The organism is Streptomyces altiplanensis, from assembly GCF_053591575.1.
On sequence record NZ_JBSFUB010000055.1, the window covers coordinates 1 to 46,089 of the forward strand.

The 46,089-nt window shown below is 68.3% G+C and carries 46 protein-coding genes and 6 pseudogenes; 31 read left to right on the plus strand and 21 right to left on the minus strand.

The window, feature by feature from the left end; genetic code table 11:
- Window positions 1-47 precede the first annotated feature (47 nt).
- Window positions 48-1,085 (minus strand): recombinase family protein, encoded by a 1,038-nt coding sequence (locus ACWD0Y_RS22655; RefSeq protein WP_450262130.1) that lies wholly within the window; start codon window positions 1,083-1,085, stop codon window positions 48-50.
- Between the two features lie 765 nt (window positions 1,086-1,850).
- Here ACWD0Y_RS22655 and bdeA point away from each other — a divergent pair.
- Window positions 1,851-2,714, plus strand: coding sequence for a bis(hydroxyethyl) terephthalate hydrolase (gene bdeA, locus ACWD0Y_RS22660; RefSeq protein WP_450262172.1), 864 nt, complete (start codon window positions 1,851-1,853; stop codon window positions 2,712-2,714).
- 770 nt (window positions 2,715-3,484) lie between these two features.
- On the opposite strand, the gene ACWD0Y_RS22665 is transcribed toward bdeA, so the two are convergent.
- The gene (locus ACWD0Y_RS22665; RefSeq protein ID WP_450262131.1) at window positions 3,485-3,739 is read right to left on the minus strand and encodes a hypothetical protein; all 255 of its coding nucleotides are present in this window, start codon (window positions 3,737-3,739) and stop codon (window positions 3,485-3,487) included.
- A 14-nt stretch (window positions 3,740-3,753) separates the two neighbouring features.
- Window positions 3,754-4,346: pseudogene (locus ACWD0Y_RS22670) on the minus strand (reverse transcriptase N-terminal domain-containing protein); the annotation flags it as partial.
- 164 nt (window positions 4,347-4,510) lie between these two features.
- Here ACWD0Y_RS22670 and ACWD0Y_RS22675 point away from each other — a divergent pair.
- Window positions 4,511-5,257, plus strand: a complete 747-nt coding sequence (locus tag ACWD0Y_RS22675; RefSeq protein ID WP_450262132.1) for a phosphotransferase family protein — start codon at window positions 4,511-4,513, stop codon at window positions 5,255-5,257.
- Between the two features lie 129 nt (window positions 5,258-5,386).
- Here ACWD0Y_RS22675 and ACWD0Y_RS22680 read toward each other — a convergent pair.
- Window positions 5,387-5,856: pseudogene (locus tag ACWD0Y_RS22680) on the minus strand (transposase); the annotation flags it as partial.
- Here ACWD0Y_RS22680 and ACWD0Y_RS22685 point away from each other — a divergent pair.
- The 4 genes and pseudogenes from ACWD0Y_RS22685 (at window position 5,801) to ACWD0Y_RS22700 (ending at window position 8,843) form a co-directional block, all read left to right on the plus strand.
- Window positions 5,801-6,400, plus strand: coding sequence for a transposase (locus ACWD0Y_RS22685; RefSeq protein WP_450262173.1), 600 nt, complete (start codon window positions 5,801-5,803; stop codon window positions 6,398-6,400). The pseudogene ACWD0Y_RS22680 and the gene ACWD0Y_RS22685 overlap by 56 nt on opposite strands.
- A gap of 246 nt (window positions 6,401-6,646) precedes the next feature.
- Window positions 6,647-7,144: pseudogene (locus tag ACWD0Y_RS22690) on the plus strand (sensor histidine kinase); the annotation flags it as partial.
- A complete protein-coding gene (locus ACWD0Y_RS22695) occupies window positions 7,141-7,830 on the plus strand; it encodes a response regulator transcription factor (protein ID WP_450262133.1) in 690 nt (229 codons plus the stop codon). The pseudogene ACWD0Y_RS22690 and the gene ACWD0Y_RS22695, both read left to right, overlap by 4 nt.
- 362 nt (window positions 7,831-8,192) lie before the next feature.
- The gene (locus tag ACWD0Y_RS22700; RefSeq protein ID WP_450262134.1) at window positions 8,193-8,843 is read left to right on the plus strand and encodes a hypothetical protein; all 651 of its coding nucleotides are present in this window, start codon (window positions 8,193-8,195) and stop codon (window positions 8,841-8,843) included.
- Between the two features lie 504 nt (window positions 8,844-9,347).
- Here the strand turns inward: ACWD0Y_RS22700 and ACWD0Y_RS22705 are convergent.
- Window positions 9,348-9,506 carry a hypothetical protein gene (locus tag ACWD0Y_RS22705; RefSeq protein WP_450262135.1) on the minus strand — a complete coding sequence of 53 codons (159 nt, stop codon included), beginning with the start codon at window positions 9,504-9,506 and terminating at the stop codon, window positions 9,348-9,350.
- 98 nt (window positions 9,507-9,604) lie between these two features.
- Entirely contained in the window at window positions 9,605-10,273 is a 669-nt protein-coding gene (locus tag ACWD0Y_RS22710; protein ID WP_450262136.1) for a hypothetical protein, read from the minus strand.
- A gap of 384 nt (window positions 10,274-10,657) precedes the next feature.
- On the opposite strand from ACWD0Y_RS22710, the gene ACWD0Y_RS22715 reads away from it, so the two are divergent.
- Together ACWD0Y_RS22715 and ACWD0Y_RS22720 are read left to right on the plus strand one after the other, a co-directional pair.
- Window positions 10,658-10,951, plus strand: coding sequence for a hypothetical protein (locus ACWD0Y_RS22715; RefSeq protein ID WP_450262137.1), 294 nt, complete (start codon window positions 10,658-10,660; stop codon window positions 10,949-10,951).
- 12 nt (window positions 10,952-10,963) lie between these two features.
- Window positions 10,964-11,612, plus strand: a pseudogene (locus ACWD0Y_RS22720) (nucleotidyl transferase AbiEii/AbiGii toxin family protein).
- An 849-nt stretch (window positions 11,613-12,461) separates the two neighbouring features.
- On the opposite strand, the gene ACWD0Y_RS22725 reads toward ACWD0Y_RS22720, so the two are convergent.
- Window positions 12,462-13,349 (minus strand): hypothetical protein, encoded by an 888-nt coding sequence (locus ACWD0Y_RS22725; protein ID WP_450262138.1) that lies wholly within the window; start codon window positions 13,347-13,349, stop codon window positions 12,462-12,464.
- A gap of 97 nt (window positions 13,350-13,446) precedes the next feature.
- On the opposite strand from ACWD0Y_RS22725, the gene ACWD0Y_RS22730 reads away from it, so the two are divergent.
- The 4 genes from ACWD0Y_RS22730 (at window position 13,447) to ACWD0Y_RS22745 (ending at window position 16,228) form a co-directional block, all read left to right on the plus strand.
- Complete coding sequence (locus ACWD0Y_RS22730) at window positions 13,447-13,743, plus strand: hypothetical protein (RefSeq protein ID WP_450262139.1); 297 nt, start codon at window positions 13,447-13,449, stop codon at window positions 13,741-13,743.
- 1,203 nt (window positions 13,744-14,946) lie between these two features.
- The gene (locus tag ACWD0Y_RS22735; RefSeq protein WP_450262140.1) at window positions 14,947-15,390 is read left to right on the plus strand and encodes a hypothetical protein; all 444 of its coding nucleotides are present in this window, start codon (window positions 14,947-14,949) and stop codon (window positions 15,388-15,390) included.
- A complete protein-coding gene (locus ACWD0Y_RS22740) occupies window positions 15,387-15,758 on the plus strand; it encodes a nucleotidyltransferase domain-containing protein (protein WP_450262141.1) in 372 nt (123 codons plus the stop codon). The genes ACWD0Y_RS22735 and ACWD0Y_RS22740 overlap by 4 nt, the downstream gene beginning before the upstream one ends.
- 38 nt (window positions 15,759-15,796) lie before the next feature.
- On the plus strand, window positions 15,797-16,228 hold the full coding sequence (locus ACWD0Y_RS22745; protein WP_450262142.1) for a hypothetical protein: 432 nt from the start codon (window positions 15,797-15,799) through the stop codon (window positions 16,226-16,228).
- Window positions 16,229-16,763: 535 nt separating this feature from the next.
- Here the strand turns inward: ACWD0Y_RS22745 and ACWD0Y_RS22750 are convergent.
- The 6 genes and pseudogenes from ACWD0Y_RS22750 to ACWD0Y_RS22775 all read right to left on the minus strand — a co-directional run bounded on the left by ACWD0Y_RS22750 (window position 16,764) and on the right by ACWD0Y_RS22775 (window position 20,351).
- A complete protein-coding gene (locus ACWD0Y_RS22750; protein ID WP_450262143.1) occupies window positions 16,764-17,237 on the minus strand; it encodes a hypothetical protein in 474 nt (157 codons plus the stop codon).
- A gap of 1 nt (window position 17,238) precedes the next feature.
- Window positions 17,239-17,550, minus strand: coding sequence for a TetR-like C-terminal domain-containing protein (locus ACWD0Y_RS22755; protein WP_450262174.1), 312 nt, complete (start codon window positions 17,548-17,550; stop codon window positions 17,239-17,241).
- A gap of 107 nt (window positions 17,551-17,657) precedes the next feature.
- A complete protein-coding gene (locus ACWD0Y_RS22760) occupies window positions 17,658-18,467 on the minus strand; it encodes a dioxygenase family protein (protein ID WP_450262144.1) in 810 nt (269 codons plus the stop codon).
- Window positions 18,468-18,508: 41 nt separating this feature from the next.
- The gene (locus ACWD0Y_RS22765; RefSeq protein WP_450262145.1) at window positions 18,509-19,477 is read right to left on the minus strand and encodes an AraC family transcriptional regulator; all 969 of its coding nucleotides are present in this window, start codon (window positions 19,475-19,477) and stop codon (window positions 18,509-18,511) included.
- 109 nt (window positions 19,478-19,586) lie between these two features.
- Window positions 19,587-19,793 (minus strand): annotated as a pseudogene (locus tag ACWD0Y_RS22770) (proton-conducting transporter transmembrane domain-containing protein); the annotation flags it as partial.
- 57 nt (window positions 19,794-19,850) lie between these two features.
- The gene (locus ACWD0Y_RS22775) at window positions 19,851-20,351 is read right to left on the minus strand and encodes a cupin domain-containing protein (RefSeq protein WP_450262146.1); all 501 of its coding nucleotides are present in this window, start codon (window positions 20,349-20,351) and stop codon (window positions 19,851-19,853) included.
- A gap of 96 nt (window positions 20,352-20,447) precedes the next feature.
- Between ACWD0Y_RS22775 and ACWD0Y_RS22780 the strand changes: the two genes are divergently transcribed.
- On the plus strand, window positions 20,448-20,660 hold the full coding sequence (locus tag ACWD0Y_RS22780) for a hypothetical protein (protein WP_450262147.1): 213 nt from the start codon (window positions 20,448-20,450) through the stop codon (window positions 20,658-20,660).
- 141 nt (window positions 20,661-20,801) lie between these two features.
- Window positions 20,802-21,467 (plus strand): hypothetical protein, encoded by a 666-nt coding sequence (locus ACWD0Y_RS22785; protein WP_450262148.1) that lies wholly within the window; start codon window positions 20,802-20,804, stop codon window positions 21,465-21,467.
- Between the two features lie 175 nt (window positions 21,468-21,642).
- Here ACWD0Y_RS22785 and ACWD0Y_RS22790 read toward each other — a convergent pair whose 3' ends face one another.
- Window positions 21,643-22,653 carry a HEAT repeat domain-containing protein gene (locus ACWD0Y_RS22790; RefSeq protein ID WP_450262149.1) on the minus strand — a complete coding sequence of 337 codons (1,011 nt, stop codon included), beginning with the start codon at window positions 22,651-22,653 and terminating at the stop codon, window positions 21,643-21,645.
- Window positions 22,654-22,775: 122 nt separating this feature from the next.
- On the opposite strand from ACWD0Y_RS22790, the gene ACWD0Y_RS22795 reads away from it, so the two are divergent.
- On the plus strand, window positions 22,776-23,387 hold the full coding sequence (locus ACWD0Y_RS22795) for a hypothetical protein (RefSeq protein WP_450262150.1): 612 nt from the start codon (window positions 22,776-22,778) through the stop codon (window positions 23,385-23,387).
- On the opposite strand, the gene ACWD0Y_RS22800 is transcribed toward ACWD0Y_RS22795, so the two are convergent.
- Both ACWD0Y_RS22800 and ACWD0Y_RS22805 read right to left on the minus strand, forming a co-directional pair.
- Window positions 23,371-24,033: a response regulator gene (locus ACWD0Y_RS22800; protein WP_450262151.1), complete on the minus strand. Its 663-nt coding sequence runs from the start codon at window positions 24,031-24,033 to the stop codon at window positions 23,371-23,373. The genes ACWD0Y_RS22795 and ACWD0Y_RS22800 overlap by 17 nt on opposite strands.
- On the minus strand, window positions 24,030-25,319 hold the full coding sequence (locus ACWD0Y_RS22805) for a sensor histidine kinase (protein ID WP_450262152.1): 1,290 nt from the start codon (window positions 25,317-25,319) through the stop codon (window positions 24,030-24,032). The genes ACWD0Y_RS22800 and ACWD0Y_RS22805 overlap by 4 nt, the downstream gene beginning before the upstream one ends.
- A 291-nt stretch (window positions 25,320-25,610) precedes the next feature.
- Here ACWD0Y_RS22805 and ACWD0Y_RS22810 point away from each other — a divergent pair, with 291 nt between their 5' ends.
- The 6 genes from ACWD0Y_RS22810 (at window position 25,611) to ACWD0Y_RS22835 (ending at window position 30,588) form a co-directional block, all read left to right on the plus strand.
- Window positions 25,611-27,101, plus strand: a complete 1,491-nt coding sequence (locus tag ACWD0Y_RS22810) for an alpha/beta hydrolase family protein (protein ID WP_450262153.1) — start codon at window positions 25,611-25,613, stop codon at window positions 27,099-27,101.
- Window positions 27,102-27,204: 103 nt separating this feature from the next.
- Window positions 27,205-27,552: a hypothetical protein gene (locus tag ACWD0Y_RS22815; RefSeq protein ID WP_450262154.1), complete on the plus strand. Its 348-nt coding sequence runs from the start codon at window positions 27,205-27,207 to the stop codon at window positions 27,550-27,552.
- A gap of 311 nt (window positions 27,553-27,863) precedes the next feature.
- Entirely contained in the window at window positions 27,864-28,601 is a 738-nt protein-coding gene (locus tag ACWD0Y_RS22820; RefSeq protein WP_450262155.1) for a phosphotransferase, read from the plus strand.
- A gap of 75 nt (window positions 28,602-28,676) precedes the next feature.
- On the plus strand, window positions 28,677-29,132 hold the full coding sequence (locus ACWD0Y_RS22825) for a hypothetical protein (RefSeq protein ID WP_450262156.1): 456 nt from the start codon (window positions 28,677-28,679) through the stop codon (window positions 29,130-29,132).
- A gap of 62 nt (window positions 29,133-29,194) precedes the next feature.
- Window positions 29,195-30,232, plus strand: a complete 1,038-nt coding sequence (locus tag ACWD0Y_RS22830) for a hypothetical protein (protein WP_450262157.1) — start codon at window positions 29,195-29,197, stop codon at window positions 30,230-30,232.
- A gap of 134 nt (window positions 30,233-30,366) precedes the next feature.
- A complete protein-coding gene (locus ACWD0Y_RS22835) occupies window positions 30,367-30,588 on the plus strand; it encodes a hypothetical protein (RefSeq protein WP_450262158.1) in 222 nt (73 codons plus the stop codon).
- Window positions 30,589-30,680: 92 nt separating this feature from the next.
- Here ACWD0Y_RS22835 and ACWD0Y_RS22840 read toward each other — a convergent pair whose 3' ends face one another.
- Complete coding sequence (locus tag ACWD0Y_RS22840) at window positions 30,681-33,377, minus strand: LuxR C-terminal-related transcriptional regulator (protein ID WP_450262159.1); 2,697 nt, start codon at window positions 33,375-33,377, stop codon at window positions 30,681-30,683.
- A 249-nt stretch (window positions 33,378-33,626) separates the two neighbouring features.
- Here ACWD0Y_RS22840 and ACWD0Y_RS22845 point away from each other — a divergent pair, with 249 nt between their 5' ends.
- Both ACWD0Y_RS22845 and ACWD0Y_RS22850 read left to right on the plus strand, forming a co-directional pair.
- Window positions 33,627-34,043, plus strand: coding sequence for an ATP-binding protein (locus ACWD0Y_RS22845; RefSeq protein ID WP_450262175.1), 417 nt, complete (start codon window positions 33,627-33,629; stop codon window positions 34,041-34,043).
- A 312-nt stretch (window positions 34,044-34,355) separates the two neighbouring features.
- Window positions 34,356-36,263 (plus strand): S8 family serine peptidase, encoded by a 1,908-nt coding sequence (locus ACWD0Y_RS22850; RefSeq protein ID WP_450262160.1) that lies wholly within the window; start codon window positions 34,356-34,358, stop codon window positions 36,261-36,263.
- A gap of 636 nt (window positions 36,264-36,899) precedes the next feature.
- Here the strand turns inward: ACWD0Y_RS22850 and ACWD0Y_RS22855 are convergent.
- Window positions 36,900-37,154, minus strand: coding sequence for a hypothetical protein (locus ACWD0Y_RS22855; RefSeq protein WP_450262161.1), 255 nt, complete (start codon window positions 37,152-37,154; stop codon window positions 36,900-36,902).
- 89 nt (window positions 37,155-37,243) lie between these two features.
- On the opposite strand from ACWD0Y_RS22855, the gene ACWD0Y_RS22860 reads away from it, so the two are divergent.
- Window positions 37,244-37,567, plus strand: a complete 324-nt coding sequence (locus tag ACWD0Y_RS22860) for a hypothetical protein (protein ID WP_450262162.1) — start codon at window positions 37,244-37,246, stop codon at window positions 37,565-37,567.
- A gap of 112 nt (window positions 37,568-37,679) precedes the next feature.
- Window positions 37,680-38,155: pseudogene (locus tag ACWD0Y_RS22865) on the plus strand (transposase); the annotation flags it as partial.
- A gap of 72 nt (window positions 38,156-38,227) precedes the next feature.
- Here the strand turns inward: ACWD0Y_RS22865 and ACWD0Y_RS22870 are convergent.
- Window positions 38,228-39,583, minus strand: a complete 1,356-nt coding sequence (locus tag ACWD0Y_RS22870; RefSeq protein ID WP_450262163.1) for an FG-GAP and VCBS repeat-containing protein — start codon at window positions 39,581-39,583, stop codon at window positions 38,228-38,230.
- 254 nt (window positions 39,584-39,837) lie between these two features.
- On the minus strand, window positions 39,838-40,269 hold the full coding sequence (locus ACWD0Y_RS22875; protein ID WP_450262164.1) for a hypothetical protein: 432 nt from the start codon (window positions 40,267-40,269) through the stop codon (window positions 39,838-39,840).
- A gap of 154 nt (window positions 40,270-40,423) precedes the next feature.
- Here ACWD0Y_RS22875 and ACWD0Y_RS22880 point away from each other — a divergent pair, with 154 nt between their 5' ends.
- From ACWD0Y_RS22880 to istB, 5 genes are all read left to right on the plus strand, one after another.
- Window positions 40,424-40,978, plus strand: a complete 555-nt coding sequence (locus tag ACWD0Y_RS22880) for a hypothetical protein (protein ID WP_450262165.1) — start codon at window positions 40,424-40,426, stop codon at window positions 40,976-40,978.
- Window positions 40,979-41,254: 276 nt separating this feature from the next.
- Window positions 41,255-41,680, plus strand: a complete 426-nt coding sequence (locus tag ACWD0Y_RS22885; RefSeq protein WP_450262166.1) for a hypothetical protein — start codon at window positions 41,255-41,257, stop codon at window positions 41,678-41,680.
- A gap of 620 nt (window positions 41,681-42,300) precedes the next feature.
- Window positions 42,301-43,119 (plus strand): alpha/beta fold hydrolase, encoded by an 819-nt coding sequence (locus tag ACWD0Y_RS22890; RefSeq protein ID WP_450262167.1) that lies wholly within the window; start codon window positions 42,301-42,303, stop codon window positions 43,117-43,119.
- 628 nt (window positions 43,120-43,747) lie between these two features.
- Window positions 43,748-44,107 (plus strand): hypothetical protein, encoded by a 360-nt coding sequence (locus ACWD0Y_RS22895; protein ID WP_450262168.1) that lies wholly within the window; start codon window positions 43,748-43,750, stop codon window positions 44,105-44,107.
- Entirely contained in the window at window positions 44,104-44,901 is a 798-nt protein-coding gene (gene istB, locus ACWD0Y_RS22900; RefSeq protein ID WP_450262169.1) for an IS21-like element helper ATPase IstB, read from the plus strand. Before ACWD0Y_RS22895 ends, istB begins: the two co-directional genes overlap by 4 nt.
- Before the next feature lie 83 nt (window positions 44,902-44,984).
- Here the strand turns inward: istB and ACWD0Y_RS22905 are convergent, their stop codons facing one another.
- Window positions 44,985-45,629, minus strand: coding sequence for a dihydrofolate reductase family protein (locus ACWD0Y_RS22905; RefSeq protein WP_450262170.1), 645 nt, complete (start codon window positions 45,627-45,629; stop codon window positions 44,985-44,987).
- A 152-nt stretch (window positions 45,630-45,781) separates the two neighbouring features.
- Here ACWD0Y_RS22905 and ACWD0Y_RS22910 point away from each other — a divergent pair.
- A partial coding sequence (locus ACWD0Y_RS22910) for a helix-turn-helix domain-containing protein (protein ID WP_450262171.1) occupies window positions 45,782-46,089 on the plus strand: 308 nt, incomplete at its 3' end.

Sequence of the window (46,089 nt, forward strand, 5' to 3'; positions counted from 1 at the left end):
CGTCCCTGTTCAGCGAGGCGTCGTCCACCCTTGCTGGTGCCGACACATCAACTGTCGCCAGTTCGCATCCGATGCAATTGGCGGCGCTTGGAACATCGGTACAGTGGTTGGCGCTGAGAACGATCATGGTCCGATTGGCGCGAGCGTGCTGACGCGGTTCTCGTACTCGCGACGGGCCTTGCGCTGGGCCGGAACAGCCGGGACGCCCTGGCTGCCGTCGAGCGGCTGGCAGCGGGCGAGGAGCTGACGGTGCACGGCGGGACAGCGGTCACGCGCAGGGTGTAGCCCTGGCCGCGCCCAACGGTTGCTTCCTGGTCGAGCGCGGCCCGCTCGGCGGGCTCCAGGTCGGCCGAGCGGAGGAAGTCGGCGACTTTGCCCGGCATGTCGAGGGTGACCGGCAGTTCCGGGGCAGGGGTGTCTTCCTCGGTGGCGGTGTGGTCGGGCAGGAGGTCGGCGACAGCCGTGCGGATCGCGCTGCGGCTGACGCCGTGGTCGCGGGCGAGGGCGGCGATGGAGTGGCCTTCCAGGTACGCGGTGCGGACGGCGTCGGTCTTGTCAGCCGCCACGGCGAGGCGGCGTCCGCCCTTGTTGCCCTTGGCCTCGGCGGCGCGCAGTCCGTCGTAGATCAGTTCGCGCTGGAGGTCGCGCTGGAGTTCGCCGGCGGCTGCGAGGGCCAGCACCATGAACTTCACGGTGGACGGCAGTTCGCTGGTGCGCGGGTGGCGGGCGATGAGGTCCCTCGCGGAGAGCGCGCCGTCGTGGATGCGCAGTGCCACCTGCTCGCGGTGCAGGACGTCGAGGATGTGTCCGGTGCCGCGGAGGAGGCGGAACATCTCGGAGCTGTGGACGGTGTCGCCCGGCCGCGCGTACGTGAGCAGTTCGTGGAACTCGGGGCGCTGGAGGGGGTGGAGGCGGCTTGAGGTGCCCGGGGCCTCCTCGAAGACGACCGGGTCTCGATGCCGGCCTCGTCCAGGACGAGGTTCTGCCGTGCGGTCGACTGCTGGTCGGTCGAGACCCGCTTGTAGACCAGATTCGCCACCAAGGGGCCCCTTCCGTACGGAGGATCGGGCCCTATCTGTCGTCAAGCCCTGTCAGCAATCACCATCGGATCCGATTGGATTCGGGCCGCCGCGGATCCCCGGACTGCACGGGTTCATTGGACGCGTCGGTTGCCTGTCGGTAAATGATGGCAGGTCCAGGCCGCCACGGCATCGAGGACCGGACGGAGGTCGGGGAACTGGTCCTGTCGGGACAGAGACTGACGACCGATCAGCACCAGGGCCGTTGGGCTTGGACGCTTGCCGGAGCGCGGTGGAGCCAACACGCCACAGCCATCCAGGATGGTGACGCACTGATCCCGCACGAGGTGCCCGCCACCCCACTTGCACCTGCCGAGACCGGTGGGCGTAACGCCGACCGCTGGTGTCCAAAATATGAGACGCCGCATGTGAAATGAAACACGCAGAATCCAACAAATTTCTTCATAAGCGAAGGGTGGTTTCGGGGGTGAACCGGGCCAACCCAACGTGCATTCGACCTGTTGGTCTACGTTCGGTAACCGTACGGTCGCTTGTCTGAGCACCTATCCGTATCAGACGGTGAGCGGGACTCCGCAGGCGCGCGTCCTGGCTTTCCTCTTCCGCCTATATTCCAGACCCGGTGAACGACGGCCTGGTGACACGCGTCAGGGCCTGTGGCATGGAGCCGTCCCTCACGCCCTGTCACTACGTCTGCTGTTGCCGTCCACCACGATGAAAGGAACACTCGTGCAGCTCTTCGCCCGCAGATCCGTGGCTCCGACGATCACGGACACCCCCCAGCGCCATCGGCACCGCCGACGTCGGTTCGGCATGCTGACGGCCGGTCTGGCCGGCATGGCGGCCATTGCCGGGCTCGCCACCTTGCTGTCACCGGACGCCAGTGCCGCGGGGAACCCCTACGAGCGCGGCCCCGTTCCCACCCAGGCGAGCATCGAGGCGGCAAGAGGCCCATACGCCGTCTCGCGCGCCTCGGTCTCCTCGTTCTCCGTCACCGGCTTCGGCGGCGGCACCATTTACTACCCGACCACTACCGACGAGGGCACCTTCGGGGCGGTGGCCATCTCCCCCGGCTACACCGCACGGCAATCCTCGATCGCCTGGCTCGGCCCGCGCCTGGCCTCTCAAGGCTTGGTCGTCTTCACCATCGACACCACCAGCACCTACGACCAGCCGGCCAGCCGCGGACGCCAGTTGCTGGCGGCGCTGGACTACCTGACGCAGCGTAGTAGCGTCCGCGACCGGGTTGACGCCACCCGGCTCGGCGTGATGGGTCACTCGATGGGCGGCGGTGGAACGCTGGAGGCTGCCAAGAGCCGGCCGTCCTTGAAGGCCGCGATCCCGCTGACCGGATGGAACCTCGACAAGACCTGGCCCGAGCTGCGGACTCCGACGCTGGTCATCGGAGCGGACGGCGACACCGTAGCCCCGGTGTCCTCGCACTCGGAGCCGTTTTACCAGAGCATGCCGTCCTCGCTGGACCGGGCCTACCTGGAGCTGAACGGCGCCACGCACTTCACGCCGAATCTCTCCGACACCACCATCGCCAGGTACAGCATCGCCTGGCTCAAGCGGTTCATCGACGACGACACCCGCTACGAGCAGTTCCTGTGCCCACTGCCGCGCCCGAGCCTGACCATCCGGGAGTACCGCGGCAACTGCCCGCACACTTCCTGAAGCCCTGAAGTCACTGCTCGCCCGGCCCCGTTCCGGCTGCGGGGCGGCGCCGCCTTGCCGCCGGGCAGTCGCGCCGGCCCCGCTCCTGGCAGAACCGGATCGGCAACGCCGCCGCGCGCCGCGACGCGCGTGCCCTGTCTAGAGGGCGGCACTGTGACCGCCTGGCTGTGGTGACGATGCCGGACATCGTCCACCGAATGGCCTCCACTCCGGTGCGCACCGCGATGTCCGCCACCGCGCAGGATGCGCACCACCCGACGATGCCCGGCACTCTCGCACGCACTCGGTGCACCGCACCCGATGTTCCGCACCGGTGCACGCATCGTCGACTGCCCCTTGACCAGGTTCGGCCTGGCGCGCGTCGGCCCGCTTGACCAGGTGTGCCGCCCGGCACGTTTCTCCTTGCCGCAGCACGTTCGGGCCGCCGGTCAGGCCGTGGTCAAGGGGGTGTGTGATAGGGGGTCCGCCCGCCGCTGGGGCACATCTGGTGCGGTGCGGTGGATCTGTCGGGCGGTGGTGCGCACCGTGCGCGCCACCGCTCTCCCGGGTGCGTGCTACGCGGTGGTCGGGCGCACCGAGTGCGCACCGGCCGGTGCGGGGTGCGCATCGAGGGCCTGGCCCACGCCGACGGCCTCCAGCTGTCGCAGGACACCGGCGGCGGTTTCACCGCACTCTTCCTCGGTGAGGACCTGCCTGACGAAGCGATGACCGTGTGGGCGGTTCCCTCCGCCGCATTCGACCCGCCTGCGACGCTCAGCCGCCCAGGGTGGTCACGAGGACCTGCCCGACGGTCTCCAGGGCGAAGGAGTCTCGCACGGGTCCGGGTCGATGCCGCACAGGGCGGTGACGGGGACGGTGATCCGCTTGGCGACGTCCACGAGCTGCCGATGCATTCGCGGATCGGCGCTGGCGAACCCGGCGGCTGTTTCGGTGTCGCCGGCCTCCATGGTCCGGAGGTAGCTGAAGGCGCTGAGCACCGCGTCCGGCGTCATCGGGGCGAGCGGCACGGTGGGGTTCTGGAACATGGACGGCTCCTCGCGCGGATCAGGTCCCTGGCGGGGAACTGTCCGAGCATGGTCATGAGGTGGTCATGGTCGATGCGGTCGAATGCCGCCGACAGGTCCACGTCCAGGACCCATAGACGCTTCGGGTTCTTGCCCTTCACCGTCCAGAAGATCGCTGCGATCGCGTCCTGGCAGCTGCGGCCGGGCCGGAAGCCATACGACCTCGGCTCGAAGCGTGCTTCCCACTCAGGTTCCAGGGCGTTCTTCACGCGGGCCTGGAGAGCCCGGTCACGGATGACCGGGATGCCGAGCGGCCGTTGCTTCCCGTTGCTCTTCGGGATGAACACTCGCTTGACCGGCCTGGCCTTGCAGGGCTTCGACGACCGATGGATCTCGGCCGCCAGGGCCCTCGCGCCTTCGGCGTGAGGGCCCGTTCCCCGTCGATGCCAGAGGTCTTGCGACCACTGCTCTGCTGCGTCCCCCGCTTCACGCTGACCAGCGTGTTACTGCGGCTTCGCAGCATGAGCTTCTGCAAGTTGCGGACCCTCTTGAGGTCCCCTTCCTGCGTCGCCTTGAAGATCCTCTGCCTCAGCCGCCGTACGCTCTCCTCGCAGGTGGCCCAGTCGATGCCGTGCCAGTCGAGTAAGGACTCCTAACAAAAGTGGTGGGCTTGGCCTGGTCAGGGGTCGGTGTCGTGCAGGAGGCCGTCGGGTAGCGGGACACGGCCGGCTGTGTAATCGCATGCGATAAATCTGGCGACGTGGGCGATCATCCCCGGGATACTGGTCGCCCATGGATGAGGTGAAAGTCGTCGTCGCCCATTCCGAGCGCGCGACTCTGCGCGTCGGTGACGTGTTCTTGAAGGTGGACGCCGATCAGGCGCGTATCGATGTCGAGGTCGAGGCGATGTCCCTCGCGCCGGTCCCGACCCCGGAGGTCCTGTGGCACAAGCCGCCCGTGCTCGCGATCGCCGCGCTCCCGGGGACGACGCTTGGGCGCCTCGGCGGGTCGTCGGCCGGGTCGTCGGCGGCGTGGGCCGCGGCGGGCGCCGCCATCCGGAAGCTGCACGAAGCGCCCCTGCCGCCCCGGCCGGGCCGGGCCGGCCGGAGCATCGTCGCGCTGGCGGCGGAACTCGACGACGAGTGCGAGTTGCTCGTGACGAACGGCCTCCTGCCCGCTGACCTGGTCACCCGCAACCGCCGGGTCGCCGAGGCCGCGCTCCGGCCGTGGACTCCGGCGTTCACGCACGGTGACCTGCAGATCGCGCACGTCTTCGTCGACGGCGACGAGGTGACGGGCATCATCGACTGGTCCGAGGCGGGCCAGGGGGATGCTCTGTACGACCTCGCCACCTTCACCCTCGGACACCAGGAGCACCTCGACGACGTCCTCGCCGGCTACGGCGCCGACGTCGACCTTGACGTGATTCACGCGTGGTGGTCGTTGCGAAGCCTGCTGGCAGTTCGCTGGCTGATCGAGCACGGCTTCGACCCCTTCGCTCCGGGCTGTGAGGTCGACGTGCTGAGATCCCGGATGTGAGGCTGCGCGGGTACGGCTGCTACGTATGCGTTCTGACGCATCGAGCAGGCCATCCCCTGGGGCGATCGTCCGCCCTGACTCTCCACCAAGTGTGGTGCGCAGTCGTCGCCAGCAGATGACGGCGCAGCCGAGGGTGACGAACGCGTGGTGGATGTCGTCGCGGATCTCCCAGCGGATCCGCAGGCGGCGGAACCAGTGCAACAGCGCGATCGCTCCTTCCACGACCCAGCGGTACACGCCCAGGCCGGAGCCGTGCCCGGTGCCGCGCCGAGTAAGGTGCGGGGTGATCTGGAACCGGCGGGCCTTGTTCCGGTAGACCTCGCGGTCATAGCCGCGGTCGGCGTACAGATGCTTGGGGCGGCGCAGTGGCTGGCCGCGCTTGCCGCGGATCGGCGGGACGGCCTGGATCAGCGGGATCAGCGGGATCAGTTGGCGGATCCCGGTGTACAGCACGAACAGGAACCCGCACAGCACCCTGCGACTGTCCAGACGCTTACGCCCTGACGCCGCGGATTGCGCGGGACGACCGGCAGCAACGGCTCGATGCGCGCCCACAACTCGTCGTCGATCTCCCACGGCCTGGCAGCGGTCTTCCTCATCTCGACTGCCTCGCCCCCTCGGCCAGTATCAACGAGGACTGACACACCATCATTCCTGGAGGTTCAGAAGCCTCCTTTTGTTAGGAGCCATTACCTCGCCTGCGTGATCGACATCCGCTCGCGCCGGATGCTCGGTTACTCGATGGCCCCACACATGCAGGCTGGGCCCGTCATCGACGCGCTCCAGGGCGCGGTCGCGGCCCGCGGCGGTGACGTCACCGGGGTGATCTTCCACGCGGACCACGGATCGCCATACACGTCGGCCGCGTTCGCGCAGGTCTGTGACCGGTACGGCGTCCGCAGGAGCATGGGAAGGGCCGGCTCGAGCCATGACAACGCCCTGGCCGAGCGTTCCTGGCAGGGCCTGAAGCGAGAGACGATGCACGGGAAGCTGTTCTCGACGGTCCGCCAGGCGAGGCTGGAGATCTTCGGATGGCTCACCTGCTGCAACGCCCGCCGACGCCACAGCGCGCTGGGCTGCCTCTCCCCGATCGAGTTCGAACAGCAGCACCACAGGACAGCTAAACCCTCACTCGCGGCATGAACCCCTGTATCCACACTCCGGAGGCACCTCGCACCCACTGCCGACCCACACCCGTCGATCACGTCCTGCACTGGTCACCTTGGCGCCGAGGCAGTGCGTAGAAGCTCTATGCGGGCACATATGTGGTGCGGCGCGAGGGTGAGTGACGCGGCGGCACGGCATCCCTGACCGTGCCACCGCACGGCCTTCCAGCCCTCGAGCCTGAACCGCGCCAAGTTGCGCCTGACTGTTGCACAATGTGCTGCGACAACCGCCAAGTCCCTCGACGACATCGCCGAGACCTGCCGCACCGCCCGCGGTGAACTGCGCACCACCTTGGAGGTGCTGCGCGCGCACGACGCCCACGACGTCCGTGACCCGCTGCCAGACCTGCAGGGACTGGAAAGCCTCGCGGAGGCCGCCCGGATCTCCGGGGCCGAGGTGGATCTGACGGTCACCACCGACGCCGTACCGCCCGCCGTCGGTGCGGCCGCCTACCGGATCGTGCAAGAGGCCCTCACCAACGCCGTACGGCACGGCGGCAGGCGGAACCTCGACATCCGGATCGGGGTGCGTGCCGCGGAGGGCGCCCTGCGGGTCACCGTCACGGACGACGGAATCGGTACAGGCGGCGGCTCGCCCGGATTCGGGCTCGTCGGCATGCGCGAGCGAGCGCGCAGTGTGGGCGGAACGCTGGACGCAGGGACGCTTCCCAGTAAGGGTTTCGAAGTCAGTGCCGTACTGCCGCTGAGAGGGAACCCGTGACCATCCGCGTACTGCTCGCCGACGACCAGACGCTCGTTCGGGCCGCGTTCGCGATGCTCGTCGAGTCCGCCCAGGACATGGCGGTCGTCGGCCAGGCCGCCACCGGCCGGGAGGCTGTCGAACTGACCCGCAGGGAACGCGCCGACCTGGTGGTGATGGATATCCGCATGCCCGACCTCGACGGCATCGAGGCCACCCGGCTGATCGCTGCGGACGAGGATCTGGCCGGAGTGAAAGTCCTCGTGCTCACCACCTACGACACGGACGAGAACCTCGTCGAGGCCTTGCGCGCCGGGGCCTCCGGCTTCCTGGTCAAGGACACGCGCCCTGCCGAACTCCTCGAGGCGATCCGCACGGTGACCGACGGGGACGCCCTCCTCTCGCCCGGACCGACCTCCCGGCTCATCGCCCGCTTCCTGCGCAGCCCCACGGCAACGCCGCCCGAGACCGGCCCCGATTGCCTCACCGACCGCGAGCGCGAGGTCCTCGTCGCGCGCGGCCTCAACAACACGGAGATCGGCGACGCCCTCGACCTCAGCCCACTGACCGCCAAGACCCACGTCAGCCGCATCATGGGCAAGCTCGGGGCACGTGACCGGCCGCAACTGGTCATCGTGGCGTACGAGTCGGGGTTGGTAACTCCGGGGACGGTGCATAAGTCTTCGGGTGGTACTGGTGTCGCCTGATGGTGTGGGTGGGGGGAAAATGGCTGGCCCGCGGCCGGTGGTCTGCTGGGGTGGCGGAGTGAACGCAGGCCGTACCCAGCGACTTATCGGATGGGCGGTAATCGTTGATCGAACCGGTAGCGGTCGGGTCGTCGCGGGGCTCCGGGCGGCCAAGCCTTTCCAGCCATCGGACGGCTATCGCATGACAGCCATACCCAAAGCCCCTGGGCCCCGCCGATCTTACGAATGACCAGTTCGAACCCACGACAAGAAAGTAGGGCACCCGCTGGGGCGGCAGCCCCCGGGCACTGCCAGCCGGATGGCAGCCAAGGGCTACGGCTCGCAGGCCGACAGTACGGTGCGGGAGATCGATAATGAATTCCGTGACCCTTACCACAGTCGAGATCGGACACGTCACCATGGCCAATGATCTTGAGCTCGCCGCAGCCGCCCTGCCCGATCCCACCCGTCCGGACGCGGGTCTCGTCCTCATCTCCGAATGGCACACCCAAGGCTGTGAGGAGCAGGAAAGAGTCATGAGCGGTGTCATGGACGCCTGGGAGAACACCCGACTTCCCGCCGCCTATCTCTCGCGCTATTGCCTCGAAGGAACCGACGGCCGAACGATTCTCAACTATGCCCAGTGGGCCAACAGCGACGCCCACCGGGCGTTCGCTGCCAATCCCCACAGCCAGCAGACCCTCGGCAACGCGATCCAGGGACTGTTCACAGCCGGCCCACCCGGCCGCTATGCGCTCTATCGCTCCATCGCCCTGCGTGAGGCTGCCGTTCGATACTTCACCGCGGCGTCCTACGACACCGAAGATTCCGCAACCGCCCGTGAACTCGCCGACGAATTGGCCGCTCGGAGCGCCGCCGCCACACCATGCAAGGTGATCGCTGAGCACTTCCACATCAGCGAGGACGGGCAGCGTCTCTACGTCCTAAGCGCACACGAGGCCGAACCGGCCGAAACCACTCCGAGCTTCCGCCCTTACCGCGGCCTGGCCCGGCGGTGGCCCGTCGCCCTCTGAAAGGCGGTTCTGCTGGTCAACCTGCTCACCACACACGCAAGCGATCACGAAGCTCGTCGGCTCGCTGCACGGCATGGCCTACCTCGTCGTCATCGCGGCCACTTCGATGGCCCCGTCTTCCGCCTTGACGGGCGCCCGATGGCGCGCCGCCATCCCGGGAGTCTGCGGACTGCTTGCCCTACGGCAAACCCACATTCGGATCCATGACACTTGTAGAGGCGCTGCCCTGCGCGACGTTCAAAGCCACGGCCATGCCCAGCGCTTCCGTTCGCTCCAGCACCGTGCGCGACGCAGCGGATCCGAGCCCTTGGCCCTGATCTTGCGGAGCAAGGTAGAAGTGCTCCAGCCACTGCCTTCCTTCAGCAAGTCGGACCGTGCCCCTGGCGACCTGTGGACCGTCGGTGGCCCCGTACAAAGGCAGCGGGCCCGCCGCTCGCAGGTCGGCGTCGAGCGGTGAGGACGTCCCACAGCTCCTGGGCGGCGCGTTCGTGGTGGGGGCGGGAATCACCTCGTACAGGTTTGGAGCGCGGCGGCGGACCGGCCGGTGCGGTGGCCGGCCGGCAGCACCGTCAGGGCGGCGATCGTGCGGCGACAGGCTTGTTCGCTGTCGCCGTCGTGGTGGGCGCAGGCGGCGCCGTCGATGTTGAGCAGGGTGCCGGTCATGGCGCTGGTCGGCGCCGCAGACAGCTCCAGCGCGCACTGGCTCTCGGACCGGCTCGACTGACCCGCCCCTGAGCGGAGCGGACTGTCAGACGGCAGGCTCAGGGTCTGGCGTACCAGCCGTTCTCGCCGCTGCCTTCGGACGGGTCGTACGACTGGTGCAGTCCGAGTAGCGCGGCCACCAGCCGGGGATCCCAGTCCCCGTTGAGGACCCGGTACTCGTCTGCGACCCCTCGGAAGACGAGGTGCGCCCGGCGCGAGCTGTCGCGCCAGATCACCCTGCGCGGCTTGCCGAAGGCGTCGTCGCCCTCGCCGAGCAGGGACAGGATCAGCCACACCAGGCTCACGGGCAGGCCGACGGGCCACCACAACGCCCACCAGAACAGGCGCCCACGGTAGCCGCGCACGCAGTGTCTGGTCACCGACTCGACGGTCCAGCGCGCGCGGGCGCCGCGCAGGGCGCGTCCGCGCCGGTAGGTGATCCGGCCCAGCCGAGCGCCGTACGGGTCATCGACCCGGTACACGGCAGGGCGTCCGCTCACGCGCGAACCTGTCTCCTCCGTCGACACCCGGGCGATCACGCTCTGGCTCTCACCGATGACGTCGAAGGTTCGGGCGCAGGGGTGCGCGGCGCCTGCCTGGCCGTCGGGCACGCGGCAGAGCAGCCCGATGGCACTGTGCCCTTCGTGTCCCTCGCTGTCGCCGTGGCGGACGACGACCGGAAAGGGCGTCCCGTACCGCACGTTGAACGTCATCCGCCCCTGGCCCACGCTCTGTCCTTCCCCCGCCTCGCCGCGCGGCGACGCTTCCGGCCCTCATGATCTCACTCGCCGTCCAGAGACATCCGGAGGGGAAGCCCGGGGCCACAAAGAGCCACTTCACGCGACCCGGCGGGCACTTCCCAGGGCCTGCGCCGGTTCTGTGTCCCCAAAGGGGGCCGTCACATCGGGAGGGGACACACCAGCAGACGATGTGGGGCGCTTGATGTCGGTCCCGCCCGGGGCGGACCGCGGACCGCGCACCGGGTCGGCTGCGCTCCTGTGTGATTCCGGAGACGGGCGGGACGGGGGACAATCGGGTCCATGGCCATGCTCTCCTCCACAGGTGCGGCGTCCCCGGCCGCCGAGGTGCTGCACGCCCGGTAGGCGGCCCGGTTGCCCGCCTCGCTGGACCAGCTCGCCGGCCCGAAAAACGCTGTGGTCGAGCTGCCGCTGCACGTCGCCTGGTCCGGACTGCGCGCCTACGACCTGGAGCGCCCACGCCTTCGCATGAGCCTGTACCGCACTGTCCTGGCCGAGGGGCAGCACGAGGACATCGTGACCCTGCTGAACCGCGACCTCCTCCTGGCCCAGTGGCCTGGCCTGCGTAGCTTGGTCAGCAGGCACCTGCGGGAGGTCTGGGAGGAAGCCTTCCCCGAGCTGCCGACCGCGGGATCAGCCGCCGTGTGAAACTAAAGCGGCCTGCGCCGGCGGCTCCTGGCCGCCGTCATCGACATCGGCTCCCTTTCCCTCTCGTCCTTACCGGCGGGTACGCCGTCCAGGCGCACGGTTTCGTCGAGCGCCTGAACCAGGATCTCGACGTCGCCACCGAAAACCCGGCTCCGATGGCGCAGGTCATCGTCAGCCTGGAGCAGGGCCTGGTCTCGCGGGGCTGGCAAGTGCGCGTGATCGATGTGGACGCACTGTCGGCCCGCCTGATCGCCGAGGACCCGGACACCGACGAGGAGTGCGAGGCCGATGTCCTCAAAGAACACTTTTGGACACCCTGGCCCAGACCGAGTACGGGCCGGCCCTCGCCTTCGACTCCGTCATCGGCACCAAGGTCCGCGCCCCCGCCGACCGCGGCGCCGTCCGCGACCTGATCGACGTACACGCAGCCTCCCGCCCCCGCATCAGCAATGAGCTGGAACGGCTCGGCAGGCGGCACGACCGCGACGAGTTTCGCCTGCACGACCTCCGCGACCGACTGATCGGCGCGGAGTGGGCCGACAACGACGAGTTCACGGCGTACGGCCTCACCGCAGAAGAGACGGCCGAGCTGCGCGCGTGGGCCCAGCATTGGGCGAGCGACTTGGAGCAGCGCCTGTACAACCACGACAACGAGGTATGACGGCCGGTTCCCCGCAGAACTGGCGCTCAGCACCCCAGTGTGGCCACAACGCCCAGGTGCTCAGCAGATGCAGGCGCATGTGGACCTGCAGGTTGCTGACTCTCACTTCGTTGCCCGAGCGCCTTTTCGTTCTGGCGTCCATGGAAACGGGTCCTGAGCGCTAGCTCCTCGGCACGTGCCGAGACGGCCATGGACGCCTCGTGAGAATGCCCAGCACAACGAGGCGAGAGTCACCAGACAGCACAGCACAGCACAGCACAGCACAGCACTGGACCCTGGACCTCAAGAGGCCCGGGGCCCGGTCGCGGCGCTGGAAGCGGTCAGAGGCTGTCCGGGGCGGCCTAGGGGGCCGCCACCGGCCTCGCCCAGTCCACGCCGAGCTTCGCTTCGCGAGGGCGGCGAGTTGGCCGGCGTCCAGCTGGCCCCTCCTCGATTTCGTGTTCGATACCCATACGCCCAGCTTCACGGTCACGGGTGCGATGTGTCGGCCTCATGTCGGTGAGCTGGTGGCAGTGACGGTTGATCAGGGAGGGCGTTTCCTTGCAGGTCTCTGGTGCAGGGCAATGGCTGGCTGCTGACACGAGGTGGTGCTTTGTGTCTCGGTGGCTGACGTGAAGCGGTGTATCCACAGGTGGCTCACTGTCATGAAGGCGGTACATCGCACTTTTGCATTGACGTACCGGGGTCGTGCTGATGGTCTACGAGGAGTTTCAGTGGAGGTTCGGCAGCTGGTTGTCAGCGGTGTAGCCCCAACGACCTGGTAGTTCACATTGATAGGCAGTGACGAGCTGGTGCTGACACGAGCGACAAACAGTCATGTCATTCGCACGCCGACCGTCATTACGAGCTCTAAAGACCCCGGTGCCGTTCTTCTCTATTGAGCAGCCTAGGTGTCTTGACCCAGTTCCGCAGGCACCTTGGAGGTTTCCAGTGTGTGCGAGAGCTTGTGATGCGCTTTGCCCAGCGCGAGTGATCCTGCTCAATGGCGCGGGCCCGCCTAAAGCTCTTTTCAATCACCGTGTAGTGTTCTGGTGCAAGCCGCTCAAACGTTTCCAGCACCCTCTCGTCGTCTGCGGTGTTCGACCAGTCTTGAGCAACGGCGTCCCACAGTGCTGCGGACATCAGAATGCGTGCGGCAAGCGTCGAATGTACGGCACCTTTGGGCATGGAGATCCATTCCAAAACCGCCGCCATGCGCTGGCTGCAATAGAGCTGCCAGTTCCAAGCCTCATTCCTCACCATCACTTCGGACCTAGAGACGGATAGTGCTTCTAGCTCACCAAGGAGAGTGAGAGCCTGCGCTGCCCGGCTCCTGTATTGGGGATGGCGATGATATAATTCTTCGTAAAGTCGGGCCGCCGATTCCTTTTCGCCGACTATTTCGAGCTTCGTGGCGACGGCGTATTCCCAGCCTCCCAGAGCATTGAAGTCGGGTGGATCGGCAGTCACTTCGAGGAATTTGACTTCTTCTAGAATCCCATTCAGTGCAACAATGACAGTGTCGCGATATCTTCTCCCATAAGGGATGAGCTCTTCTGCGGCTTTGTAACGCTCTTGGAAGGGTTCTGCCCTGTCCAGGGCGACCAATCGCATGCGCTCTGCATAAGAGTCGTCACCAAGGTGCACAGAGCCAATGATCCCACCGGGTGCGACCACCCCTCTTACCTCGCCAAATATGTGCGTTTCGTACGTGCGCCCCTCTTCGTTGGGGTCGCCATAGGGGCGGTCGCCGGTCACGCTATTGGCCAGATCCGAAGTGGAGGTCGCCGAAACTGCCGCCGGGTGCAACTACCCCGCGGACGTCACCAGTCGTAGTGTTGTAGACAGTGCTTCCGTGCCGCTCCGGAATCGATTCCCGCAGCAGGCGGCGAAGTTCAGGGTCTTCGGTCATTGCTCCTTCCAGAAAAGAGGCAAGATCGCCGATGGTCGCCTGAACAGCCGGATCGTCGGTCGCCCCTCCGGCATCTTCAACGTCACGCCCCGTGCGACTTCGAATGATCATTCGAACTCTTCTCGCTCCTTCGAGCGCTGCGGCAGTGACTGGTCCTGCTGCTCCACCGATTGCGGCTACAGCGGCTGCATAGGCAAGCGGATCCACGAAATCCCCCTTGAGGCGCACATAATCGCATGATGGATTTGTCAAGTGTCCTGCCTGTGAAGGCAATCGTCCAGACCGCCGACGACGTCAGTGGTGCGATGCGGATGGGGCCGTGGACGTCCAACCGTCTACGGCTATTGCTGATCTGCACGCCCTATGAGCTCGTAACACGATCACGAGTGAGCCTTCTCGAGGCGTCGGTAGCAGATGAGGCTGCAGACGAGGGAGACGAAGGCGTCGTGGGGTTCGGTGCGTCGTTCCCATCGGACGGTGAGGCGTTTGAAGGGGTGGAGCAGGGCGAAGGCCGGTGCCGCGCCCGTCGCAGATCAAGTGGTGCTTGCTGCCGGTCTTGCGCCGGTCGACCGGCGACGGACCGGTGTCGGCACCCCCTTTTTTTGCCCGGATGTGGGAGCCGCCCACGCATGCCCGGGACCAGTCGAGTTCGCCGGCCGCGTTCAGCTCTGCGAGCAGGACCTGGTGCAGCCGGTCGAAGATCCCTGCCTTCTGCCACCGGTCCAGATGTCGCCAGCACGTCTGACCCGAGCCGAATCCCAGCTCCAGCGGCAGGCGTTATCACGCTATGTCGTTGTAGAGGACGAACAGGACGCCCTGGAGACAGAGCCGGTCCGACACCTGCTTCGGCCCCGGAGACCGCTCCGGTCAAGGCGGCAGGAGTGGCTCGAGCAGGCCGGGACGCAGAAGGTTCCGGAGTCAGACGAGGTCCGCCGCCACACCGAGTTCCAGCGCGGCAGCGAACCCGAGACGATCTGTCTCACACGCGGCCAACCAGTCCCGGTCCCGGGCCAGCCGTTCCAGTTTTCTGGAACGGTTGGCCCGTCAGCGGGCACCCACTACCGCCCAGTCGGCTCCGAGACCGGCCAACTGTTCGCGCTGCTCCTGGAGCAGGCCGGCCCGCCGTGTGCGGCCGGGTCAGTTCCGGTTGATGATCTGCACACAGGCGGTGCGGCTGGAGCCCTGGTAGCGGGCACACAGCTTGCCGTTGTCCATGAGCCGCCCGTCACGGCGGCGGGCGGAGAGCGTGATGGGCGTCGTGTGATGTGCCTTGGGTGTGCGTCATAGTTTTCACTGGCGCCGACCTGGGCTGTGCTCGATATCTGAGTGTCGGTTTGCTGGTGAAGGGTGGTGTCGTTTGGTGGGTGGGAGGCTTGTCGCTCCTGTGGGTGGGTGTGGCGAAACACCGGGTGGGGCCGTGTCGTGTCTGGCTACGCTCGGTGGATGCCGTCGTTTGCGGGTGATCCGCGTCATGAGCGTCTTGTTGCCGTCCTGGTGCCGTTGTTGCTTCGGTCGTGTCCGCCGGGCGGTGGGGGGTTCGGAGGGTCGTACGAGCTCCGGCTCGGTGTTGATGAGGCGGAAGGGCTGGGCGGGGTCGCTCTGATTCGCTCGGCGATGCGTAAGGCCGGCCGGTCCCTGGGATGGACCAAGCTGCAGACGTTTGGTGGTTCCTTCCCGCAGGTTGCTGTGGCGGGTGTAGTGGACCGGCGGGAGATTCCTGCAGAGTTCGCCGCCGCCGTTGAGGAGTACGAGCTGCAGCGGGGGAGGGCCGCGGCGGAGGTGATTGGGCGGACGTGGCAGGACGGGAAGCCGCGTGCGGTGCCGGGTTCTGTTTTCGTGGTGGCGCAGGAATTCCGTGCCGCGTATGCCGAGGGCGTGGCCGGGTGAAGCGCGAGCGGGCGACGCGACTGCTGGCGGACATGATCACACGGCTCGAGGACGGCGCCTGGCCGCTGGGCCTGGTTGAAGAGGTGTATGTCTTCGGCTCGTACGCGCGCGGGGCGCTGGAGCCGAACGATGTCGACGTCGTCATCGAGCACGGCACGGACAAGCGTTGGCTGGGCGAGTTGCTGGATGCGTCGATCAACGGGCGTGACGCGTACGTGGGAATGAGGCAGGCATTGCGGGGCCGGACCCGGGGGATCTCCTTCCAGTTCCGTGGCGTAGCAGACTGCTGGACGAGGGCTTCGAGCTGCTCTTGCTCTGGCGGAAAGGCGAGCCGTTCTCCCCGGCTCGCGAACGCCTTGCCTCCCTGACAGCGGACCCGGAAGCCGGGCCCGCGCTCAGGGACCACATGCTCACAGAGTTCGAAGGGCTGGAGAGCGCGGTGCCGCGCCCGGCACGGATCGAGCTGTTCGGCCGGCATGCGAAGGGTAAGATCAGCATCACGCCACTGAGGCTGCTGGATGGAGGCATTGAGGACCCTGAAGCCGCCCGGCATGTACGGCGGCGCTGGGTGGAGACGAGCCCGTTGCGCCGGGCGGCGACGTGCGTCCTGGTCGCGTTGGAGCAGCGAGGCGTCGACCTCAGCGAGGTGACGCTGCACGGTCAGCGGCTGTTCGACCGGGCTCAGCTGGCAGAAGGCTGCTTCGTCGATCTGGGATGGAACGGCTTCGGATCCATGGGGCGTCTCCTGGACGGCGGAGTGACCTGGCTGGAAGTGCTGCGCCCCCATCGCACCAAGCCCATGGACGCACTTCTCATCGAGCCGACGCCTCGCACGTAACCGGAACGCGCATAACCGAGTCCCGGTGTCCCATGGGGGACCGGGGAGCCTGCTTCATCCATTCGTGTGTGCCTGATCGGTGTGTCGGGATGGATGAAGCCAAGGCGGACAGTCACCACCTGCACAAGGCGCAGCCGGGGGTGGAGGGATGTCCGATCAGGTTCCTGGTGGTGACGACATGCCTTGGCGGTGGCCAACCGGAGAGCGTGAAGGTGCGATGGCTGCCGATAAGGAGACCCGGGCCAGGACTGGGGCGAGGCCGCCAGGGCAGGGAGAAGATCAAGGACGCCCTCACCGGCTGAAGTCCTCCGGCCTGCCGCCTGCTGCGGTTCGGCCCCTCGGGAAGCGTGGCGCCATGTGAGCGGTGCCAGACTTTCTGCGGGGCGGTGGCCCGGGCGGGGGCCCGAATCGTCCCCGTAGTGCAGAGCGGGGGCAGAGCACAGGTCACGTCGGTAAGGCAAAACAGAGCTCAGGTCTGCGCAGTCACCGGCCCACCGCGGCGCTCAGCCTGATCGTGGGTCGCACTCAACAGGGATCACCAGCGCGGTAGCTCGGTGAACAGCACGACCAGGCACAGGCCGGTCACCGTTGCGGCGATCCATGTCCCCCACAGCGCCCACGCAGACGCTGCTGCCGCCACCAGATGGAGCACGGTCAGCAGGATGGTGACGATGCCCGGCACTGCCACGGGCGCGTCTGTGCCGGGCCGGTCGCCCGGGGTGCTGAAGACGGCAGGCAGCCCTATCAGCAGCAGGACGGCGCCGATCGCCGGCGGGATGGAGTGCGACCACAGGGCCCAGGGGGTGCACACCCAAGCGGTCATCTCGCCGGCGACGCGCGTGCCGCCTCGGACGTAGTCGTGCCCCGGCTGTTTCGTCTCGGTCCTCACGGTGCTTACGGCGGCCTCCTGGCCTCGATCGGCAAAGGACGCCTCGGGCACCGGCTCGGCCAGTGTCTTCCCGTTCACAGGTGGCTGTGGGGTGGACAGGGAGGGATCGGTGGCGGCCATGTCATCCTTCGGAGGCGTGATCAGGAGGATCGGCCTGGAAGCCGGCGATCAGGGTGTCGATGAGGAAGTGGAAACTCCGCGTGACGTCGCGGGGCATCCCGAAGCCGCTGGCGCCCTCAAGGGTGACGAACCCGTGAAGTGCTGATCGCAGCGCCCGTGCGGAGTCGACTACGCGCGCGTCGGGCAGGCCGAAACCGGCGAGGACGTCGAGCAGAACCTGCAACGCTTCTTCGCTGACGCGGCGGTCCTCCTCGTCACCGGCCTCCGGAGCGGGGAGGCATGCGCGCCCCCCGGCCGTCGGCGCGGGGACCAGCGGAACCCGAAGGGCAGGTCAGGTCCACCGAGTGGAGCCCCCGGGTCCGCTGCCCCGGCACCGGGGCCTGACCGGTCGGCCGGCCCCCGGCACCGGGGACCGACCGGTCAGCCGGCCCGCCACAGGGCCGGCGCGCTCGGGGGCTCCCAGCCCGGCTGCGCCGTGTGGCCCTGGAGGCAGGCGTACGCCGCTCCTCCGTACGTGACGCGGTCGCCCGGCCGGTAGGCGGTGCCCACCTTCCAGGTGGTACCGCCGGGCGGCGGGGTGGGCCCGGGACCCGGTGTCTGCGGCACGTCGAGCACGAAGTCGAACGCCGCCTCCCTGGCGCCGCCCGCGTCCCGCACCGTCATCAGGAGCCGGGGGTCGAACAGCGCGTCGGTGTTGTTGCGGGGCTCGCCGGGGAAGTAGAGCTGCGTCGTGAGCACCGGGCGGCCGGGAGCCTGCACTTTGACGTGCAGGTGCCGGGTGCGGCCCGGGTACAGCCCCGGCACGATGGTGGTCAGCGTGAACGCCCCTCCCTCGCCGGTGAACTGGTGGCCGCGGAACCGGAAGCCCGCGTTGTCGTAGGCGCCGTTGACGTCCGCCTGCCAGAAGTCCAGTAGCACCCCGCCGAGCGGGCGGCAGGCGAGCCCGAAGACGTACCCGGTGACGGTGAGGCGCACACCGGGGGTGCCGGACTCCAGCAGCGAGGTGCGCCGGGGCGAGTTCGGCTTGAAGTAGGGCCCTTCCATCTGCGGCGGGGTGGGGTCGTCACCGTCGTCGCAGGTGGGGGTCAGCTCGGGCGCCGGGTCGTTCGTCGTGCCGCTCGCGGGGACCGTGCGGGCCAGCGCCGGCACGCCCATCAGCGCGGCGGGTGTGGTGACGCCCGCGGCGAGCGCGGCGCGCAGCACGGTCTTTCGGCTGGGGTGTCCGTCCATGCCTGCTCCTCATGGGGGGCGGTCGGGGATCGGCACCGAACCTACGCAGCCGGCTCCGGGCGGGCGATGGACTCGATCCGGTGGTCGTGGTGAATACCGTCGCCGTGTGCCTCGCCGCCCCGGCGGAACGTGCCGGGGCTCAGTCCGGTCTCCCGCCGGAAGAAGCGGCAGAAGTACGCCGGATCGGCCATCCCGACGCGCGCCGCCACCTGGCGCACCGTCAGTTCGGTGTGCGCGAGGAGCCGCTTGGCCTCGTGGGTGCGGGCCTCCCGGACCAGCTGGCCCGGGGTCCGGCCGGTGGCGGCCTTGACGGCCTCGGTGAGGTAGCCGGTCGTCACACCGATGTGTGCGGCGCAGGCGCGTACCGACCACAGGTCCGGATCGGTACGGGCCAGCAGCCGGGCGAACGCCTCCGCGACGGCACCCGGCCGGGTGGTGCCGGGCGGCGCCTGGGCGGTGGCGGCGCCGGGGGCGGGCAGCCGGGCGGCGCGCACGACGAGGATGTGCAGCAGGGCGCGCAGGACGCTCTCGAATCCGTCGGCACCACGCCGGTACTCCTCCTGGAGGTCGGCCAGCAGGCGCCCGGTCCGCTCGTGGTCGGGCCGGTCGAGCGTGAGCCAGGGGCGTCCGGCGAAGCCCCGCAGCACGTCCCGGTCGCCGGGGTGGTCGAGCAGGAAGTCCTCGGTGAACAGCACCACCGTGCCGTCGAGCCCTTCCGCGTCCTCCCAGTGGTGGACCTGGCCCGGCGCGATGACGCACAGGTGGGGCGGGCGCAGCTCCCAGCGGGCCAGGTCCAGCACGTGCGTGCCGGTCCCGGCGGTGACGTGGACGATCTCGTAGAAGGTGTGCCGGTGCGGGAAGGCAGCACGGGACATCGGGCCGATGGTGTCGAAGCTGCCGATCGCGAACGGCAGCGCGTTGGGCATGGGCACTTCGAGGCGGTGCATGGGCAGCACGCCCTCCGCGGGTGCGGTGCAGGGCGTGCCGGGTAAGACGGTGGTGCCACGCATCGTCCTGTTCCCTTCCGTAAGGTCCAGACCAATTCCCGGCCACGATGACACGCGCGAGCAGGGACCGGCACCCCTTCCGGGAGGCCGGGCCCTGCGAAGCGCCGTCGGGTCAGCGGACGAAGACCCCCGCCTGGCCGGCCAGGCCCAGGAAGTACTGCGGTGCGAGACCGAGCACCAGCGTCCCCGCGCCGCCCTCGGCCGCCGCCTTGAAGGCGGCGAACTTGCCCGAGAATCCGGAGGTGAGCGGGATACCGGCGAAGGCCAGCAGGAACACCGCGAACACGGCGGCCACGAGGGGCGACGGCCACCTCGCCAACGCCGAGGTCCTCGGATGCGGTGCGCCCCGGGGCCCGGCAGCGCACCGCGGTCCGTTTCAGTGGGGTGCTGCGGCCGGAGGCGGACCGAGGATTTCCAGGTGGTGTCGGGCGGCGGCGTGACCGAGGACGGCCGGGTCGAGCGGCGCCGGATCCGGGAGCCGTCGCTCCCCGGCAGGCTCACCCACTGCGGCCGCGAAGTGCTCGAAGCCGGACGGCGTGGTGATCTGCAGGGCGCGCAGCGGCTCGTCCGGCCCGACGACGAAGGTGTGCGACAGCCCCACCGGCAGATGGACGAAGTCGCCGGGACCGGTGGTGAAGGTGTCACCGTCGCAGTGGAAGCGGACAGTGCCGGACAGCACGTAGAAGAACTCGTCCTCTTCGAGATGGCGGGGGAGTGGCGGGGCGAAGCCGGGAGGGTTGAGGAACTCCGCGACGGTCAGCCGACCACGGGCCTGGGCTCCCGCGGCCTTGACGGTGACAAGGCTGCCGAGAAACCAGAGCGCATCGCCCTCGGCCTCGCGGCGGAGGTAGGGACGGGCCAGAGCGGTCGATGACACCGCCCAGGCCCCGGGGCCTGGTGTCCGAGGGAGACGTGGTGGCCGATTGCGCTCCGGTCCTGGACAGAAGGTCGTCGAAAGAGGGGCGGGACGAATATGGGCGAGCCGGAAGAAGCAGCGGGGCAGGGGGAGTCCGCAGGTGACTCCGGCCTGGCTGGCGTGGAGCGTGAGGCCATGCTGGTGGAGGCTGCCCTGGGGCTGGACGCGGAGAATCTGCCGACCTTGGCCCTCCTGCCCGCCGGAGCGTCGCTTCCGGCGGGGTTCGCGCGGCTGGCTGCCAGCGCGGGGGCCGTGAGCGGCTGCGGTTGAGCATGACAGTTAGTCGGCTCCCTGTGACTACCCTCACCTCACTCCGCTCACAGATGGAGAACACCTTGATGACCCACCGCCCCCTAGCTTGAGTTTTAACCTCAGATCCGGGCGCGTATCCCGTCATGACATCGTGTGGCTGTGCAGACCTTGACGGACGACCAGCCGCAGCCTCTGCATACATGCTGGCTGTTCTGGATTGCGGTACCGACCGGCGACCAGGCGGGAGTCATGGCAACCCTGGGGCTTACCCGGTCCATGTCCGTGACGTTTGCGGAAGCCGCTGCCGTCATCGACGAGGACGGTCACGGAGGGACCGACGGACTTGCCCGGGTCTACGTGAGCCCCGAGCTCGACGGGTGGACGCTGGTGATCGGCCCGTGGTGCGATCCGTGCGACGACGAATCGAGCGACGAGATGCTGCACCTGTGCACCGATCTCAGCAGCCGGTACGGCCAGGCGCAGGCGTACTACTACGGGATGCAGGCCGACGGGTCGGCTTGGCTCATCGCTGAGCACGGCACCGTGGTGCGGCGGTACTGCGAGACCGGGGTGCCCGACGAAGACGCTGTCTTCACCCTGGGACAACCGCTCCCGCTGGAAAGGGCCCGCCGGGAGGAACTGGGACTCTCGCCGACCTGGGACGAGGACACCAGGGGCAGCGAAGCTGAGGACGAGTGGAAGTGGGGCGCGCACGACATGGCCCCCGAGATCGCTGCGGCGCTGGGAATCAGCCCGCTCGGGCTGACACCTCAGACGCCAGTGCGCGGCACCGGCCTGCTCGCCCACACCCGGCGTATTCACTGAGGAAGGCACCTGGACGTGAGCGTATGGGGGAGTTGTGGAACACCGGTGAAGCGGACGTCCCTGCCGCAGGTGTTCCACAACCCGCGCCAGCCCTCAATCAGGCTTCGGCTTGACCAACACGCCAGGCCGCAATTCATTCCGGAGAGATACGAGGTTAAAACTCGAGCTAGGGGTGTCAGACGGGCAGAGCGCCTTTGAAGCGTGTATTGGGTACTGCTGGGTGGGTGGTGGCGAGCCACCCATGGCCGTGCGTACTCTCCGCGAGCATCGGGCCGGGTTCCACTGAGAGGTGGTCGGCGGCTGTGCTTGCGTAGGGAACGCCCTCGGCGTACTCCTCGGCCTCGTCCTCGTCCACTGCGTCTTCCCGGTAACTGGCCTCGAAGGGCAGGGGCTCTCCCTCGAACTGCGGATCGCCGTAGGTGCCGTAACTGCGTACCAGGTGCCCGTTCTGGGCGACATACCAGGCTTCCGAGTCGTTGTAAGGGTCGATCACGTAGAAGTGGGCCTCAGTGCAATGCTCGCTGAGTTTGCGGGCAAGGGCGAAACCATCGAGTTCGTCCAGGAACGAATTTCCCCACAACAAGCGCCAGTTCTTGAACTCCAGCTCTGTCCGCGAGGTTTCGAACTCCGGGGTGATGAAGACCCGGTAGGCAGTCTCCATGTGACCCCGGGAATCCTGGAACTCCACGGAATCGGTGGCGTCGGTGGCGGCGGCGACGCCCATGCGGCTGGTGGCAGGCCGGAGGTCGTGAAGACCGATAGCCGATACGGCCTCGTCGAGCCGGTTCGAGGGGAAGGCCAGCCAGCGGCCGGCCTCCATGGGGAGCTCAACCGGCAACTCGTTCAGGAGCTTGATACGGACGAGGCGCTCCAAGGCCCTCCGGTCGGCCTCGTCGAGGCATGCTTCGCCACCGAGATCGACGAGGACCTTGAGGGCTTTGCCGCGCAAACCCCCGGGGCCCTCACGACGGATCTCCCGCAGACGTGGCAGCGCCTCGTCACCCAAGCGGCTCAGGACGGCCTCGGCACCCCGCTGCAGAGTGGACGACTCCGTTCCGCCCACATGAGGCAGCAACTTATCGACGGCCTGCGCGTCGAGCGCGACCAGGCCGTCCGCTGCGGCGTGCCGAATGCTGCGATCACTGTTGGCCAGGTCTTGCAGGAGCGTATCGATGGTATCGGGCATGGGACACAGCCTAGTTGTGCTTGCGGGGTGGCTGAGGGCCGCCCCCGAACGGATTCTCTCTAATATTCCGGAACCTGGTCAGCTGGGATTAGTCGGTTGGGGGTGGAGCTTCCCCAGAATTCTTGGAGAACATCGGCGTGCCGGTCGAATTCGGTAGTTATCGCCCGCTCCTTCTCGGTCCTGGTCTCCTTGCGTTGGGTATCGAGCTCTTTTTTGATCTGTTTGATGAGATTCTTTTCTGGATCTTCCTCGAGCCTGTTCAACGCCCTCTGAAGCCGCGCCGGGTCATCCTTGAACTGCTTGCTCCACTGCTCTGTCATGCGTTGTCTGACTTCGTCGTCCGACAGTTTCCTCAGTTCCTTGAGCAACGCCCGCTTTTCCTTCGACATCTCCGCGCGTTCGGCCACACCCTCGGGGTCGTCCCGGTACGTCGTGCTGTAGTGGATCGGAACGTCCTTGAACCGCTCGCTCTGAAGGATGTACGTATGATTCCGGGGCCGGACCGCCTTGGGTATGAGGCTCAGGCAGGCTGTCGGGTGAGTACGGGTCAGATGATGCTGAACAGATCAGGTACTTGCAGCGCGCTGATCGGCTTGCGGGCTGCGGCCTTGCTCAACCGCTTCGCGGCGGTTGTGGTCCGTTTTTTGAGAGCGCGGCTCGATGCCGGTGCCCTTGACCGCCTGGGCGAACTCGGTGTCGAATCGCTCCCTGCCGACCTCATGCCGGGTGGATGAGGCGGCTTTCGTAGGCGAAGATCACGGCTTGTATCCGGTCGCGGAGTTCGAGCTTTTGCAGTATTCGCCCCAGGTGGGACTTCACGGTCGCCTCCGCGAGGTACAGGGTGGCCGCGATCTCGGTGTTGGACAGGCCGCAGCCCACCTGGATGAGCACCTCGCGCTCACGGGCGCTGAGGCGGCTCAGCCGCTCGTCGCGGTCGGCGCTGCTGCCGTCGGGGATGTGCGGGCGGAGGTTCTCCAGCAGACGGCGGGTGATCCGCGGGGAGACCACCGCGTCGCCCGCGGCCACGCTCCGTATCGCGGTGAGCAATTCCTCGGGCCTGGTGTTTTTCAGCAGGAAGCCCGAGGCACCGGCGTTGAGTCCGGCGAAGGCGTATTCATCCAGGTCAAAGGTGGTGAGGATCAGCACTCTGCTCTGCGGGGAGATCCGGATGACCTGCCGGGTTGCCTCGATCCCGTCGGTCCCGGGCATCCGGACGTCCATGAGGACGACATCGGGGCGCAGGTCCCGGGCGAGGCGTATGGCCTGGACGCCGTCTGCGGCTTCGCCGACCGGTGCCATGTCGGGCTGGGTCTCCAGGACCGTGCTGAAGGCCATACGGAGCAGCGCTTCGTCGTCGGCGATCAGGATGCGGATCGTCATGCGGACGCCGCTCCGCTGCTGCCGAGGTCGAGGCGGGTGTGGACTCCCCAGCCGCCGCCCAGGAGCGGTCCGGCCTGCAACGTCCCCCCGTAAGCGGCCGCGCGCTCGCGCATGCCGGGGATGCCGTGGCCGGATGGTGTGGCGCCGGGAAGTGGAGGGCGGGGGCCGCTGTCGGTGACGTTCACTGTGACGGTCTCGGTTGAGCACTGTATCCGGACCTTCGCGTGTGTGCCGGGGGGTGTGTGCTTGAGGGTGTTGGTCAAGGCTTCCTGCACCAGGCGGTAGACGGTCAGTTGTGCGGTGGCGGGTATGTGGGTGTGGCCGCCCTGGACCTCGACGCGGGTCGGCAGCCCGGCGGCGCACATCTGGTCGGCGAGGGCTGCCAGTTGTGCGATGCCGGGCAGCGGGTGGCGCTCCGCGTCCGGTTCGTCGGTCCGCAGGATGCCCAAGGAACGTCGCATGTCGGTCAGGGCCTGTCGGCCCGTCTCGGAGATCTGGAGCATCGCGGTGGTGGCCTTGTCGGGGGACCGGTGCTGTGCGTAGACGGCGGCGTCGGTGAGCGCGACCATGACGGACAGGTTATGGGTGACGAGGTCGTGCATCTCCCGGGTGATACGTGCCCTTTCCTCGGCGACGGCCAGCCGCGCCTGCTGGTCATGCTCTTGCTCCAGGCGTGCGGCCCGTTCCTCCAGGGCCGCGAGGTAGGCGCGCGTGGTCCGCACATTCACCCCCAGGACGGCGGCGGCGACGACCATTGCGGTCACCGCGACGAAGGAGGTCAGGAGCGCGCCTTCCGTCGCCCAGCGCAGACAGGCCAGCAGAGCCCCGCCCTCCACGACGGCACAGGCGACAAGCGCGCCGCGCCGGCCCGAGTTCGCGGCCACCGTGTAGAGAGCCACCAGCAAAGCGATGTCCGCTGGCAGCTGGACGTCCACCAGCCACTGGACGAAGGCCGCGGTTGCCACGGCGCCGAACACCGTGAGCGGGGCCCGCCGCCGCCACACCAGGGGCAGCGCAAGGGCGGCGGTGAGGGCCACGGCCACCGGGAGCTCCTGCGGGGCGCGCGTGGTCATGATGTTAAGCAGGAGCAGCGCCGGCAACAGCGAGTCCCACACCATGGGCGGCAGCCGGAGGCGCCAGCGCCGGGCAGCTCTCCCCGGTCGCACTGCTCGCACGGAAGCCAGGTCGGTGTACCTCGTCAGCCGTACGGCCGTCCTCGTCCGCTGCACGTGGTCCCGGTAGCGAACCGGGTGGGCATTGCCCGGCTCTGAGGCCGCCTCGGTCATCACACGTCCCTGTCGATTTCAGCATCACGGTGGCCCCTGCCGGGGCCACCACCGCGTACAGCCGGAGCCGGGTCGGGTACAAGGAGCACACACCCCGCGCTTTCCGGCGTGTACCGCGGCCCTGTCACGGTAGGCCGCGGGCCCACGAAGCACATGAGTCCACCGTCTGATGGCACCGCGCCGACGTACGACCGCAGGATGAGTCCCGCTACCTTCCGCGGTCGCAAAGCGGCCGTTCACCTGGCGTGCTCGATTGCGACTCCGGCTGCACACGATGGCGACTCGGGACCGATGTGGCAGCGCGTACCCCGCGCCGAGGATGGCCGGGTGACCGAGATCATCACGGGACTGCAAATGTCCCCCCTGGAAATCCTTACCTTGCTGGGTGCCGTCGCGCTGGTAGTAGCGCGCTGGCTTCCCCCTGCTGCCCGCCCACGCGTCACGATCGCGGCGGGGGCGGTTCTCGTGCTGTCCGCGATCATGCTGAGTGTGGTGGGGATCCGCTGGCAGATGCTGCCGGTACTGGCAGGCGCCGCCTTCGCGTTGCCGTTCGCCGTCTCTCCTCTGATTCGACGACGTACCGGTCGGCCGGCGTGGCGGGCCCGATGGTGGCTGGCGTTGCCGGGATCGGTGGCCTGCGTCGGCCTGATCGCCACGGGCCCGTCGGCCGCCTGGGCCTTTCCCGTACCCGTGTTCCCCGAACCGTCCGGCCACTTCGCGGTCGGCACCCGCGTGATGCAGCGGACCGACCCGAACCGCCCCGAGACCGCCACCGCCGACCCGCACGACCGGCGCACGGTCGTGGTCCAGCTTTGGTACCCCGCGCAGAAGAGCCCCGCAGGCGCGCAGCGGGCCCAGTACCTCGGACGCACGGAGCACGAGGCGCGCACCGTCTCTGACGCCCTCGCGCGCTATGCCGGCCTGCCCGGCTTCCTGGTCGACGGCGTCCCGCGTGCCCACACCCATTCGGTCTTCAACGCTCCGGTGGCCGACAAGGGCGGACGGTTCCCTGTCGTGCTGTTCTCTCCCGGGCTGGGCGGAGTGCGTACCCAGAACACCGCTTGGGCGGAGGAACTGGCCAGCAACGGCTATGTGGTCGCCGCCCTCGACCACCCGTACGACTCCGCCGCCGTTGTCCTCGCCAACGGCCGAACGATCAACACCAAGATCGTCTCCACCGGCGACGACGACGAAGACAACAAACGGGCCGCCGAAACAACGGAAATTCGGGCCGCTGACCTCAGCTTCGTCCTCACTCAGCTGGGCCGTCTGGACCGAGGTGAGATCGCGGGCCCGCTGACCGGACGCCTGGACACCGGCCGGACCGCGGTGACCGGCCACTCCCTAGGTGGCGGCGCCGCCCTGCAAGCAGCCCGCCAGGACCGCCGGTTCGACGCCGTCATCAATCTGGACGGCTACCCCCGCGACCCCAATCTGCGTCCTTACCACCAGCCGACGCTCGTGCTCACCCAGGCCATCACCCCGGACACCGACCCGCGCTACATCCCCCGCCTCACCCAGGTCCTCAAGCTCAGCACCGCGACGAGCTACCGGCTCACCATCCCCGGCGCCGCACACCTCACTTTCATGGACGCCCCCCTGTACTTGCCGCCTGTGCCCTCGATGGTCGGGTCCCTGGACCGCACCGAGAGCCCACACGTCGTCACCGCAACCACTCTCGCCTTCCTGGACACCACCCTGCGGCACAAACCCGGCGATCTGGCCGCCGTTCTGTCGGCCAACGGCAACCTCAGCATCTACCGCCCGGACAACAGCCACTGATCCGCTGCGCCGCGGCAGCCGCGCCCCGGCGACGGCCCCGCCGCCGCCGCACCCAGGAGTCCGGCACCCAGCCCACACCGGGCCGGACCACAGGAGGAGTCGCTTGAACACCCCGGAAGAACAGCCCAGCCCCGGCGAAGCCCTTGCCCGCGCCCAGGCGGCCCGCGCGAAGATGGCTGCCGCGCTCGATGAGGACCAGGGGCCCGAGCCCGATGAGCGCCTGGGGTGGCAGCCGGTCTGGAAGCGGCCCCGGACGCCGAAGTCGAAGGCGGCGAAGGAGGCGGAGCTGCGCAAGCAGCGGCGGCGGCTCCAGGACGCAGGACGTCGCCGTCTTGTCGCCGTGCAGACGCGCCGGCCCCGGTCCTGGCAGAGCCGGATCGGCAACGCGGCCGCGCGCCGCGACGCGCGTGCTCTGTCCCGGGTGCGGCACTCCAGCGCCTGGCTGTGGTGACGATGCCGGACATCGTCCACCGAGTGGAACCCGCGATGTTCAGCATCCGGTGGACGATGTCCGGCATCGGATGCGGAACATCGGGTGGACTCCATCGAGTGGAGAGTGGCGTCCACCCGATGGGCTCCACCAAGCCTCCGCCAACTTGAACCCGCAGGTCAATGGGCTGGTGTGGCCGATTCTCGAGGTGTTCACGCTGGTCGTGGACGGCTGTCTGCGGAGTAGATCATCTGGCGGAGATGTGCCGGGGCGGATCAAGCCTCAGGACAAGTCAATGGTAGTTCGAGGTAACGATCGGGCAGGGTGGACAAATGCCCGAGTCGCTCTTGCCCGGAGGTTTCGTCAATGCGGTCGTTCGTGTCGGGGACACGGTGCGCCGTCCAGCCTCGGCTCGCACGAGGTTCGTGGGTGATCTGCTGAGGTTGCTTGAAGCCCGTGGCTGGAGCGGTGCTCCGCGGTATCTCGGTATGGACGACGAGGGCCGTGAAGTCCTCAGTTACCTCAAGGGGCATGTGGCATGGGAGCCGCGACAACCTGCCGCTGTCTCATCCGACGATAGTCTGGCGACGGTCGCCCGGCTCGTGCGTGAGTTCCACGACCTGACTGCCGGCACCCCGCTGGCCGGTGACCAAGAGGTCGTGTGCCACAACGACCTGTCGCCCAAGAACACGGTCTATCAGCTGTGTGAGGGAGAGCTTCGACCAGCGGCTTTCATCGACTGGGACCTCGCGGCACCGGGCGCGCGGATCCATGACATCGCTCATGTCTGCTGGCAGTACGTCGAACTGGGTCCTTCGGTCACCGATGTCGAGGAGGCTGCCCGGCGGTTGAGGCTGATTGTTGACAGCTACGAGTTGGCGGACCGGCAACGCCTCGTGTCCACGATCTTGTGGTGGCAGGACCGGTGCTGGCGGGGCATCGAGTCCCAGGCCGATGCCGGTGACATCGTCATGGCCCGGCTCCGTGACGCAGGGGCGGTAAGGCATGTTCGGGCGGCCTATCAGTGGGTTTCCGATCATCGGGGTGCACTGGAACGCCCAGTGCGGTGAGCGCGTGAGTAACGGTCGCGGTCGGTTCGCTGGTTCCTTCCCGTGGCGGTCGGACGGTCTTCCACGATCCGACGCGTGCTGGATCCCGAGCTGCTGGAATGGATCACCACGCGGCGCGCGGAACTGGACGAACGCGAAGAACAACTGGCCAAGCAACTGGCTGAAGTGCGGGCCGAGCGGGACGAACTCGCCGTCGCCGAACGCGTCCTTGAACGGATGACCGGGCAGCTCGCTGAGGAACGTTCCTCAGCCCGGCCGATGCCTGGACAGGTGGGCGGACGGGCGGTGACGCTGATCCCGCACCGTGAGCCGGGCGTGGAGGAGGACGCGCTCCCGTGGGACTACCAGCACATCATCGCCGCCGTGCGGCAGGCCGCCGGACCGGTCATGGCCCGCGAGGTCGGCGAGGTGGTGGGTGTGGACATCAGCGTGAAGGCCAAGCTGGAACCGCTACGCAGCAAGCTCGTCAAACTCGTCGATCGCGGCTGGCTGCGCAAACTGCCCGACGGCCGGTTCACCACCCGCCTGTGACCTGGAAAACCGCTACTCGGAACAGGCGTAACCGGGGTGTGCCCGGCGGCCGTTGGAAGTGTGTGACGAATACCAAAGAGCACGCCAAGGACACCTGCCCGCTTCTCTACCAGTGCCGTCTGCCGCTGTCCACGCGCACCGTCAACCACCTCGCCGATCTGCTGCGACGCCACCTGAAGGCGATTCGCTCCAGGTGGCGCATCCTGCCACCCGGGAAGATCGCGGTGATCACCCTGGCCGTGCTGCGCCACGACCAGCGCCTGGCCGACATGGCCGGCGGCAACAACGTGTCCGAATCCACCGTCCGCCGCCGGCGCGACGAACTGATCGGACTGCTCGCCGCCCAGGCACCGCGCCTGGACCGTGCCCTGAAGAAGGTCGCCAGGCAGGGCAGGGAGGTGGTCCTGAACCGCCGCACCGTCAGCAAGTACGCCCGGGCCCATACCTGGCAGGAGGTGGTGCGTCGCCCGCCCCGCAAGCCATCCACCCTGGATCCCTACCTCGGCTACCTGCAACAGCGCTGGGACGAGGGACAGCACAGCGCGAAGATCCTGCATGAGGAACTGCAGGCCAAGGGCTATCTTGGCCACTACCAGCGCGTGAAAATGGCCGTCGCGCCTCTGCGGCGGGGCCTGCCCGTGGACGAGCCGCGCGAGCGGCCGCCCTCCCCGCGCGAAGCCGTCCGCTGGATCACCACCCACCCGCACCGCCGCAGCCCGCATATCAACGACCGCCTGCCCCGGCTCCTCGACCACTGCCCTGAACTCAAGGCCGCCCACGATTTGGTCCGCCGATTCGCCGCCATGCTCGACAACCGCGATGCGACATCCTTGCCAGAGCGGCTGGACGATCTCGCGAACACCGGGCTGGCTCCGCCGACCGGCCTTGCCGGAGCGCTGCGCGAAGACCGGCATGCCGTGGCCCAGGGGATCGCAACCCCTTACAACTCCGGGGTCAACGAGGGCCGCATCACCGACGTCAAGCTGCAGAAGCGCCTGATGGCCGGTCGCGCCGACGTCTCCCTTCTCCGCCAGCGCGCCGTCCTGATCGCCCACCTCCGCCACCGGTACGCGGACCGGCCGACCGTGTCACCGAGATGATCTCCGCCTACGAAAATCTTGCCAGAGCCACGTTCACGTGTACGCCGACAGTCACACGTACGGGGTCCAAATCGCCGTACAGCGTCTCGCGTGCGACAGTCCGGGCAGCGCACGGCCTGGAGGAGACCGGGGCGGTGAGTACCGCACGAAGCCGGGCCCTGGACCCCGGCCCCGACGTTCTCGAGCCGGCCGTCCGCGACCCGCGCGCCCTGACCGCCGCCGAACGCGCCGCCACCGGCGACTGGACCGTCGAACCCGCCCCCGGGCTCCAGGAGTTCCGGCCCGGCCGGCGCCGCTTCGGTGGCGGCCGGGCCGATTCCGGTAGGTGGCCTTCGCCTGTGTCGCCAGAAACATGACAGAGCCGCGGCCTGCAGGTAGGGAAAGGGACCGGTCTTTCGGTGCTTCTGAAGCCGGTTGCGTCACCTTCCGAAGCAGGGATCCACAGGTTTCAGTTTGGTGGGGTCACGCGGGTCAGGGCGACGCGGGAGGTGACGTTGAGCTTGCGCATCGCGTTCGCCACGTGTTGCTCGACCGTACGGACGGACAGGTGGAGGGTATGGGCGATGTCTCTGTTGGTCAGGCCGGAGGCCGCGAGCCGGGCGACTTCCTCTTCACGGGGTGAGAGCTGCGTTCCGTAGCTGGGGCGGCCGAGTGTGCGGGGTTTGCCGGAGGGTTTGCGGGTACGCAGGGCGGACCGGACGCGGGCTGTGTCCCAGGTGGCGTTGAGTGCGTCGAAGCGTTCGGCGCAGGCGTCCAGTTCTTTGACGGCGGTGTCCTCGTCGCCGCGGGCCAGGGCGGATGTGCCGGCGGCTTCGGCGCACAGGGCCGCCGTGTAGGGGCGGGGTAGCGCCGCGTATGCGAGGGAGGCCGCGGTGTACTGCTCGCCGGCTGCGAGGGGGTGGCCGCAGTGCTCGGTGAGGATGGCGCGGCACCACAGCAGCGCGGCTTGTGCCGCGGGGGCGTCGCGTCCGGAAATTCCCTGGGCGAACTCCTCGACCAGTTCCCGCGCGATGCGGTTTTCTCCCACGGCCAGCGCGGCGGTGACGGCCCACGGCGCGAGTTCAGAACCCCATACCCATACGCCCTTGCGGCGGAGTCTGCTCCATGCGGCGGACGCCTCGGCCGCGGCTGTCTGATCCTGCTGCCGTGCCAGAGCGAGCCGTACGAGAGCGGCGGAGGTGGCTGCGGCCAGCGGGGCGGCGGCGTCGTCAAGCGAGCCGGTGAGAGAGGCGGTGGCCTGACGCCATTCGCCGCGCGCCAGGGCCAGCATGGCGTCCACGAGGCGGGCGTCGCCGACCAGGACCGGCATGTCCTCCGTCTCGGCGATGAAAGCCTGGGCGCGGGCCGCCAGCCCGGCCCAGCGGCCGGTCATCCAGTCCAGCACCAGGATGCTGCCCTGCGCGGTGTGTTCGATGTAGGGCGCACCGGCCCGCAGGGCCATTTCCATGCCTTCCCGTGCCAGGGCGGCCGTGCGGTCGCAGTAACCCAGCCATAGGGACGCTTCGGCCGCGTTGCACCGGCCGCGTGCCAGGTGCAGGAGGATGGCGGGGTCCTTGCTGGTGCCGGGCAGGTCGTCGAGATCCTGCCAGCCGGCCGGATCGCCGATGCTGATCAGCGCTGTCATCCGGTTGACCGCCACTGCCGTCCGGACGGTTTCGTCACCGGCTCTTGCGGCTTCTTCGGCCCTCTTGAGCCAGGTGAGGTTCTCTTCCAGCGAGGCACCCGGCCAGTAGGGCAGGGCCAGTGCGGCCATGACTCGGGCGGCCAGCCCGGGGCGTTCGGCCAGTTCGTCGACTGCTGTCTGCATTTCCCGCCAGCCCTGCACTCCGCGGCCGAGCTGGTTGGACAGCAGCAGCCCGAGGTCCCGGCGGACGGCGCCCCGCACCTCCGGGGGCAGTTCGGTGTCCTCGACGATCCGCCGCAGGACGTGCTCGGTCTCGTCCGAGCGCAGAGCGGCCTGGGCGCTGCTCGCCAGCATCGGCGCCAGTCTGGCTCGTGCCTTGGCGGAAACCGAGGGCGAGGCCAGGGCTTGCGCGAGCGGGGCGATGGCCTCCTGGTGCCGTCCCGTCCTGGCGCATACCTGTGCGGCGCGCTCGACAGCACGTAGCCAGGCGTTGACCGGACCGCCGAGCGCGCGGTGCTCGGCGGTCTTCAGCCATGGGACGGGGTGCCGATGGCCGAGCACGTCAGCAGCCCGGCGGTGCAGGTCCGCGCGCAGGGGTCCCGGCAGAGCCTCGCGCATGGCGGTTGCCGCCAGGGGGCCGGCGAATCCGTAACAGCTGTGGTCACACTCCTGCAGGACTGCGGCGCCCAGCGCCGCGAGGAGGGCTGCCTGGCTGCGGTCGTGGTCCATCCCGGCGACATCGGACAGTTCCCTCATGCCCGCCGGCTCCCCCAGTACGGCGGCGGCCCAGATGATCGGATGGTGCTCTTTATCGAGCCGCGCCGTGCGGGAAGCGATCAGCTCGACCAGCCGGACCGGTACGCCCGCCTCGTCCAGGCTCCCCACGTCATACCGCTGTGCTTCGCCGAGATCGCTGTCGCCAAGTATGCCGAGGAGGTCCACGACAACCTGGGGGTTACCCCCGGCCTGCTTGTGGAGGCGGGTCACGAGGCCGGGCGAACAACGCTCAGGGCCCAAGGCCGCATGTGCGAGCTGTTGGACGTCGTCCTCGGTGAGCGGCGCCAGCACCACCCGCCGAATGACCAGGGAAGGCGCGTAGGCAGGGGAGTCGCCCAGCGGCAGGAGCGGAAGGTCGAGCTCTTCGGGCCGGTAGGTCAAAACCACGGCAAGATCGGGGCGAGGGGCCGCCAGCAGGCGGCGCAACAGGGCAGCACTCTGTTCATCCGACCGGTGCACATCCTCGACCACCACCAGCGTGGTCCTGGTCCCCTCGGCGACGGCGACAAGTTCCCTCGCGGGGTCCGTTGAATCGCCCCGAGGGCGCCCATGGACAGCCAGAGATCCCTCGGGGGCGAACCGGAGAATGAGTGAGGTCTCCACGGAGGCGTGCTGTCGAGTGAGCGCTTGGACCAGACGGCTCTTGCCGGATCCGGCGACGCCCTCCACCAGCACCAGCAGTGGCTGCGCACCCTGACCGGCCAGTGTGCGCGCCAGCCGCTGCTCCCATCCTGACCTGCTCATGTCCACCACCAGATCAACATCAGGACGTACCGGGAAAGGGGCTGGGAGTTTTTTGCGTACCGTGATTCCAGTCTCCTCGATTGCCGGTCGTCCGGCTTGGCACGGAGCGTGGTGGGCATCGGGAGGACCTTTTTGAGGGGAAGGCTCCCGTTTCTGCTCTTCGCCACGACTGCCAAGGTGCCTGTGATGACCCCTGCACGAGCTGTCTTTCCCGCCACTGTCCCGGCCCGTCAGGTGGCCTTGTGTGTGATGCCGGCCCGCCCGGAATCCGTACCTGCGATGCGCCGCTTCGTCCGCTCCGCCACACGCCAGTGGGCCCTGCCCAAGACGACCGATGAAGCACTTGTCCTGGTGGTGAGTGAGCTGGTGACCAATGCCGTGCTGCACAGCGGCAGCACGGACGTGGAAGTCACGGTCGAGTCGACCGGGACGACGCTGATCGTCCGCGTCCACGACCACGGCCACTGGACCGCCCAGCCGGCCGCCCGGCGGCCGCGGGAAGAAGGCGAAGCGTGCTCCGGCCGCGGCCTCCACCTCGTCGCGGCCTGCGCCGACCGCACATGGACAACCTGCACGGGCGCCGGCACCACAGTCGCCGCAGAGCTGAACCTCCCCGCCCCCGCCACCCCGGTGTCCCCGCTGGTCAAGACCGACCCGCGAACCTGATCACACAGCGGCCCCCGCCCCGCCGCGTTTCTTACGTACCGCAATCCGCCATTCACGGCTAGGAACGCCCCTTGGGCCTTCCCTAGGTTCCTTTCACCGGCCAGCTGATGTTCATCCGTCGACAAGACGCACGACGCACGGACATCGGCCAGGCAGGTCGTGCCCCGCAAGCGGGTTGCTGTCATGCCCACGGCATGTCGGCCATCCCTTCACCGCTCCGCCGCCTCGCGCGGCGGAGCGGTGCACGAAGTTCACAAAAACGACCCCCACCGGTCGCGCTCTGCGCGCTCCCGGCCCATGAAAGGCACCGGCTTGAACAGTTCATGCAAAGTCCTGCGAATATCGCTGCTGGCCGTGACCACGGCCGCGCTCGTCGGCACCGGCATCGCGACATCGACCGCCGCCCCGGCCACCTTGACCGCCCCCGGCGTGCCGGCGGCGGCAGTCCCGGACACCTCCGCCCAGCGTCTCATCGTCGGCTACAAGCCGCAGGCTCCCGAGGCCACCTCCAACACCGAGGCGTCCAAGGACGCCGAGGCCAAGGGCAAGAAGGCCGGTAAGGACCTCGGCTTCGAACGCCGCCTGGGCACCGGCGCCGCCCTCGTCGACCTCGGCGCCGAGCTGAAGGCCAGTACCGTCGAGGACGTCATCGACACCTTCAAGGCAGATCCGGACGTCGCCTACGTCGTCCCGGACAAGCGGATGTACGCCACGGCCATCACCCCCAACGACACCGAGTACCAGCGTCAGCGGGACCTGTTCGAGACCGCGGCCGGAATGAACGTTCCCGCGGCGTGGGACAAGGCGACCGGCACCGGCATCAGGGTCGCCGTCATCGACACCGGCTACGTCGCCCACTCCGACCTGGCCGCCAACATCATCGCTGGCTACGACTTCGTCTCCGCCACCTCCAGTTCCAACGACGGAAACGGCCGCGACAACAATCCGGCCGATCCGGGTGACTGGGCGAACCGCGGCGAGTGCGGCACCAACAACGGCGAACCGGTACCTGAAGAGGACACCAACAACAGCTGGCACGGCACGCACGTCGCCGGCACCATCGCCGCCACCGTCAACAACAGCAAGGGCGTAACCGGCATCGCGTACAACGCGAAGATCCAGCCCGTCCGTGTGCTGGGCAAGTGCGGCGGTTCGACGTCCGACATCATCGACGCCATCACCTGGGCCTCCGGGGGCACCGTCCAGGGTGTTCCCGTGAACTCCACCCCCGCTCACGTCATCAACATGAGCCTCGGGGGCCCTGGCGTCTGCGACTCCGGAACGCAGAGTGCCATCAACGCCGCCGTCCAGCGCGGCACCACCGTCGTCGCCGCCGGCAACAACAACACAAACGCCTCGGGCTTCAACCCCGCGAACTGCAGCAACGTCATCACCGTCGCCGCCTCCGACCGGCAGGGCAACCGCGCCCACTACTCCAACTACGGCAGCATCGTCGATATCACCGCCCCGGGAGGTGAGACCACGGAACTGGACCGGACGAACGGCATCTGGTCCACCCTGAACAACGGCACCCGCAGCGTCGGCAGCGAGATCTACCAGGGGTGCCAGGGCACCAGCATGGCCGCCCCGCACATCGCCGGTCTCGCCGCCCTGCTGAAGGAGGCCAAGCCCTCCCTGACACCCGCTCAGATCGAGTCGACGATCAAGAACAAGGCCCGCACGCTGCCCGGAACCTGCACCGGAGGATGCGGCGCCGGCCTCTCGGACGCCGGCGCCACGGTGGCCTCCGTCCTCGGCACCCCGACCGACCCGACCCCGGGCGGTAACGCACTGGCCAACGGCGGATTCGAGCAGGGCGCCACCGCCTGGACGCAGAACGCCAACATCATCACCAACTCCACCCAGCAGGCGTCACACGGCGGCTCCTGGTACGCGTGGATGATGGGCAACGGCACGACCGCCACCGAAACACTGACGCAGAACAGCATCGCGGTGCCCTCCGCCAGTGCCCCGAAGCTCACGTTCTGGCTGAAGACCACCACCCAGGAGAGCGGCACGACCGTGTACGACACCCTCAAGGTGAAGGTCAACGGCACCACGCTGGCCACCTACTCCAACGCCAACGCCAGCACCTCCTACGTCCAGCGCAGCATCGACCTGAGCGCCTACAAGGGCCAGACGGTGAAGCTGGAGTTCCTTGGCCAGGAGGACGCCTACCAGGCGACCGTCTTCCTGGTGGACGACGTCACAATCGGCTGATAAAAAGCGGGCGCGAGACCCTCCCGGGCCATCCACACCACCGATAGCCTCGCGCCCGCACCGCCGATCGCGACACCGTACCGCCGGACGAGCAGTCCCCGAAGTCGACGGAATCCGCGAACGGCATCTGGGAACTCCGGGCCATCGGCACCCACGACAACGAAACCAGATACATCGTTTCCCAGGATTCAACCTTCCGGCTTCAAGGCAACCACACCCTGATCAGGTCCTGCGCGAAACAGAGACGTTCCGGCAGGCCCGCCCCGAAGCAGCCAGGCGACACCGCACAGCGCACTCCTCATGACACGACGATCACGGGCCGCCCAGGCAGAGCAGGCGGCCCCTGGCTGTTCCTGACCAGGGCGGCCACCGAACAGTCCGCGGGAAGACACCATGCTGCATGCCCATTCCAACGATCCCGAAGCGACGTTCGCGGCTGTCTTCCGTCAGGCCCTGCATTCGCACGGGCTGTCGCTGGAACATGTACGCGAACATCTCCAGACTCATGGGATCACCCTCAGCGTCGCCACTCTCAGCTACTGGCAAAGCGGGCGCAGCCAGCCCGAAAGGGCACTGTCCCTGCGCGCCGTCGACGTGACGGAACCCCTCCTGGGTTTCCCAGCGGGCGCCCTGCGCTCACTGCTGGGCCCCCGCCGCCCACGAGGCTGGACCCCGCCCCAAGGCCCGACCGCCGTCCGAGACATCTACGGGGACAACTCCGAGGTCGAGCACGTCCTCGGCGACGCCTTCCCGTACTTCAACGCCGGCCTCCGGCGCCTGGTCATCCACGAGACGGTGCGCATCAACGAACACCGCTTCGTCGAAGAGACCCACGTCACCGTCGTGGTGCGAGCCGTGCGCAGCGGCGTCCAACACCTGAGCGTCATCCACTGCCTGGACTCCCCAGACGCCGAAACGATCGACCTCAGCCTCCCCACGGGTCGCCACCTGCCACCCGATTCCTGCCGGAAGTCAACTGCGTGGCAGCCGACATCCCCCTCGGCCGTGCCCTGGTCATCAACGAGACCGCAGTCGTGGAGTACACGCTCCGAGCCGCCCCCACCACAAAGGTCTCCTACCTCCACGAGCGACGCTTCACCACACCCCTGCGGTCCTACCTCCTCCGCGCGCACTTCCACCCGCAGGCCCTCCCGTCGAACTGCTGGCACTACTACCGCAAGCAACTCGGCAACGAGCCCCCCAACCGCCACCGTCTGACCCTCGACGACTTCCACACGACGCACCTGCTGCCCACAAAATGCCCATCCGGCGTATACGGCATCACATGGGACTGGCCGGACTGAAGGGCTGGTGCTGATCCCATCAGAATCGAGCACGAGGAAATGTTCGGCCTTGCGCTCCTACCGCCGGTGGAGGCGACGGCAGCTGACCAGCCCCCTTGCGGGCGATGCGATGCGGCCTGCGGGGGTTACGTCTGCTTCGAGGACGAAGCCGGGTTCACCCGTAGGCCGCCCCGGGGACTGACCTGGGGCCGGCGCGGAGTGACGCCGGTCGTCACCATCAGCGGCCAGCGTTCGGGACGGCTTCCGGTGGCCGGGCTGATCGCGATACGGCCCGGTCCCCGGACCCGGCTGTGTCACCGGCTTCGATCTCACCACGCGGGCAAGGGCACACGTCGCAGCGTCGGCGAGCGGAACTTCATCACACTCCTCGACGGCGTCCACCAGCTCGTCAAAGCGCCGATCATGCTGGTCTAGGACCGCCCGAACGCCCATGTCTCCCGCAGGATGCGCGACCTCGTGATCGAGCGGGAGTGGCTGACCGTGTTCCTGCCGCCCGCCTACTCACCCGGCCTGAACCCCGCCGAGTGGGTATGGGCCCACGTCAAACACGGCCTCGCCAACCTCGCCGTCATGGCCCTCGGCCGACTCAGACCCACGCTTGGAAGGTAGGACCAGCTCAAGACACAAAATCCGACCGAAGTGCTTATTCGTCTGGGGGAGTTATTCCAGGAAGCTGTCGATGGGCGCCGCGTCGTATTCCGTTGCGCCCGCCGTGGTGATGCCGCTGGTTGAGCCGGGCAGCCGCAGAGAGTTGACGGCGCTCACACAGAGGTCGGCCGTTCCGTCACGGTCCGTGTCGCGCAGTCGTACGAGGCCACCGAACTGGTCGTCGGCCGTCAGCGGGCCCGGTACGCCAGGGGTGTTGCGGGCGAACCACTGCGAACCGGCACCGGGCAGGCCGCTCGCCCGCCCCTTGAAGACGTGCACGCCGCCCGCGTAGTCCCGGCCGTCGATATCCTCGCCCGGCACGCCGACCGCGAGATCCGCGTAGCCGTCGCCGTTGACGTCGCCCGCCGAGACGGATGAGCCGAACCCGTCGTAATTCTCCGGGGATCCGGCGACGCCACTCGTCGACTGGGTGAGGCGGGCGCTTCGGGACGGGCCGCCGGACGAGCCGTACCAGACGCTGACGCGGCCCTTGTGCTTCGAGTAGAGGGATGTGCCGATGGCGATGTCGCCGTAGCCGTCCTTGTCGAAGTCGGCGATGACACCGTCGCCGCCGCGCCCGGAGCTGCCGCCGTTGCCGGACTGGGACTCCAGGCGGAGGCTCTTGCCCGGGGTGAGCGAGCTCGCGCCACCCTTGATGAACCAGGCGTCGGACGCGATGTACTCGGGACTGACCACGTCGCCGATGATCGCGAGGTCGGTCTTCCTGTCGCCGTTGACCTTGCCGGAGATCAGGGCCGAGGCGTAGAAGGACGTCGTCTTGTCGAGCTTGGTCACGGTGCCGGTGGTGCCGGAGCGCTTGAGCGGGCCGCGGTAGACGTAGGTCATGGATTCGTTGATGACGGCCAGGTCCTGCTTGCCGTCCCCGTTGAAGTCGCCGGTCGCCAGGTCCTTGCCCATGTAGTTGTTGCGGCCCGGGTTCTTGTTCGGGAGAGTCGTTCCCTTGGACAGGCCCGAGGCGGAGCCCCACAGGACCGTCACGGCGCCCTGGAAACCGTTCTCGCCGGTCGCCGCCACCGCGAGGTCACCGTATCCGTCGCCGTCGAAGTCCGCGGCGGCCCGTACCTCGCCGAACATGTCGTCGGCCTCGTCGGCGCCGGGCACGCCGGGGCTCGCCTGGGTGATGCGCTGCTGCCTGGAGCCGGGCCCGGTGGCGGTCCCGAAGACCACGGTGACGCCGCCGCCCCCTCTGGCGCTGAAGCTCGAGTACGCGTAGTCGCGGTAGCCGTCGCCGTTGAAGTCGTCACCGTGCTTCGCGGGCGCGGCGCTCGCTGCCGCGGCGGGCAGGGTGAGGGGGATGAGGCCCGCCACCAGGAGGGCGGCGAGCGTGGCCGTTGTGCGGATGCGCATGGGTGTTGGGGTTCCTTCTGAGTCGAGGGGCGGCGAGAGCGAAGGGGCGCAGGCCGTGGGATCAGTCGGCGGACCGGGCGCCGAAGCGGGATGTCTGGCCGGGTGGCGCGTGGGGGCGCCGCGCCGTCACCGGAAGTTGTCCCGGGTGACGGGTGGGCTCGGCCAACAGGAGACCGGTGGTGGGATCGAAAGGTTGTACGAGGAGCAGAGTCGCGTCGCAAAAGACCGCGATGTCTGCCAAGTACTGGGCACAGTCAGTGCCAGCGTTCGAAGAGATACCACTTGGCCTGTCCTGGGAGTTGGTGGCGCCAGAGCCACCAGGGCAGATTGCGGCGTGGGACGAAGTCCCACAGATCGTCGTCGGCTTCGTTGCCACGTGGCTGGGTGCGCAGCAGAGCCAGGCATTCCCGGTCGACGGTGCGGTGCAGCCGCGCGACGTGTGCAAGCGCCACGGTGCCTTGGTGCTGCCGCGTGGGGTCGGTGGCGCGGAGCGCCCGGGCGACGCGGGGCAGGATGGCCCGGGGATCGGTGTGGTGCAGGGCAAGCCCGATGACGGCGACGCCGACGTGGCGTTCACCGCGTTCGAAGGCCGCGTCGACGATGGCCGGGTCATGGACGCCGATCAGTCCGGTCCCATGCTCCCCGAGGGCTGTGGGCTGGGTCTCCGGGGTCTCTTCGTACGCCATGACCGGACGATAGGCCGAGCGGCTTGGTTCGAGCCATTGCATATCGGGGATCCGCAGCCCGGCGGGCGTCCTGTCCTTCGTTCAGGCACCGGACGTCGTCCTCGCGTCGCGGATACAGCTGACCGGGACGCAGACCACCAGCGACCTGCACGACATGATCTCCACCGCCACGCGCGGCATCAGCTGGGACGCCCGGACCCTTGGCCCCGACATCGCCCTGGACATCATGGTGGGCAGGCGCCACGACCTCGCCCTGCACCAGGAACACCTGACCGGCCTCACCCGGCTCCTGCTGGACGCCGCCGACACCATCGGCACGCCGGGAACTGCCCGCTCGGGCCGCTGCTTCCACTGCGGCGGAACCGGACTCGCCCGCCCGCTGTGGGGGCGGAGGCCGGGCACGCCTGAGCGGCTGGGCAAGCCCAAGGGGAGCCTGGGCAAGCCGCCCCGAACGGCGGCTTGCCCGCCCCACCCCTGTGCGCTGAGGTGGTGCCCGCGGGGCCGGACGTCCCGGCCGGGCTCGCGAAGGAGACACCCGGTGGAGACCTTCGAAGTGGGGGAGACGGTGGTGCGGCGCGACGTGCACCGCTCCGGGCAGGTGTGGAGCGAGCAGGCGCTGCGCGTGATCACCGATACCGGCGAGGTGGCTTTGTACACGTCGACGAGCAGCGTTTCTACAGCAGTTTGGGTTCTGGCTAAGGTTCTGTGAACCAGGCACGCTGAGTGATCGTTGTCAGCCGAGCGCGCGAAGGATGGCCTGCACTCCTGGCGATGCCGCCAGGGTCGCGGACTCTCCGGCGTCGAGCGTTAAATTCCACCTGGGTAACGGTGAAGGTCCTCCGGACGGCGCTGTACACGGCGGCCCCTGGGCGCCTGGTCCGCTCCTGCTGTTTCCTCAACGGCCGACTTCGCGCTTCCTGATCAATTCCAGGTAGGGTCCGGCTCGCCTGAAGAACAGACAGAACGACCTTGGGGGAGCGGGATTGTGAAGCGCTGGGCAAAGTGGGTGGCGGTCGGAACGGTGGGGGTGCCGCTGGCACTCGCCGTGGTCGCCTGCGCCGGGGAGAAGTCCCTGGAGGAGGCCGCGAAGGGTACTTGGGACTGCACGATCGCCGCCGGTGGCCGCGGGATCTCCGCGACGGTGGCCGTCGGAGACGGGACCTACCAGGTGAGCGATGGCGGCCGCGAGGGCAGCTCCGGGACGTGGCAGCTCTCCGGCGGGAAACTGGAGGTCAAGGGCGACGACGGCCCGTACCACGTCAGCGGTGTGCCCGGAGAGACGAAAGAGCTGATGGGCATGGAGTTCGGCGAAGGCAGTGGCGCGAAGCTGTCGCCGTGGAGCGTGGGATGGAAGGGCAACACCGTCACCTTCCCGTACCACGGCGCCAAGGTCACCTGCCAGAAGATGTAGGTCTGAGGGCCCCGGTGCCGCTATGACCGGTGCCGGGGCGCGGGGCTGGCCGCCGTGGGCCGTGGCAACGTCCCCGAGCCCGTCCTGTGGGACGCGCCGAGCGCTTCGCCGGCGAGATCCCGATGAGCAACGATGCGGGTACAGCAACCTCGCGGTCATAGGCGTGACGGGTCGTCTCACCGGACCCACTGCAATCGGCAGCGCCGACGGCTTCTGGGGCCCGAACGCCTCCTCAGCCCCGGGCTTCCCGCCCGGCATGAACGATGGCTCGACCATATGGATGCCGGACAGGACAAGAGGGCCCTGGAGCTCACCTCACCCCAGCTCCGAGCACCTCCGATTCGGCAGCAGCTCGCGCACTCACTGTGACGGCATCTCACAACCTGAGCCAGAACCTGAGTTGCGACAGCGGTTGTTCACCTCTCTGGGAGGCACCCGAATTTCGGGGGGTTCGATGTTCACGCGAAACAACAGCACCCTGCCCAACGCATCCGACGATCTGCTTAAGGCTCCAGCGCGGTGGGTGTTTGGGGCCGGCCGGAGGAAGCGTTCTGGAAGGGGTGCGGCGCGGCGGTATTCGCGGAACGACAGAGGAGACGATGGGGCAGGAGGTGTATTCCATGGGCGAGTACGTCAAAGCCAACGGAACGACGATCTGGACCGAGAGCAGAGGCCAAGGGCCCGATGTCTTGCTGATCGCAGGGCTGAGCGACCCCGCCGAGGCGTGGCAGGCGCAGCTCGACGGGCTGTCGGACCGGTACCGGGTCATCACCTTCGACAATCGAGGGTCGGGACGGACGCCGTTGCCCGACGGGCCCATGTCCGTGGCCATGATGGCCGACGACGCCGCGGAAATTCTCCGGGTGCTCCGGGTCGACAATGCGCATGTCGCCGGATTCTCGGGCGGCAGCGCGATCGCCCAGGAGCTGGCGCTCCGTCACCCGGAGGCCGTCAGCAGCCTCGTTCTCATGAGTACCTGGGCACGAGCGGACGCCTACTTCACCACCGTGACCCGATTCTGGCACTGGCTGGTGACGAAGGCGCCCGATGAGCGCGCCATGCTGGAGGCGTTCTTCCTGTGGATCTACACGCCTCGTGCCCACGTCGACGGTATGGTGCAGCGGATCATCGACGAAACGCTCGCCTTCCCGTACCCGCAGTCCGCCAAGGCCTTCCAGCGTCAACTGGAGCCGTTCACGCGGCACGACACGCTCGACCGGCTGTCCAGCATCACCGCACCGACCCTCGTCCTGGCCGGCGACCAGGACATGGTCACGCCGCCGCGGCTCGGGCGGGTCGTGGCCGACGCCATCCCGGACGCCCGCTTCGAGGTCATGGTGGGGGAGGCCCACCAGCCGTTCCAGGAGTCCCCGGACGTGTTCAACGCACGAGTCGACGCCTTCTGGCGCGAGATCGACGGCGGGACCCTTCCGTCCTGATCCTCAAGCGCCTTCCAGCGACGGCCGCTGCCGTCATCCCACTCCGCCCGGCGATGGCGCACCGGCGGCCTCACACGCCGGGGTCTGGCGGGCCGCCGCCAGTGTCTACATCATGAGCGCCGGGCGACTGGGGGCCATTGCGGCCGCGCTGCGCTGGCCGGCATGTGCGTTGGTGGGCTGGTTCTGCCATCTCCCGCCGTACCGGCTGACCGCAGCAGGGACAGGAGCGCACTTCGGCGCACCTGGAGTCCGATCAGAGCCGCTGAGTACCGGCGCTGTCGAAACTCGTGAAATTTTTCGACTCGCTGACGGACGCTGACTGCCTCCCAAGCTGGTGCCCAAGTGCTGTCCGTTCTCGGGCTCTGGCTCAACTTCTGTGGAGGCGGTCCTCGCGGCGACCTGCCGAGGACGCAGCGGCTGACTCGAAGGGAGGCATTCGAGGCCTGGCCGGGTGCGGGGGCAGTGGGCGGGTCGTCGCCGCCAGGTGCGCGACCGGGCGGCGGTCCGGGCGGCGGTCCGGACCGCCTGATCTTCCAGGCAGAAGGCCGCGGGCCGGGCGATGTCCTGCGCGTGCTGAGTCCCGCTATGGGGTGAGGCGGGAGGCACCTGGTGGGCCCAAGCCCGCAAAGTGCACGGAGAACGGGACGGCACCCGGGCCTTGATCGAGGTCCTGCTGCTGAACCGCCACCTCGCCCACGAGCATGTCGTCGCTGGCCTGGCCACCGCGCTGCGGGCCGGCGCACTGACCGCCGACGCGGTCGCCCTGGAGGCACGCAAGGCCGCCCAGACGGAGGACGAGCCAACCATCGGCACAACCATCCCGGCGGCTCTCGGGCAGACCTCGGCCACCGTCACGTCGCTGCACGAGTGGCGGCTCGCACACCTTCCGCCGGACACCAGACCGCTGCCGTCGGTGACCCCCTATGACCAACTGCTCCGAAGTCGCCGCACCAGCGGCAGCGACCACCATGAGGGAGGAGCACAGTGACCCTGCCCCGCCAGCGAGGCTTGACCGAGCAGGCCGCCGACGCCGCGATCGACACCGCCTGCCGCCTGCTGCGGCTGCCGTCGATCCGCAACGAGTTCAACGAGATCGCCGACCGGGCGGTCAAGGACCAGATGACCTACCGTGGATTCTTCGCCGAACTGCTGATGACCGAGTGCGACGACCGGGCCCGACGCCGTTCGGAACGACGGATCAAGGCGGCCGGCTTCCCGCGGGAGAAGTCGCTGCGGGCCTTCGACTTCGACGCCAATCCGAACATTGACGCGGCCACCGTTCACACCCTTGCCGGCTGCGAGTGGATCAAGAAGAGCCAGCCGCTCTGCCTGATCGGGGACTCCGGCACTGGCAAGTCCCACATGCTCATCGCGCTGGGCACCGAGGCGCCGATGAAGGGCTACCGTGTTCGCTACACGCTGGCCACGAAGCTGGTGAACGAGCTGGTCGAGGCCGCAGACGAGAAGCAGCTGAACAAGACCACCGCCCGCTACGGCCGCGTTGATCTTTTGTGCATCGACGAGCTGGGCTACATGGAACTGGACCGTCACGGCGCTGAGCTGCTGTTCCAGGTTCTGACCGAACGGGAGGAGAAGAACAGTGTCGCCATCGCGTCCAACGAGTCGTTCGGCGGGTGGACAAAGACGTTCACCGATCCCCGACTCTGCGCGGCCATCGTCGACCGCCTGACGTTCAACGGCACGATCATCGAGACCGGCACCGACTCCTGCCGGCTCGCCTCCACCCGGGCACGAGCTGAGGAAACCGCCAAGGCCGGCTGACCGCCTGAGGCGCGACTCGACGGCCCGCCTCAGGGCGGCCCCGGGAGGCAGAACAGCTGCCCGGGGCCCACCCTGAGGACTGGTCACTTTCGCCAGAACAGGTGGTGCGTCACCCCGCTCGGGCTGGGAACGACCTCCAGGTGGAACCGGTCGAGCAGCTCATCGGGGGACTCCCAGAGCCGTACTCCGGACCCGAGCTTCACCGGCGAGACCGCCACGTGCATGGTGTCGACGAGGCCGGCGTCGAGAAACTGCCGGATGGTGGTAACCCCGCCGCCGAGTCGGACGTCCTTGCCCTGCGCCGCCTCCCGGGCCTGCTCGAGGACCGTGGCAGGGTCGCCATCGACGAAGTGGAACGTGGTGTCGGAAAGCGTGAGCGAAGGACGCTTGTGGTGGGTCAGGACGAATACCGGGGTGCGGAACGGGGGCTCGTCACCCCACCAGCCCTGCCACTCATGGTCCTGCCAGGGCCCGCGCTGGGGACCGAACTTGTTGCGGCCCATGATCTCGGCGCCGATGTTGCGCGCGTAGTCCCGCGTGAGGTAGTCGTCCAGGCCCCGGCTCCCCCCGGGGTCGGTGCGCATGGGCCAACTTGCCGTGGCACCGGCCCAGGCGAACAGCCTCTCGGGCTCGACATGACCGAACGGCCTCTCGAGGGTCTGGTCCTCACCAGCACCGATGCCGTCACTCGAGACGTTGAAGTTCTGGACTCTCAATAGCTGAGCCATGCGTTCCTCCTGTGATGGGGCGATAACAGTGGTGAGACTCTCCGGGCCAGGAAAACTCATCGCCACCTCCGTGACCGGTCAGAAATTGGTTAACTACTGCTCTGACCGCATATTGATCAGAAACGGTTTGGGTTCTGGGTCGTTGGTGGGGTGTGAGTGATCTGGTGGGGGATGCGCGGCACCTGTCGCCGTCGGCGCAGGAGGCCCTGCGGCTGCGGGCGGTGGCCGCGCTGGTGGCGGGGCGGGGCCGCGAGGATGTGGCAGCGGTCTTCGGGGTGTCGCTGAAGGCGGTCGACACGTGGTGGGCGAAGTGGCAGGCCGGCGGTCGGGAGGCGCTGGTCATGCGTCCTCGCGGCAAGCCGGTTGGGGTGCACCAGGTGCTCGGGGAGGCCGAGCAGGCCGCGGTGCGGCAGGCGGTCCTCGATCACCGGCCCTGTGACGTGGGGCTTTCCGGGCAGCT

Excerpts from the sequence above, each read along its gene's own strand:
- bdeA (WP_450262172.1), top strand. The coding sequence starts at position 1,851 with ATGCTGACGGCCGGTCTGGCCGGCATGGCGGCCATTGCCGGGCTCGCC.
- ACWD0Y_RS22870 (WP_450262163.1), bottom strand. The coding sequence starts at position 39,583 with ATGCGCATCCGCACAACGGCCACGCTCGCCGCCCTCCTGGTGGCGGGC.
- ACWD0Y_RS22790 (WP_450262149.1), bottom strand. The coding sequence starts at position 22,653 with ATGCCCGATACCATCGATACGCTCCTGCAAGACCTGGCCAACAGTGAT.
- ACWD0Y_RS22745 (WP_450262142.1), top strand. The coding sequence starts at position 15,797 with ATGCTCACAGAGTTCGAAGGGCTGGAGAGCGCGGTGCCGCGCCCGGCA.
- ACWD0Y_RS22800 (WP_450262151.1), bottom strand. The coding sequence starts at position 24,033 with ATGACGATCCGCATCCTGATCGCCGACGACGAAGCGCTGCTCCGTATG.
- ACWD0Y_RS22840 (WP_450262159.1), bottom strand. The coding sequence starts at position 33,377 with ATGAGCAGGTCAGGATGGGAGCAGCGGCTGGCGCGCACACTGGCCGGT.
- ACWD0Y_RS22845 (WP_450262175.1), top strand. The coding sequence starts at position 33,627 with ATGCCGGCCCGCCCGGAATCCGTACCTGCGATGCGCCGCTTCGTCCGC.
- ACWD0Y_RS22780 (WP_450262147.1), top strand. The coding sequence starts at position 20,448 with ATGGGCGAGCCGGAAGAAGCAGCGGGGCAGGGGGAGTCCGCAGGTGAC.
- ACWD0Y_RS22665 (WP_450262131.1), bottom strand. The coding sequence starts at position 3,739 with ATGTTCCAGAACCCCACCGTGCCGCTCGCCCCGATGACGCCGGACGCG.
- ACWD0Y_RS22675 (WP_450262132.1), top strand. The coding sequence starts at position 4,511 with ATGGATGAGGTGAAAGTCGTCGTCGCCCATTCCGAGCGCGCGACTCTG.
- ACWD0Y_RS22750 (WP_450262143.1), bottom strand. The coding sequence starts at position 17,237 with ATGGCCGCCACCGATCCCTCCCTGTCCACCCCACAGCCACCTGTGAAC.
- ACWD0Y_RS22760 (WP_450262144.1), bottom strand. The coding sequence starts at position 18,467 with ATGGACGGACACCCCAGCCGAAAGACCGTGCTGCGCGCCGCGCTCGCC.
- ACWD0Y_RS22705 (WP_450262135.1), bottom strand. The coding sequence starts at position 9,506 with ATGACCGGCACCCTGCTCAACATCGACGGCGCCGCCTGCGCCCACCAC.
- ACWD0Y_RS22905 (WP_450262170.1), bottom strand. The coding sequence starts at position 45,629 with ATGGCTCAGCTATTGAGAGTCCAGAACTTCAACGTCTCGAGTGACGGC.
- ACWD0Y_RS22685 (WP_450262173.1), top strand. The coding sequence starts at position 5,801 with ATGCGCGCCCACAACTCGTCGTCGATCTCCCACGGCCTGGCAGCGGTC.
- ACWD0Y_RS22875 (WP_450262164.1), bottom strand. The coding sequence starts at position 40,269 with ATGGCGTACGAAGAGACCCCGGAGACCCAGCCCACAGCCCTCGGGGAG.
- ACWD0Y_RS22810 (WP_450262153.1), top strand. The coding sequence starts at position 25,611 with ATGTGGCAGCGCGTACCCCGCGCCGAGGATGGCCGGGTGACCGAGATC.
- ACWD0Y_RS22765 (WP_450262145.1), bottom strand. The coding sequence starts at position 19,477 with ATGCGTGGCACCACCGTCTTACCCGGCACGCCCTGCACCGCACCCGCG.
- ACWD0Y_RS22735 (WP_450262140.1), top strand. The coding sequence starts at position 14,947 with ATGCCGTCGTTTGCGGGTGATCCGCGTCATGAGCGTCTTGTTGCCGTC.
- ACWD0Y_RS22890 (WP_450262167.1), top strand. The coding sequence starts at position 42,301 with ATGGGCGAGTACGTCAAAGCCAACGGAACGACGATCTGGACCGAGAGC.
- ACWD0Y_RS22820 (WP_450262155.1), top strand. The coding sequence starts at position 27,864 with ATGCCCGAGTCGCTCTTGCCCGGAGGTTTCGTCAATGCGGTCGTTCGT.
- ACWD0Y_RS22880 (WP_450262165.1), top strand. The coding sequence starts at position 40,424 with ATGATCTCCACCGCCACGCGCGGCATCAGCTGGGACGCCCGGACCCTT.
- ACWD0Y_RS22805 (WP_450262152.1), bottom strand. The coding sequence starts at position 25,319 with ATGACCGAGGCGGCCTCAGAGCCGGGCAATGCCCACCCGGTTCGCTAC.